Source organism: Sulfitobacter sp. G5_S2_6_S6, assembly GCF_054968505.1.
This window is the reverse complement of sequence record NZ_JBQKUI010000001.1, coordinates 671,521-725,816: the sequence shown is the minus strand read 5'-3', so window position 1 is coordinate 725,816 and position 54,296 is coordinate 671,521. Positions and strand designations below refer to the sequence as shown.

General features: G+C 57.5%; 63 protein-coding genes and 1 tRNA gene. 43 read left to right on the top strand and 21 right to left on the bottom strand.

What is annotated here, in order from left to right; all coding sequences use genetic code 11:
* Positions 1-107: 107 nt before the first annotated feature.
* Positions 108-488: an ArsR/SmtB family transcription factor gene (locus ACTRWK_RS03605; protein ID WP_074637233.1), complete on the bottom strand. Its 381-nt coding sequence runs from the start codon at positions 486-488 to the stop codon at positions 108-110.
* Positions 489-739: 251 nt separating this feature from the next.
* Between ACTRWK_RS03605 and ACTRWK_RS03600 the strand changes: the two genes are divergently transcribed.
* From ACTRWK_RS03600 to ACTRWK_RS03580, 5 genes are all read left to right on the top strand, one after another.
* Positions 740-1,069, top strand: a complete 330-nt coding sequence (locus ACTRWK_RS03600) for an AtpZ/AtpI family protein (RefSeq protein WP_005849975.1) — start codon at positions 740-742, stop codon at positions 1,067-1,069.
* 1 nt (position 1,070) lies between these two features.
* Positions 1,071-1,829, top strand: coding sequence for a F0F1 ATP synthase subunit A (locus ACTRWK_RS03595; protein ID WP_237277710.1), 759 nt, complete (start codon positions 1,071-1,073; stop codon positions 1,827-1,829).
* A gap of 61 nt (positions 1,830-1,890) precedes the next feature.
* A complete protein-coding gene (locus ACTRWK_RS03590; RefSeq protein ID WP_005849971.1) occupies positions 1,891-2,127 on the top strand; it encodes a F0F1 ATP synthase subunit C in 237 nt (78 codons plus the stop codon).
* Positions 2,128-2,213: 86 nt separating this feature from the next.
* Complete coding sequence (locus tag ACTRWK_RS03585; RefSeq protein ID WP_009825352.1) at positions 2,214-2,765, top strand: F0F1 ATP synthase subunit B'; 552 nt, start codon at positions 2,214-2,216, stop codon at positions 2,763-2,765.
* 3 nt (positions 2,766-2,768) lie between these two features.
* The gene (locus tag ACTRWK_RS03580; protein WP_037941252.1) at positions 2,769-3,329 is read left to right on the top strand and encodes a F0F1 ATP synthase subunit B; all 561 of its coding nucleotides are present in this window, start codon (positions 2,769-2,771) and stop codon (positions 3,327-3,329) included.
* Positions 3,330-3,387: 58 nt separating this feature from the next.
* Here ACTRWK_RS03580 and ACTRWK_RS03575 read toward each other — a convergent pair whose 3' ends face one another.
* Positions 3,388-4,155 carry an FCD domain-containing protein gene (locus ACTRWK_RS03575; RefSeq protein WP_009825350.1) on the bottom strand — a complete coding sequence of 256 codons (768 nt, stop codon included), beginning with the start codon at positions 4,153-4,155 and terminating at the stop codon, positions 3,388-3,390.
* Between the two features lie 125 nt (positions 4,156-4,280).
* Here ACTRWK_RS03575 and ACTRWK_RS03570 point away from each other — a divergent pair, with 125 nt between their 5' ends.
* Positions 4,281-4,589 (top strand): hypothetical protein, encoded by a 309-nt coding sequence (locus ACTRWK_RS03570; RefSeq protein ID WP_462843791.1) that lies wholly within the window; start codon positions 4,281-4,283, stop codon positions 4,587-4,589.
* 173 nt (positions 4,590-4,762) lie between these two features.
* Positions 4,763-8,218, top strand: a complete 3,456-nt coding sequence (smc, locus tag ACTRWK_RS03565; protein WP_289081637.1) for a chromosome segregation protein SMC — start codon at positions 4,763-4,765, stop codon at positions 8,216-8,218.
* An 11-nt stretch (positions 8,219-8,229) separates the two neighbouring features.
* On the opposite strand, the gene ACTRWK_RS03560 is transcribed toward smc, so the two are convergent.
* The gene (locus ACTRWK_RS03560) at positions 8,230-9,204 is read right to left on the bottom strand and encodes a glutathione S-transferase family protein (protein ID WP_289081638.1); all 975 of its coding nucleotides are present in this window, start codon (positions 9,202-9,204) and stop codon (positions 8,230-8,232) included.
* Positions 9,205-9,378: 174 nt separating this feature from the next.
* Between ACTRWK_RS03560 and ACTRWK_RS03555 the strand changes: the two genes are divergently transcribed.
* Positions 9,379-9,738 carry a hypothetical protein gene (locus tag ACTRWK_RS03555; protein WP_289081639.1) on the top strand — a complete coding sequence of 120 codons (360 nt, stop codon included), beginning with the start codon at positions 9,379-9,381 and terminating at the stop codon, positions 9,736-9,738.
* A gap of 2 nt (positions 9,739-9,740) precedes the next feature.
* On the opposite strand, the gene ACTRWK_RS03550 is transcribed toward ACTRWK_RS03555, so the two are convergent.
* On the bottom strand, positions 9,741-10,910 hold the full coding sequence (locus ACTRWK_RS03550; protein ID WP_289081640.1) for a MalY/PatB family protein: 1,170 nt from the start codon (positions 10,908-10,910) through the stop codon (positions 9,741-9,743).
* A gap of 99 nt (positions 10,911-11,009) precedes the next feature.
* Between ACTRWK_RS03550 and def (ACTRWK_RS03545) the strand changes: the two genes are divergently transcribed.
* From def (ACTRWK_RS03545) to ACTRWK_RS03525, 5 genes are read left to right on the top strand one after another with little or no spacing between them, the layout of a single operon-like run.
* Positions 11,010-11,528: a peptide deformylase gene (gene def, locus ACTRWK_RS03545; RefSeq protein ID WP_037941269.1), complete on the top strand. Its 519-nt coding sequence runs from the start codon at positions 11,010-11,012 to the stop codon at positions 11,526-11,528.
* Entirely contained in the window at positions 11,525-11,992 is a 468-nt protein-coding gene (gene def, locus ACTRWK_RS03540; protein WP_289081641.1) for a peptide deformylase, read from the top strand. The genes def (ACTRWK_RS03545) and def (ACTRWK_RS03540) overlap by 4 nt, the downstream gene beginning before the upstream one ends.
* The gene (gene def / locus ACTRWK_RS03535; protein ID WP_037941272.1) at positions 11,989-12,486 is read left to right on the top strand and encodes a peptide deformylase; all 498 of its coding nucleotides are present in this window, start codon (positions 11,989-11,991) and stop codon (positions 12,484-12,486) included. The genes def (ACTRWK_RS03540) and def (ACTRWK_RS03535) overlap by 4 nt, the downstream gene beginning before the upstream one ends.
* A 30-nt stretch (positions 12,487-12,516) precedes the next feature.
* Positions 12,517-13,431 carry a methionyl-tRNA formyltransferase gene (fmt, locus tag ACTRWK_RS03530; RefSeq protein WP_180828124.1) on the top strand — a complete coding sequence of 305 codons (915 nt, stop codon included), beginning with the start codon at positions 12,517-12,519 and terminating at the stop codon, positions 13,429-13,431.
* Between the two features lie 3 nt (positions 13,432-13,434).
* Positions 13,435-13,674 carry a hypothetical protein gene (locus ACTRWK_RS03525; protein WP_005849950.1) on the top strand — a complete coding sequence of 80 codons (240 nt, stop codon included), beginning with the start codon at positions 13,435-13,437 and terminating at the stop codon, positions 13,672-13,674.
* 2 nt (positions 13,675-13,676) lie between these two features.
* Here the strand turns inward: ACTRWK_RS03525 and ACTRWK_RS03520 are convergent, their stop codons facing one another.
* The 5 genes from ACTRWK_RS03520 to ACTRWK_RS03500 form a co-directional block, all read right to left on the bottom strand.
* Positions 13,677-14,300 (bottom strand): trimeric intracellular cation channel family protein, encoded by a 624-nt coding sequence (locus ACTRWK_RS03520; protein ID WP_009825341.1) that lies wholly within the window; start codon positions 14,298-14,300, stop codon positions 13,677-13,679.
* The gene (gene rnhA / locus ACTRWK_RS03515) at positions 14,297-14,752 is read right to left on the bottom strand and encodes a ribonuclease HI (RefSeq protein ID WP_005849948.1); all 456 of its coding nucleotides are present in this window, start codon (positions 14,750-14,752) and stop codon (positions 14,297-14,299) included. Before rnhA ends, ACTRWK_RS03520 begins: the two co-directional genes overlap by 4 nt.
* A 69-nt stretch (positions 14,753-14,821) precedes the next feature.
* Positions 14,822-15,274, bottom strand: a complete 453-nt coding sequence (locus ACTRWK_RS03510; RefSeq protein WP_037941280.1) for a DUF3429 domain-containing protein — start codon at positions 15,272-15,274, stop codon at positions 14,822-14,824.
* Positions 15,271-16,221: a 4-hydroxy-3-methylbut-2-enyl diphosphate reductase gene (ispH, locus tag ACTRWK_RS03505; RefSeq protein ID WP_064215903.1), complete on the bottom strand. Its 951-nt coding sequence runs from the start codon at positions 16,219-16,221 to the stop codon at positions 15,271-15,273. Before ispH ends, ACTRWK_RS03510 begins: the two co-directional genes overlap by 4 nt.
* Positions 16,222-16,365: 144 nt before the next feature.
* Entirely contained in the window at positions 16,366-16,911 is a 546-nt protein-coding gene (locus ACTRWK_RS03500) for a LabA-like NYN domain-containing protein (protein ID WP_005849944.1), read from the bottom strand.
* Positions 16,912-17,039: 128 nt separating this feature from the next.
* Here ACTRWK_RS03500 and folK point away from each other — a divergent pair, with 128 nt between their 5' ends.
* The 11 genes from folK (at position 17,040) to recO (ending at position 25,799) form a co-directional block, all read left to right on the top strand.
* The gene (gene folK, locus ACTRWK_RS03495; protein WP_353935658.1) at positions 17,040-17,642 is read left to right on the top strand and encodes a 2-amino-4-hydroxy-6-hydroxymethyldihydropteridine diphosphokinase; all 603 of its coding nucleotides are present in this window, start codon (positions 17,040-17,042) and stop codon (positions 17,640-17,642) included.
* Between the two features lie 70 nt (positions 17,643-17,712).
* On the top strand, positions 17,713-18,066 hold the full coding sequence (rpoZ, locus tag ACTRWK_RS03490) for a DNA-directed RNA polymerase subunit omega (protein WP_005849941.1): 354 nt from the start codon (positions 17,713-17,715) through the stop codon (positions 18,064-18,066).
* A 36-nt stretch (positions 18,067-18,102) separates the two neighbouring features.
* The gene (locus ACTRWK_RS03485) at positions 18,103-20,253 is read left to right on the top strand and encodes a RelA/SpoT family protein (RefSeq protein WP_009825337.1); all 2,151 of its coding nucleotides are present in this window, start codon (positions 18,103-18,105) and stop codon (positions 20,251-20,253) included.
* Between the two features lie 34 nt (positions 20,254-20,287).
* Positions 20,288-20,983 carry a DUF2062 domain-containing protein gene (locus tag ACTRWK_RS03480; RefSeq protein ID WP_005849937.1) on the top strand — a complete coding sequence of 232 codons (696 nt, stop codon included), beginning with the start codon at positions 20,288-20,290 and terminating at the stop codon, positions 20,981-20,983.
* A complete protein-coding gene (locus ACTRWK_RS03475; RefSeq protein WP_009825335.1) occupies positions 20,967-21,719 on the top strand; it encodes a pyridoxine 5'-phosphate synthase in 753 nt (250 codons plus the stop codon). Before ACTRWK_RS03480 ends, ACTRWK_RS03475 begins: the two co-directional genes overlap by 17 nt.
* Before the next feature lie 9 nt (positions 21,720-21,728).
* Positions 21,729-22,142 carry a holo-ACP synthase gene (acpS, locus tag ACTRWK_RS03470; RefSeq protein ID WP_005849935.1) on the top strand — a complete coding sequence of 138 codons (414 nt, stop codon included), beginning with the start codon at positions 21,729-21,731 and terminating at the stop codon, positions 22,140-22,142.
* 105 nt (positions 22,143-22,247) lie between these two features.
* Positions 22,248-23,084 (top strand): signal peptidase I, encoded by an 837-nt coding sequence (gene lepB / locus ACTRWK_RS03465; RefSeq protein WP_005849934.1) that lies wholly within the window; start codon positions 22,248-22,250, stop codon positions 23,082-23,084.
* On the top strand, positions 23,081-23,767 hold the full coding sequence (gene rnc, locus ACTRWK_RS03460; protein ID WP_005849933.1) for a ribonuclease III: 687 nt from the start codon (positions 23,081-23,083) through the stop codon (positions 23,765-23,767). The genes lepB and rnc overlap by 4 nt, the downstream gene beginning before the upstream one ends.
* Positions 23,764-24,672, top strand: coding sequence for a GTPase Era (era, locus tag ACTRWK_RS03455; protein ID WP_037966775.1), 909 nt, complete (start codon positions 23,764-23,766; stop codon positions 24,670-24,672). The genes rnc and era overlap by 4 nt, the downstream gene beginning before the upstream one ends.
* A gap of 60 nt (positions 24,673-24,732) precedes the next feature.
* Entirely contained in the window at positions 24,733-25,062 is a 330-nt protein-coding gene (locus ACTRWK_RS03450) for a DUF1491 family protein (RefSeq protein ID WP_184581438.1), read from the top strand.
* Positions 25,062-25,799, top strand: coding sequence for a DNA repair protein RecO (gene recO, locus ACTRWK_RS03445; RefSeq protein WP_462843790.1), 738 nt, complete (start codon positions 25,062-25,064; stop codon positions 25,797-25,799). Before ACTRWK_RS03450 ends, recO begins: the two co-directional genes overlap by 1 nt.
* Here recO and ACTRWK_RS03440 read toward each other — a convergent pair.
* On the bottom strand, positions 25,771-26,166 hold the full coding sequence (locus ACTRWK_RS03440; protein WP_037941294.1) for an META domain-containing protein: 396 nt from the start codon (positions 26,164-26,166) through the stop codon (positions 25,771-25,773). The two genes, recO and ACTRWK_RS03440, sit on opposite strands and share 29 nt — an antisense overlap.
* A gap of 50 nt (positions 26,167-26,216) precedes the next feature.
* Positions 26,217-27,902: an acyl-CoA dehydrogenase family protein gene (locus tag ACTRWK_RS03435; protein ID WP_037941297.1), complete on the bottom strand. Its 1,686-nt coding sequence runs from the start codon at positions 27,900-27,902 to the stop codon at positions 26,217-26,219.
* A gap of 146 nt (positions 27,903-28,048) precedes the next feature.
* On the opposite strand from ACTRWK_RS03435, the gene ACTRWK_RS03430 reads away from it, so the two are divergent.
* Positions 28,049-28,816, top strand: coding sequence for a sulfite exporter TauE/SafE family protein (locus ACTRWK_RS03430; protein ID WP_037941329.1), 768 nt, complete (start codon positions 28,049-28,051; stop codon positions 28,814-28,816).
* Positions 28,817-28,819: 3 nt separating this feature from the next.
* Here ACTRWK_RS03430 and ACTRWK_RS03425 read toward each other — a convergent pair whose 3' ends face one another.
* On the bottom strand, positions 28,820-29,179 hold the full coding sequence (locus ACTRWK_RS03425; protein ID WP_005849925.1) for a helix-turn-helix domain-containing protein: 360 nt from the start codon (positions 29,177-29,179) through the stop codon (positions 28,820-28,822).
* Between the two features lie 220 nt (positions 29,180-29,399).
* Here ACTRWK_RS03425 and ACTRWK_RS03420 point away from each other — a divergent pair, with 220 nt between their 5' ends.
* Together ACTRWK_RS03420 and ACTRWK_RS03415 are read left to right on the top strand one after the other, a co-directional pair.
* Positions 29,400-30,230 (top strand): helix-turn-helix domain-containing protein, encoded by an 831-nt coding sequence (locus tag ACTRWK_RS03420; protein ID WP_009825327.1) that lies wholly within the window; start codon positions 29,400-29,402, stop codon positions 30,228-30,230.
* Positions 30,231-30,308: 78 nt separating this feature from the next.
* On the top strand, positions 30,309-31,025 hold the full coding sequence (locus ACTRWK_RS03415) for a hypothetical protein (protein ID WP_037941300.1): 717 nt from the start codon (positions 30,309-30,311) through the stop codon (positions 31,023-31,025).
* A 47-nt stretch (positions 31,026-31,072) separates the two neighbouring features.
* On the opposite strand, the gene ACTRWK_RS03410 is transcribed toward ACTRWK_RS03415, so the two are convergent.
* Positions 31,073-32,671: a phosphoenolpyruvate carboxykinase gene (locus tag ACTRWK_RS03410; protein ID WP_005849919.1), complete on the bottom strand. Its 1,599-nt coding sequence runs from the start codon at positions 32,669-32,671 to the stop codon at positions 31,073-31,075.
* Positions 32,672-33,035: 364 nt separating this feature from the next.
* Between ACTRWK_RS03410 and ACTRWK_RS03405 the strand changes: the two genes are divergently transcribed.
* From ACTRWK_RS03405 to ACTRWK_RS03375, 7 genes are read left to right on the top strand one after another with little or no spacing between them, the layout of a single operon-like run.
* The gene (locus ACTRWK_RS03405; RefSeq protein ID WP_005849917.1) at positions 33,036-33,737 is read left to right on the top strand and encodes a response regulator transcription factor; all 702 of its coding nucleotides are present in this window, start codon (positions 33,036-33,038) and stop codon (positions 33,735-33,737) included.
* Positions 33,738-33,778: 41 nt separating this feature from the next.
* Positions 33,779-35,458 carry a sensor histidine kinase gene (locus ACTRWK_RS03400; RefSeq protein WP_235602485.1) on the top strand — a complete coding sequence of 560 codons (1,680 nt, stop codon included), beginning with the start codon at positions 33,779-33,781 and terminating at the stop codon, positions 35,456-35,458.
* Positions 35,459-35,465: 7 nt separating this feature from the next.
* The gene (locus ACTRWK_RS03395) at positions 35,466-35,894 is read left to right on the top strand and encodes an HPr kinase/phosphorylase (protein ID WP_064215913.1); all 429 of its coding nucleotides are present in this window, start codon (positions 35,466-35,468) and stop codon (positions 35,892-35,894) included.
* Positions 35,887-36,780, top strand: a complete 894-nt coding sequence (rapZ, locus tag ACTRWK_RS03390) for an RNase adapter RapZ (RefSeq protein WP_037941304.1) — start codon at positions 35,887-35,889, stop codon at positions 36,778-36,780. The genes ACTRWK_RS03395 and rapZ overlap by 8 nt, the downstream gene beginning before the upstream one ends.
* The gene (locus ACTRWK_RS03385; protein ID WP_005849910.1) at positions 36,777-37,169 is read left to right on the top strand and encodes a PTS sugar transporter subunit IIA; all 393 of its coding nucleotides are present in this window, start codon (positions 36,777-36,779) and stop codon (positions 37,167-37,169) included. Before rapZ ends, ACTRWK_RS03385 begins: the two co-directional genes overlap by 4 nt.
* Before the next feature lie 15 nt (positions 37,170-37,184).
* On the top strand, positions 37,185-37,454 hold the full coding sequence (locus ACTRWK_RS03380) for an HPr family phosphocarrier protein (RefSeq protein WP_005849908.1): 270 nt from the start codon (positions 37,185-37,187) through the stop codon (positions 37,452-37,454).
* Positions 37,455-37,509: 55 nt separating this feature from the next.
* Positions 37,510-38,400, top strand: coding sequence for a lysophospholipid acyltransferase family protein (locus ACTRWK_RS03375; protein WP_005849907.1), 891 nt, complete (start codon positions 37,510-37,512; stop codon positions 38,398-38,400).
* A gap of 66 nt (positions 38,401-38,466) precedes the next feature.
* On the opposite strand, the gene ACTRWK_RS03370 is transcribed toward ACTRWK_RS03375, so the two are convergent.
* Positions 38,467-39,342 carry a 3-hydroxybutyryl-CoA dehydrogenase gene (locus ACTRWK_RS03370; protein WP_005849905.1) on the bottom strand — a complete coding sequence of 292 codons (876 nt, stop codon included), beginning with the start codon at positions 39,340-39,342 and terminating at the stop codon, positions 38,467-38,469.
* A 158-nt stretch (positions 39,343-39,500) separates the two neighbouring features.
* Here ACTRWK_RS03370 and ACTRWK_RS03365 point away from each other — a divergent pair, with 158 nt between their 5' ends.
* Positions 39,501-40,325 carry a DUF6473 family protein gene (locus ACTRWK_RS03365; RefSeq protein WP_037941307.1) on the top strand — a complete coding sequence of 275 codons (825 nt, stop codon included), beginning with the start codon at positions 39,501-39,503 and terminating at the stop codon, positions 40,323-40,325.
* 50 nt (positions 40,326-40,375) lie between these two features.
* On the opposite strand, the gene ACTRWK_RS03360 is transcribed toward ACTRWK_RS03365, so the two are convergent.
* The 6 genes from ACTRWK_RS03360 to ACTRWK_RS03335 form a co-directional block, all read right to left on the bottom strand.
* Complete coding sequence (locus ACTRWK_RS03360; RefSeq protein WP_005849902.1) at positions 40,376-41,302, bottom strand: electron transfer flavoprotein subunit alpha/FixB family protein; 927 nt, start codon at positions 41,300-41,302, stop codon at positions 40,376-40,378.
* Positions 41,302-42,060 carry an electron transfer flavoprotein subunit beta/FixA family protein gene (locus ACTRWK_RS03355; RefSeq protein ID WP_005849900.1) on the bottom strand — a complete coding sequence of 253 codons (759 nt, stop codon included), beginning with the start codon at positions 42,058-42,060 and terminating at the stop codon, positions 41,302-41,304. Before ACTRWK_RS03355 ends, ACTRWK_RS03360 begins: the two co-directional genes overlap by 1 nt.
* A gap of 146 nt (positions 42,061-42,206) precedes the next feature.
* On the bottom strand, positions 42,207-42,779 hold the full coding sequence (locus tag ACTRWK_RS03350) for a cob(I)yrinic acid a,c-diamide adenosyltransferase (protein ID WP_037941311.1): 573 nt from the start codon (positions 42,777-42,779) through the stop codon (positions 42,207-42,209).
* Positions 42,779-42,985, bottom strand: a complete 207-nt coding sequence (locus tag ACTRWK_RS03345; RefSeq protein WP_005849896.1) for a twin transmembrane helix small protein — start codon at positions 42,983-42,985, stop codon at positions 42,779-42,781. Before ACTRWK_RS03345 ends, ACTRWK_RS03350 begins: the two co-directional genes overlap by 1 nt.
* Positions 42,986-43,043: 58 nt before the next feature.
* Positions 43,044-43,871, bottom strand: coding sequence for an SDR family oxidoreductase (locus ACTRWK_RS03340; protein ID WP_289081644.1), 828 nt, complete (start codon positions 43,869-43,871; stop codon positions 43,044-43,046).
* Positions 43,872-43,901: 30 nt separating this feature from the next.
* Positions 43,902-44,555: an SH3 domain-containing protein gene (locus tag ACTRWK_RS03335; protein ID WP_289081645.1), complete on the bottom strand. Its 654-nt coding sequence runs from the start codon at positions 44,553-44,555 to the stop codon at positions 43,902-43,904.
* A 201-nt stretch (positions 44,556-44,756) separates the two neighbouring features.
* Between ACTRWK_RS03335 and ACTRWK_RS03330 the strand changes: the two genes are divergently transcribed.
* From ACTRWK_RS03330 to ACTRWK_RS03320, 3 genes are read left to right on the top strand one after another with little or no spacing between them, the layout of a single operon-like run.
* On the top strand, positions 44,757-47,084 hold the full coding sequence (locus tag ACTRWK_RS03330) for a DNA topoisomerase IV subunit A (RefSeq protein WP_037941334.1): 2,328 nt from the start codon (positions 44,757-44,759) through the stop codon (positions 47,082-47,084).
* A gap of 56 nt (positions 47,085-47,140) precedes the next feature.
* Positions 47,141-48,400 carry a DUF898 family protein gene (locus ACTRWK_RS03325; RefSeq protein WP_037941336.1) on the top strand — a complete coding sequence of 420 codons (1,260 nt, stop codon included), beginning with the start codon at positions 47,141-47,143 and terminating at the stop codon, positions 48,398-48,400.
* Positions 48,397-49,491, top strand: coding sequence for a M48 family metallopeptidase (locus ACTRWK_RS03320; protein ID WP_037941319.1), 1,095 nt, complete (start codon positions 48,397-48,399; stop codon positions 49,489-49,491). The genes ACTRWK_RS03325 and ACTRWK_RS03320 overlap by 4 nt, the downstream gene beginning before the upstream one ends.
* Here ACTRWK_RS03320 and ACTRWK_RS03315 read toward each other — a convergent pair.
* On the bottom strand, positions 49,488-50,837 hold the full coding sequence (locus ACTRWK_RS03315) for a cytochrome P450 (RefSeq protein ID WP_037941321.1): 1,350 nt from the start codon (positions 50,835-50,837) through the stop codon (positions 49,488-49,490). The two genes, ACTRWK_RS03320 and ACTRWK_RS03315, sit on opposite strands and share 4 nt — an antisense overlap.
* A gap of 127 nt (positions 50,838-50,964) precedes the next feature.
* Between ACTRWK_RS03315 and ACTRWK_RS03310 the strand changes: the two genes are divergently transcribed.
* The 5 genes from ACTRWK_RS03310 to nusG all read left to right on the top strand — a co-directional run bounded on the left by ACTRWK_RS03310 (position 50,965) and on the right by nusG (position 54,176).
* Positions 50,965-51,564 carry a hypothetical protein gene (locus ACTRWK_RS03310; protein WP_289081646.1) on the top strand — a complete coding sequence of 200 codons (600 nt, stop codon included), beginning with the start codon at positions 50,965-50,967 and terminating at the stop codon, positions 51,562-51,564.
* Positions 51,565-51,696: 132 nt separating this feature from the next.
* Entirely contained in the window at positions 51,697-52,872 is a 1,176-nt protein-coding gene (gene tuf, locus ACTRWK_RS03305) for an elongation factor Tu (protein ID WP_005849852.1), read from the top strand.
* Between the two features lie 161 nt (positions 52,873-53,033).
* Positions 53,034-53,109 (top strand) — tRNA-Trp (locus ACTRWK_RS03300).
* Between the two features lie 130 nt (positions 53,110-53,239).
* Positions 53,240-53,437 carry a preprotein translocase subunit SecE gene (gene secE, locus ACTRWK_RS03295; protein ID WP_005849880.1) on the top strand — a complete coding sequence of 66 codons (198 nt, stop codon included), beginning with the start codon at positions 53,240-53,242 and terminating at the stop codon, positions 53,435-53,437.
* A gap of 205 nt (positions 53,438-53,642) precedes the next feature.
* Complete coding sequence (gene nusG, locus ACTRWK_RS03290) at positions 53,643-54,176, top strand: transcription termination/antitermination protein NusG (protein WP_005849878.1); 534 nt, start codon at positions 53,643-53,645, stop codon at positions 54,174-54,176.
* Positions 54,177-54,296 lie beyond the last annotated feature (120 nt).

Genomic DNA, 54,296 nt, shown 5'->3' with positions numbered 1-54,296 from the left:
TGATTGTTGTTGTTCTGGCGATCCTGCGCTTTGCGTTCGGCGTCATTTAATAACATCAAGTTTGGCCCTTCTGTGTAAAACCTCGTCGCAGGAGGGCCAATATTTATCTACTCTTCCAACGTCCCCGGATCATTCTGCGCCGCATCCCCTGACGTTTCGCGTATTTCGGCGGCCAGAAACCTTTCAAAATCATCAAGATTGATCGGGTCATATTGACCGAAGCCCTGCATCCACACGGACGGGGCCTTTAGGGCTGCCGGCTCGAGCTTGCACCATTTGAGCCGCCCGCGCTTTTCCTGCACGATCAGACCTGCACGTTCCAGCACCGACAGATGTTTCGATATCGCAGCGAGCGAAATACCGAAGGGGTCGGCAACGTCTGTGACGGCCATATCATCCTCAAGAAGCATCGCCAGAATGGCGCGCCGCGTCGGATCGGCGAGCGCGGCAAAAATCGCGTCGAGCTGTGTGGCGGGCGGTTGGGGCACGGCTGTCTGGATGTCCTTGATGCGCGGGTAGGGGCGGTTCTTATGAGGTAGCGGAAACCACGCTTAACCAAAAGGTTGAATATGATTGCCGCGCGAATTTGCAAGGGGTGCGGGGAGTTTGCACCTGAATATGAACTGCGGCTCAGCGTAAAATCTTTTGATTACAGTCCCTTGGGTGGTCGGCGAACAGAGTTGACTCTGAAGCGGTGTGAAAGTAGCTACTGCGCAACACATCCAAGAGGGATTTTGGCGTGACCGATCCGGACCAACAGCAGCGGCTAAAGCAGCTTGAGGCAAAGATCGAAGCAGCCAAACGGGCGCAGGCTCCAAAACCCCGGGCGGATGAACATTATTCCCAGGCATCGCTGGCCTGGCGGATGGTGATCGAACTTTGCGCCGGTCTGGGGATCGGTTTTGGCATCGGATACTCGTTGGATTGGTTCTTAGGAACGCTCCCGATTTTCATGGTGCTGTTTGTAATGCTGGGCCTTGCGGCAGGGGTGAAGACGATGCTCCGCTCCGCGCAGGAAATCCAGGAAAAGAAGATGGCCGATGTGGCCGATGAAGAAAAAGGGCCCTGACATGGCGGCAGAAGCACACGGCGAAGAAACAGGCGGTTTGGCTTTTCACCCGATGGATCAGTTCATCGTCAAGCCATTCTTTGGCGACGGCGCTGTATCCTGGTACACAATCACCAACGCAACAGTCTGGATGGCCGTTGCCGTTCTGGCGATCTTTGCGCTGCTGGTTCTGGGCACCTCGAAACGGTCGGTTATCCCGTCGCGCATGCAGTCGGTCGCTGAACTGGCCTATGGCTTCATCTACAAGATGGTCGAGGATATCTGCGGTAAAGAAGGGGTGAAATACTTCCCCTACATTATGACCCTGTTCATGTTTATCGTCTTCTCGAACTTCCTGGGCCTGCTGCCGATGGCGTTTACCCCGACATCGCATATTTCGGTCACCGCCGTGATGGCCTTTGCCGTGTTCTTCGGTGTGACCATTCTGGGTTTCGTCAAGAACGGCGCATCGTTCCTGAGCCTGTTCTGGGTCAGCAGCGCACCCCTGGCACTGCGTCCGGTTCTGGCCCTGATCGAGCTGATCTCGTACTTTGTACGTCCGGTCAGCCACTCTATCCGTCTTGCGGGTAACATGATGGCGGGTCACGCCGTGATCAAGGTTTTCGCGGGCTTCGCGGCACTTGCGGCCATCGCCCCCTTCTCGGTTCTTGCGATCACGGCGATGTATGGTCTCGAGGTGTTGGTTTCCTTCATCCAGGCATATGTTTTCGCGATCCTCACATGCGTTTATCTGAAAGACGCATTGCACCCGCACCACTAACACCAAGGCGGGATATTCCCGCCTGACCAATCACCAAAATTCCATTGTAAGGAGAAATGACATGGAAGGCGAACTCGCACAAATGGGCCAATTCATTGGCGCAGGTCTGACAGCATTCGGCATGGGTGGCGCAGCCATCGGTGTGGGCAACGTTGCAGGCAACTACCTGGCTGGCGCACTGCGCAACCCATCTGCTGCTGCTGGTCAAACAGCAACTCTGTTCATCGGCATCGCCTTTGCAGAAGCCCTGGGGATCTTCTCGTTCCTCGTCGCTCTGCTGCTGATGTTCGCTGTCTAAGCTTAAGACACCTACGTCCTTACGCTTCGGGCAGTGCGCTATGGCGCGCTGCCCGAAAGACTTCCACGCTTTGACAGGAGCCCGCTATGGCGACGGAACCGATTATTACGGAAATCGCTGGCACATGCGTCAACGAATTTGGCAGCGCCATTGGTATGCCACAGCTTTGCATTGATTGGTTCGGCAACCAGATTTTCTGGCTTATCGTCGCTCTGGTCGCAATTTACTTTATTCTGTCGCGCGTTGCCCTGCCACGCATCGGCGCTGTTCTGGCGGAGCGCCAGGGCACCATCACCAATGACATCGCCGCCGCCGAAGACCTGAAGGTCAAAGCGACGGAGGCAGAGGCCGCTTACGACAAAGCCTTGATCGACGCCCGTGCAGAAGCACAGCAGATCATCGCCGCCGCGAAAGCCGATATTCAGGCCGATCTGGACAAAGCGATTGCCAAGGCAGACGCCGAGATCGCCGCCAAATCCGCCGAGTCCGAAAAAGCGATCAGCGAAATCCGCGCCTCCGCGATGGAGAACGTTGAAGCTGTCGCCAAAGACACCGCCGAGGCAATCGTCGCCGCCGTCGGTGGCTCTGCTGACGCGAAAACAATTTCCGCGGCCGTCGATGCCCGGATGAAAGGATAAGCCATGCGTTTGACCTTCTCAGCCCTCATCGCCGGTCTGGTCGCCTCCCCTGCTTTTGCAGCTGGTGACGTGTTCTTTTCGCTGCGCAATACGGACTTTATCGTCCTGCTGGCTTTCCTGCTTTTCGTCGGTGTTTTGATCTATTTCAAAGTGCCAAAGATGATGGGCAGCATGCTCGACAGCCGCGCCGAAGGCATCAAGTCCGAACTGGACGAAGCCCGTGCGCTGCGTGAAGAAGCGCAGACGCTTCTTGCCAGCTACGAACGCAAGCAGCAGGAAGTGAAAGAGCAAGCGGACCGTATCGTGACATCGGCCAAGGCCGAAGCGAACGAAGCCGCGGATCAGGCACGTGCCGACCTGGAGAAGTCCATCGCGCGCCGTATGGCCGCCGCCGAAGAGCAGATCGACTCCGCTCAGGCTGCTGCCGTTAAAGAGGTCCGCGATCAAGCTGTCGTTGTGGCCATTGCCGCTGCCAAGGATGTCATCGCCAAGAAGATGACAGCCGCGGAAGGCAATGCATTGATCGACAGTGCAATTGCAGAAGTCGACACAAAGCTTCACTAAGTTTTAACGAACTGACTTTAAAAGGCCTCGGTATTGACCGGGGCCTTTTTACGTGGGGCTAGGTGTTTGTCTCGTGTTGAAGACGTTGTCGCGCGACATCTTCATTACGCTCGGCTTTTTGATGATCGCGCAGGGCGTTCTCGACATAGGTCAGATGCGCCTCAACTGCGGCTTGTGCTGCGGCGGGATCACGTGCCTGTAATGCGTCGTTGATGGCGCGGTGTTGATCCAGCAGGGCGGTGCGCGTTGTGCGCTGTTTGAACATGACTTCGCGATTGTAGAATACGCCGCCACGCAGCAGATCATACATCGACCGCATCATATGCAGCATGACGACGTTATGGCTCGCCTCTGTGATCGCCATATGAAACTGCGCGTCCAGTTGCGCTTCGTCATCTGCGTTACGCTTCTGGTGCGCCGCTTCCATCTTGTCGAAAACTGCCTGAATGACCCCAAGGTCGGTGTCAGAACCAAGCCGCGCGGCCCGTTCGGCTGCCAGCCCTTCCATGTCGCGGCGGAACGAAAGATAGTCGAACACGGCTTCGTCGTGACGTGCAAAAAGCTCTGTCAGGGCAGGGGAGAACGCGCTGCCGAGCACATCGGCGACATAGACCCCCGCGCCGGGCTTTGCGGTCAGCAATCCGCTGGCCTGAAGCTGGGCAATAGCATCCCGAAGCGAGGGGCGCGAAACGGCCAGACGCTCTGCCAGCTCCCGCTCTGCGGGTAGCCGTTCGCCGGGCCGCAGAATGCCACGCAGGATTAACTGTTCTACCTGCCTAACGACAGCGGCTGACAGTTTTTCGGAGGCAATAGGCTGAAAGGGCATCGGCGTTTCCTTGGATTGGTCAAATTATATGACCGGAGGGGCGGGGCGGCAACGCGATTGTTTTCTGCACAATGTTGGTCCGCATTAACACTTGCTTAGGGTGCCGCGCGTTAGATGGGCTCATGATGAGAGATACGCGATTCCTTACCGTCTTGCTGTGCGCCTTGGTGATGGTGTTTGTCACGGGCTGCAACATGCCGAGCGCGCATTTCAGTGGCCTGCCTGCCACTGCCATAACGGTGGACGGTTCTGACTTTGACGTGCGCATTAACGGCAATCAGGCGGAAGCGATACGCACCAATATGGAATACGCCCCCCGCTTCGGCCCAATCCGCGACCGTGCGGCGCGGGCGATGGCGCAGGTCAGCGGGTGCGAGGTCACGCATGTCGCGGGGGATCAAGCGCTTGCCGTCGGAAAGCTGGACTGCGGATGAGGGGTAGAACCGTCAAACAACCATAGCGAAAGGGAGACGCGATAACAGACATAGAATAACAATATCTTGTGGATAAGGCGGCTACTTCCCGCTCTACCTAGCGGGGTCGCGTTGACTCTAAACCCGATGATCCGCAATTCTGGCTATCCATAAGAATCAGGCGGGCACGAACATTGCGGTTTTCCAAACTCAGGCTGACAGGCTTTAAAAGCTTTGTAGACCCCACTGATCTGATCATCTCGGATGGTCTAACCGGCGTTGTTGGCCCGAATGGTTGCGGCAAGTCCAACCTGCTTGAAGCGCTCCGTTGGGTGATGGGCGAAAACCGTCCGACCGCTATGCGCGGTGGCGGTATGGAAGATGTGATTTTCGCGGGCGCGTCCTCTCGTCCGGCCAAGAACTTCGCCGAAGTTGCGTTGCATATCGACAACTCCGAACGTCTCGCGCCGGCTGGGTTTAACGACGGTGATAGCATCGAAATCATCCGGCGGATCACCCGTGATGTCGGTAGCGCCTATAAAGCGGCTGGAAAGGATGTGCGCGCGCGCGATGTGCAAATGCTGTTTGCCGACGCATCAACGGGAGCCCATTCGCCAGCATTGGTACGCCAAGGCCAGATTTCGGAACTGATCAACGCCAAACCGAAGAACCGGCGCCGTATCCTTGAAGAAGCCGCGGGTATTTCAGGGCTTTATGCCCGCCGTCACGAAGCTGAACTGAAGCTGAATGGTACCGAAGCCAACCTTGCGCGCGTTGACGATGTGGTTGAACAGCTTGCCAGTCAGCTTTCGCAATTGGCGCGCCAGGCCCGTCAGGCTGCGCGTTATCGCGATATCGGGGATGCCCTGCGCCGGACCGAAGGGGTGCTGCTGTATCGGCGCTGGCGCGTGGCCGAGGATACTCGTCAAACGACGGCCGAAGCGCTGCGCAGCCAGATGGCCACCGCCGCCGAGGCGGAAAAAGCCGTACGTCAGGCCACTGTGGCACGGCAAAAAGCCGAAGAGGCTTTGCCGCCGCTGCGTGAGGAAGAAGCGATCGCGGCCGCTATCGTGCAGCGGCTTGGTGTACAGCGCGATACCTTGAGCGATCAGGAAAACCGCGCCCGGGCCGCGATTGACGCCTTGACCAAACGCATCGCGCAGTTGACCCGTGATCTGGACCGCGAAGGTGAGTTAAACCGCGACGCCAAAGAAACGATCACGCGGTTGGAGCGGGAAGAACGTGACCTATCGGATGCGGGCGAGGGGCATGAAGCTGCGATCGCGGAGGCGGCAGAGCGCGCGAAAGAAGCCGCCGGCGTGCTAGAGAAACAGGAAGCGGATCTGTCAAAGCTGACCGAGGATGTCGCCCGTTTGGTCGCGCGTCACAGCTCTGCCGAACGCTTGCTGAACGATCACCGCAAAACGCTTCAACGATCGGAAGCGGAAGCGGATAAAGCGCGTGCCGCCGTCGCGCAGAGTGCCGCCGCACTCGAGAAAGCAAACGCCGATTTCAGTGCCGCCCAAGCTGCAGAGACACAGGCGCATGCGGCCTCTGTCGCTGCCGAGGAAGCCTTGCAAAAGGCGGAGGACGACCGCGCTGCCACCCAAAGTCGCGAAGCAGATGCCCGTGCCGAACGGTCAGAGGCCGAGGGCGAGCTGAACGCCATTCGCGCCGAAGCTGGCGCGCTGGCGAAGCTGGTAGAGCGTGACACCGCCGAGGGTGGTCAAATTCTGGACCGCCTGCAGGTCGAGCACGGGTTTGAAAAAGCGCTTGGTGCTGCCCTGGCTGATGATCTGCGCGCCCCGGATGTCGATGCCGACGGGCCCTCGGGGTGGGCATATTTACCTGCCTATTCAACGGTCCAGCCTCTACCCGAGGGGATCACCCCGCTGACGGCGCATGTCTCGGTGCCTGACGTTCTGAATCGCCGGATGAGCCAGATTGGTCTGGTCGACGCGGACGACGGCACGCGGCTTCAACCGCTGCTGCTGCCGGGCCAGCGTCTCGTCTCGCCAGAGGGCGATTTGTGGCGGTGGGATGGTTTCCGGGCGTGGGCGGAGGATGCGCCCTCGGCCGCCGCGCTTCGTTTGCAACAAATTAACCGTTTAGAGGTACTCAAGCAGGGGTTAGAGCAAACGAATCAACGGGCAGAGGCTGCGCGTGATGCACATGAAACATTGCAAAAGCTTCTGCTTGCTCAGGCAGAGGCAGACAAAAATGCGCGGGCGCTGCGGCGCGATGCAGACCGTGCTGTTGCGGATGCAGGACGGGCCCTAAGCCGGGCTGAGGCGGATCGGAACCTGGCGGAGAGCCGGTTGGACAGTTTGGGATTGGCCGTCGCCCGCCACGAGGAAGAGGCGATCGAGGGTCGACGTTTGGTGACGGAGGCAGAGAATGCGCTTGCCGCGCTTGACGACGTATCAAGTGCCCGCGCCGATGTGGAGATGTTGCGACAGACCGTTGAAGGCGCGCGCATTGCGATGATGACGAGGCGTTCTGCGCTGGACGAACTGCGTCGCGAGGGCACCGCACGCGAGAGACGTGCCCAGGATGTCGCCAAGGAGTTGGGCGGCTGGCGGAACCGCTTGGACACGGCGGGTAAACGCAGCGCCGAGCTTCTTGAGCGTAAAGAAGCGTCCGAAAGAGAGTTGACCGAAGCGAGCTCTGCCCCCGGGGAAATCGCGGCGAAACGTGAAGAGTTGACAGGCGCAATTTCTGCGGCAGAGACCCGCAAGCAGACGGCCAGCGCAGAGTTGTCTACCGGGGAAGCTGATTTGCGCGAAACGACATTGGCTGAGCGTGACGCAGAGCGCTTGGCGTCGGAGGCGCGCGAGGCGCGGGCGCGGGCAGAGGCGCGCGCAGATGCGGCGAAGGAAACGGTAACCCTTGCCGCAGAGCGCATTGATGAAGAACGTGACACGACCCCCGAAGCGCTGGCAGAAACACTTGAGATCAATGCAGATGAGATGTCAGATGTCGAGGTTCTTGAAAACCAGCTGAGCCGTTTGAAGGGACAGCGCGAAGCCTTGGGTGCTGTGAACTTGCGTGCCGAGGAAGACGCGAAAGAGGTTCAGGCGGAACACGACACTTTGGTTGGCGAAAAGGCGGATTTGACCGAGGCGATCCGGACATTGCGCAGCGGTATCGCGAGCCTGAACAAAGAAGGCCGTGAACGCTTGCTGACCGCATTCGAAGAGGTGAACAGCAATTTCTCTATGCTGTTTAAACATCTTTTTAACGGTGGTGAGGCCAACCTTGTGATGGTGGAATCGGACGATCCTCTGGAGGCGGGGTTGGAGATTATGTGCCAGCCGCCGGGCAAAAAGCTTAGCACGCTTAGCCTATTGTCGGGGGGCGAACAGACCTTGACCGCGATGGCGCTGATTTTTGCAGTGTTCCTTGCGAACCCTGCGCCAATTTGTGTGTTGGACGAGGTTGACGCGCCTTTGGATGATGCGAATGTGACGCGCTTTTGTGACCTGTTGGACGAGATGTGCCGACAGACTGACACGCGCTTTTTGATCATCACGCACCATGCAGTCACAATGGCGCGAATGGATCGGCTGTTCGGCGTCACCATGGCGGAACAGGGCGTCAGCCAGCTGGTCTCTGTCGATTTGAAGAAGGCAGAAACGCTGGTGGCCTAACGCCCGTGTCCCTAATCGCGCCCATGTGGGGCGGTGAAATCGACCGTCGGGTTAATCGGGATGATCTGATGCGGGTTCACCGTGGTCTGACTGAAATGGTAGTGCCGAACAATGTGATCAAAATGCACGGTCTCGGCGATATCAGGGTGTTGATAAAGTTGCCGGGTATAGGCCCAAAGGTTCGGGTAATCGATAAGGCGCTTATGGTTGCACTTGAAATGGGTGTGATACACGAGGTCAAAGCGCGCGAGGGTCGTGAACAGCCGCCAGTCGGCCTCGGTCAACTTGTCGCCCGCGAGAAAACGGTTGTTTTCGAGGATGCTCTCGAGCCACGCCAGACTGTCAAAAAGCGGATGGACCGCGTCGTCATAGGCATCTTGAGACGTCGCGAACCCGGCCTTGTAGACACCATTGTTAACGGTCTCGTAAACGCGTTCGTTGATGTCGGCGATTTGTTCGCGCAGGTCAGTCGGCCAATAATCATCAGTATTGCCGGTGATTTCATTAAACGCACTGTTGAACATGCGAATGATCTCGGCCGATTCGTTCGATACGATCGTGTTTTGCGCCTTGTCCCAAAGCACAGGCACCGTGACGCGGCCAGTGAAATTTGGATCGGCTTTGATATAAATGTCACGCAAAAAGTCACTGCCAAAGAGGGTGTCTCCGGTCGCGCCTTCGAAATCTGTTGCGAAAGTCCAGCCGTCTTCCATCATGTCGGGGTGTACGACCGACACGCTGATATGGTCGGTAAGATCTTTCAGCGCGCGGAAAATCAGTGCGCGATGTGCCCAAGGGCAGGCATAGCTGACGTAGAGGTGATACCGCCCTGATTGAGCTTGAAAGCCTGATTTTCCTGACGGGCCCGCGCTGCCGTCCGCTGTGACCCAGTTGCGAAATTCGGAGGTGGAGCGTTCAAACTTACCTCCGGTAGACTCCGTATCGTACCATTTATCGCGCCATTCTCCGTCGACCAGCAGTCCCATACACCACTCCTTTACTTGTTTGTGTTCAAGGTAAGTTCAGACGGGCGAAAGGCCATAGCACGCGACGCACAGTGGGGCTGCGTTGATGCACGTCGAATAAATTCTTGGGGCGCACTTGATTTTGAATCCCAGCACGTCACGCTTCATGTTGGAAGCCTTTGGAGGGAGGAAGCTGTGGAAGCCATATTGCCGAAAGACATTCAGGCCGGGCTGGATGCCGCACGGGTGGATAGCCTGCGAAAATCGTCGCGTTTGCGGGTACACGCGGACGGGGTGGAACACAAGGTCCTGCGTTATTGGGACACTGGCTTCTCGCTTGATGCGCAGACGGCACCGCAGTTGCGCGGTCGGGTCGATTTATTCGATGGCGCGGCGCATCTGTTTCAATGTTTGATCGTCGCGGTAGAGCAAGAAGGCGGTGAAATGCTGTTTGATTTCAAGCGTGCAACCCGTGTCGCGAAATCTGCGGCGCTGGATTTCGAACGGGCTGCAGATGCGCCGGCGGGTTTGATCACCGTCGACGCACAGCATTGATTTTATTGCAGGTCTTTGAACGCCTCGCGCAGACGGTTGCAGGCTTCTTCTACCCGGGCGCGCGGGGTGGCAATGTTGAACCGCAGGAAGCTTTCCCCGCCCTTGCCAAAAGTTGGCCCGTGGTTTGCAGCAATCCCAGCGGAGTTTTCGACCCGTTGGGTGAACTCTGATCTGTCCATTCCGGTTCCGCTGAAATCGACCCAAGCAAGGTAGGTTGATTGAAGCGACATGGATTGCAGCCCGGGAATGTCCTTTATCGCAGCGTCAAAGATCTGCCGGTTGCCGTCCAGATAGCTGACCAGATCATCAACCCATGCGGCCCCTTCCGGCGAATAGGCTGCGGTCGCCATAAACAGACCGAAGGAGTTTGGCGAAAGCCCCATCGCTGCAATGCGTGCCGCAAAAGTTTCGCGGAGCTTCGGATCGGGGATGATCACGTTGCCGGAGTGGGAACCGGCAATGTTAAAGGTTTTGGTCGTTGCGGTCATCATGACCAAGCGATCAGCCACGCCATCGATCAGGGCCATTGGGATATGCGTATGACCAGGCATCACCAGATCATGGTGAATCTCGTCCGAGACGAGGACAAGGTCATGGCGTTTGGCAAAGGCTGCGACCTGCTCCAACTCTGACCTCGACCAAACACGCCCGCCCGGGTTATGGGGGGAACAGAACACCAGCATCGTCTCGTTGCCAGTCATTTGCGCATCATAGGCATCGAAATCGAGCGTATACTGGCCGTCTTCTATCGCCATTTCGCATTCGACCACTTGCCGCCCTGCGGCGGAGATCACACGCGCAAAGGCGTGGTAAACCGGTGTGAACAGGACAACTCCGTCCCCGGGCTTGGTGAAAGCGTCTACGCACATCGCGGTTCCGTTAACTAGGCCGTGCGTGGTGAAAATCCACTCGGGCGCGACTTTCCAGCCGTGTCGATGCTCCATCCACCATTGGATGGCACCCAGATATTTGCTGTCATCGCCGAAGTAGCCATAGACGCCATGGTCCAACATATCTTGCAGCGCGGTTTGAACCACCTGAGGCGGGCGGAAATCCATATCCGCAACCCACATGGCAATGCCCGTATCCGCGGGGACGCCGTAGATCGGCTCCATCTTGTCCCATTTCGCGCAATGGGTGCCACGCCGGTCGATGATTTCGTCAAAGCTCATGGGGTTCTCCTGTCAGATTTGGCCGACACGCTAAACCTAATCGACCAGACCGCAAGCCCCGAGGTTGCAGCGGCGCAGGTGTTGGCCTAAATCAACCAAATGATACGCAATATTTTACTACACCCTGACCCGCGGCTGAAAAAGCCATGCGCCCCCGTGACCGATATGACGGACGAGTTGCGCAGCTTGGCTGATGATATGCTCGCCACGATGTATGACGCACCGGGGATCGGTCTTGCGGCCCCCCAGATCGGGGTGATGAACCGCTTGATCGTCATGGATTGCGTAAAGGAAGAGGGGGAGACGCCGCGACCGCTGGTGATGTTCAACCCCGAAATCATCGCCGCCTCGGACGCGCTGAACACCTATGAAGAAGGGTGTTTGTCGATCCCCGAGCAGTTTGCCGATGTGACGCGCCCCGCAGATGTGGACGTGCGCTGGATCGATATCGACGGGAACGAGCAGACCGAGACCTTTACCAAACTATGGGCGACCTGCGTGCAGCACGAGATCGACCATCTGGATGGCAAGCTTTTTATCGATTATCTGAAACCGATGAAACGGCAGATGATCACGCGCAAAATGACCAAGCTGAAACGCGAGCTGGCGCGCGGATGAGCGTGTTGGACATCGTGACCTGGCCTGACGCGCGGCTGACAGCTGTGTGCGCGCCTGTCGCCACACGCACGCCCGAGATCGACCGGCTGATCGATGACATGTTCGACACGATGTATGCCGCGCCCGGTCGCGGGTTGGCGGCCCCGCAGGTTGGCCGGACCGAGCGTATTTTCGTTTTCGATGCGGGCTGGAAGGAAGGCACCCCGACGCCTGTCGCCTGTATCAATCCGCAGATTGTCAGCCTGTCTGACGCCCGCGCGATTGGCGAAGAGGGATGTTTGTCGATCCCCGGCGTGCCGATGGATATTGCCCGCGCGACAGAGGTTACGTTGCGGTGGACGGATGCTGATGGCACCCACGAACGAAAGTTTACCGGCGCAGAGGCCGTGATCGTGCAGCATGAATATGACCACCTTGATGGCATCGTCATTTACGACCGTGTCGCGCAGGAGCAAAGCCAATGACCGTTCGTCGCATTCTTCCGTGGCCGCACGCTTGTTTGCGGACACCCGCCGCCCAAGTGGCAGAAATCAATGATGAAATTCGTGCGCTCTGGGACGACATGATCGACACGATGGACGCGATGCCGGGGGTCGGGCTGGCCGCACCGCAGATCGGGGTGTCGCTGCAGGTCGCCGTTGTCGATGCCTCGCAAGCGCGGGATAAACGGATCCGTTTGGCAAATCCTGTCGTCATCGACGCGTCGGCGATCATGAATGAATACGAAGAGGCGAGCCCGAATTTGCCCGGAATATCGGCCAAGATCCGGCGTCCACGTGGTGTGAAAGTGCAGTATCTTGACGAGCAGGGCGCGACAGTGACGCGCGATTTCGTCGGGTTGGAGGCGACCAGCGTGCAGCATCAGATCGACCATCTTGCCGGAAAAATGTTTGTCGACAATCTGAGTAAAACGCGTCGTGATATGCTGCTGCGCAAGGCGCGCAAGTACAAGGGCTGACTGCCTCTACGGTTTGAAGGGAAGTGTTCGATGCGTGTTATCTTTATGGGAACACCTGATTTTTCAGTGCCAGTGTTGGATGCGTTGGTCTTGGCCGGCCACGAAATCGCCGCCGTCTATTGCCAGCCGCCGCGCCCTGCAGGGCGAGGCAAAAAGGACCGCCCCAGCCCGGTTCAGCAACGGGCAGAGGCTTTGGGGTTGCTGGTACGTCACCCCGTTTCGTTGAAAACCGCCGAAGCGCAGGCGGAGTTTGCAGCGCTCGGCGCGGATGTGGCTGTTGTAGTGGCCTATGGTCTGATTTTGCCCCAAGCCGTACTGGATGCGCCGAAATCCGGGTGTCTGAATATCCACGCGAGTTTGTTGCCCCGATGGCGGGGTGCCGCGCCGATCCATCGGGCGATCATGGCGGGCGACGTTGAAACGGGCGTGTGTATCATGCAGATGGAGGCGGGGCTGGACACGGGGCCCGTACTGTTGCGCGCCGCGACGCCGATCCGCACCACCGAGACGACGATCGAACTGCATGACCGACTAAGCGCCATGGGCGCCGACTTGATCGTGGAAGCACTTCGGCAACTGCCTGACTTGCAACCGGAACCGCAGCCCGAAGAGGGCGTGACCTATGCCAGTAAAATTGACAAGGCCGAGGCGCGCATCGATTGGTCGCGCCCCGCAACAGAGGTGGACCGGCAAATCAGGGGGCTGTCGCCGTTTCCTGGTGCATGGTTCGATCTGGACGGCACGCGGGTGAAGGTGCTGGCATCGAAGCTTGCCGAGGGCGAGGGTGCAGCGGGCGAGGTTCTGGATGACACTCTGCGCGTCGGTTGCGGGAAGGGTGCGGTTCAGCTGATCCGCTTGCAACGTGCGGGGAAAGCGGCGCAAGATGCGCAGACATTCCAGCGTGGTGCGCAGATCGCTGCGGGCACAGTTCTAAGCAAAGGGTAAATCATGCTTCCGACGCTTATTGGCACGGTTGTGATCGCGGGGCTTGTCGGCTTTTTCGCCGAAAAGTCAGGCTTTACCCGCAACGGCTATCTTGCCTCGATCATCATCTGCGTGGGCGGCGCTTTTCTGTTTTATTTTGTGCGGTTGATGTTCGGCTTCGGGTTTAATTCGGCCGGCATGAACGCCATCGCGTCCTCTATCGGGGCGCTGATCATCGTGCCGTTTCACTGGCGTAGAAAGTAACGTTACACCCGCGGCGGGCGGCTTTTGTACACGGGCAGGTGCCACCCGAAATACAGCGATCCGGCACGCAAAATCCACGTCATACAGGCACCGGCAAACAGCGCCAGCGCATCATCGCCCAGAATGCTACGGATGATGACAGCGGTTGCAGCACCGGCGAAAGCGGCGGTCACATAAAGTTCACCCTGTTGCAGAACAAGCGGGACTTCCCCCACGACAACATCGCGCATCAACCCGCCCATGCAGCCGGTGATCATCCCCATCAGCACCACGACCACAGCGGATTGATCAAGCGAGATCGCCACACCCGTACCCGCAGCAACCGCCACGGCGAGCGCCACGGAATCGAGCCATAGCAGCGCGCGATAGCGGCTTTCGAGAAGATGTGCGGTAAAGAAAACCACCATTGCGGCAGTGACGCCCACGGCGAGATGGGTAGGGTTCGCAATCCAGAAAATCGGGTTTCGATCCAGCAACAGGTCGCGCAGTGTGCCGCCGCCCAAGGCCGTGAGGCAGGCGATAAAGGCGAAGCCTACAAGGTCAAGCTGAGCGCGGCTGGCGACCAGCGCCCCCGTAATCGCAAAGACCAGAACGGAGGCATATTCCAGCAGGGTGATCAGGCTCATTTGGTTTTGAACGGGGCCATGCCCGCCCGCGCCAATTCATCGGCGCGCTCGTTCTCGGGATGGCCAGCGTGGCCTTTGACCCATTCCCAGGTGACCTGATGCCGCGCATTTGCCGCATCCAGCCGCTGCCAAAGCTCCGCGTTTTTGACGGGCTTTTTAGCGGCATTCTTCCAGCCGTTTTTCTTCCAGCCGTAGATCCAGCCGGTGATGCCATTTTTGACATAGTTACTGTCGGTGACGATCGTGATCTCGGTCGGGCGGGCCAGCGCTTCGAGCGCGCTGATGGCGGCCATCAGCTCCATCCGGTTGTTGGTGGTGGCGGGTTCGCCGCCTTTCAACTCGCGCTCCTTAACGATCTTGTCGCCATCCATCGCCCGCATCAGGGCACCCCAGCCACCGGGGCCGGGATTGCCGGAGCAGGCACCATCAGTATATGCAATCAGCTTGGTCATGGGGCTGCCTTATCCAGTCTGGCGTGGGGGCGTCCAGCCTAATCTACGCCCCGCCCGCAAGTTTCGCTGCTACAGAAAGACGCCCACAGCCAGACACGCCAGCACGACGGCGGTCAGAAGCGTGCGCAGCTTTAGCCACCAGCGCGGCGCAAGACGCCAGTGCCAGAAGGCGGCATCAAGGACCAGTAGACCCGCAAAACCGAACATCAGGTTCAGCCCCGCACCCACGGGGCCGCCGCTGGTCATGAAGAACGCCCAAAGCGCCGGGATCACGGCGAGGATATAGCCGGCCGTCGCCTTCGCCCCGCTGGTCTTGGTTGCGAATCCCCATAGCACGCCGGACATGAAGGAAAGAATAACCGTGCCGTAGAACAGTTGGATATATGGCCCGACAAAACGGCCGCCGAACGTCGCCGCGCCCCAGTTCGCCAAGGGATCAACCAGCCCGGTCAAGGCCCCCCAGACAAAGGGAGTAAGCCCGGCAAGGCCAAGCCAAAGCGGCGCGCGGGGGATGCCGGTCATGCGGGTACCCGCAGCACACGGGGGACTTTGAATTCCACATTCTCTACCGCGGTTTCCACCATTTCGGTGGTCACATCATATCGGTCTTTGAACGCGTCAATGACCTCGTTGATAAGCTGTTCGGGGGCCGAGGCACCGGCGGTGATCCCGATGCTTTTGATCCCCTCGAGGCTGCGCCAGTCGATGTCCGTCGCGCGCTGCACCAGTTGGGCGTAATCGCAGCCCGCACGCGATCCGACCTCGACCAGACGGCGAGAGTTCGATGAGTTTGGCGCGCCCACCACGAGCATCGCATCGCATTTCGGCGCCATTGCCTTCACCGCTTCTTGCCGGTTGGTCGTGGCGTAGCAGATGTCTTCCTTGTGCGGCCCGATGATCTGCGGGAAGCGTTTGTTCAGGGCGGCGACAATCTCGGCTGTGTCATCGACGCTTAACGTTGTCTGGGTGACATAGGCCAGCTTGCTCGGGTCGCGCACCTCGACGGTTTCGACATCGGCGGGCGTTTCAACCAGCAAAACCTCGCCGGGGGGGAGCTGCCCCATGGTGCCAATGGTTTCGGGGTGGCCCGCGTGGCCGATCATGATCATCTGCAGCCCCGCGTCGGCGTGGCGTTGCGCCTCGATATGCACCTTGGAGACAAGCGGGCAGGTCGCGTCGACATAGACCATATTGCGTGCCTCGGCCTTGGCGGGAACGGCTTTCGGTACGCCGTGCGCCGAGAAAATTACGGGCCGGTCATCGGGGCATTCCGACAGTTCCTCGACAAAGATCGCCCCCCGTTCGCGCAGCCCGTCGACGACGAATTTATTGTGCACGATCTCGTGGCGCACATAAACTGGTGCGCCCCATTTCTCGATGGCCATTTCGACGATCTTGATCGCACGGTCGACGCCCGCACAGAACCCGCGTGGCGCGGCAAGATACAGGGTCAAAGGCGGTTTGGTCATCACACTCTCCTTGGGCATGGGCCATAGGTAAGGGTTGCGCGGCGCATCGTCCAGACCAGCGGCGGCACAGTCTAATGCTTCAAATGCGCGCGCACGTATTGCGGGGGCATGAGGGATGCGGAGATTTAGGCGCGCCGTCGCGGGTTATTCGTCAGATGTTTCACGTGGAGGCCGGCCAATAACGTCGCGCAGGTCTTCGAGTTCGATAAAGTTGTCCACTTGGCGGCGCAACTCGTCCGAGATCATGGGCGGTTGGCTGCGGATCGTGCTGACAACAGAGACGCGCACGCCCTGGCGTTGAAGGCTTTCGACCAACGGGCGGAAATCGCCGTCACCGGAGAAGATCACGATGTGGTCAAGATGTGGCGCAAGCTCCATCGCGTCGACCGCAAGCTCGATATCCATGTTCCCCTTGACCTTCCGGCGGCCCATGCTGTCGGTGTATTCCTTGGCCGGTTTGGTCACCATGGAGAAGCCGTTATAGTTCAGCCAGTCGACCAGCGGGCGTATGGGGGAGTATTCGTCATTTTCCAGCAAAGCGGTATAGTAAAAGGCACGCAGCAGTTTGCCGCGGCGCATGAACTCCTGCCGCAGTAGCTTGTAATCAATGTCAAAACCCAGGTTCTTGGCTGCTGCGTAAAGGTTGGAGCCGTCGATGAATAAAGCGAGCCGTTCGTCCTTGTAGAACATGAAGTGCCTTCCTAATACACGTCGTTCGGAAATTTGCGTCGTGTAGAGCCGCTATAAAACGAAATGTTTCAAATTTAGTTTCCGACTATGAATACAATACTAACTAAGGTTTTTTCGAGAGGCAGCAAGTGAAGACATTGGCCATCCCTGACCCCAAGGGGGGTGAAATCGGCAAGTGCGCGCTGATCGCCCTCGGGAGCAATCAATCATCAGTTGCGGGAGGGCCGGCGGAAACTCTGCGGCGGGCCCTTGATATTATGGTCGGTATGGGCGCGCGGGTTGCCGCTCTTAGCCCGTTTTACTCAACCTATGCGTTTCCTGCGGGGTCAGGCCCGAATTTCGTAAATACAACCGCTAGTATAAGGGTAGAAGGGGAGCCGGATCAAGTTTTAGCTATTCTTCATGCCGTCGAAGCAGAGCTTGGGCGCGAGCGGCAAAGCCGTTGGGCCCCTCGGACGGTCGATCTGGATCTCATCGCGATGGGGGATGTGGTGTTGCCGGATGTACAGACCCAGACCGATTGGCGGGAGATTCCGCTTGAACAGCAGATGGTCAATGCGCCTGACCAGCTGATCCTGCCGCACCCGCGGCTTCAGGATCGTGCCTTTGTTTTGGTGCCGCTGGCGGACATCGCGCCGGACTGGCGTCATCCCCTGATCGGCAAAACCGTTCGCGAGATGTTGAATGACCTGCCAGAGGCAGATAAAAAGGGGGTATGGCCGCTGGAATAGGCCCTTGTAAATTCCGCCGATGGCTTCTAAATAGTCGGCTTCTTGCAGCATTCATGATTGGAGCATCCCCATGGCCCGCGTCACTGTCGAAGATTGTGTAGATAAAGTGCCAAACCGGTTCGAGCTTGTCATGCTTGCCGCGCATCGTGCGCGTGAAATTGCGGCTGGTTCTACGGTTACTGTTGATCGCGATAACGACAAAAACCCTGTCGTGTCCCTGCGCGAGATTGCGGATGAAACCCAATCGGCCGACGAGCTGCGCGAGCGTCTGATCGAAAGCAACCAGAATCAGATCGAGGTTGATGAACCCGAAGAGGACGCAATGGCGCTTCTTATGGGGGCTGAGCAAGATAAGCCCGAAGAGGACAGCATGTCCGAAGAAATGCTGCTGCGGCAGTTGATGGCGGCACAAGGGCAGGGCTAAGGCCCGCGCCCTTCGGGGCTTATAGGCAGGACAGGTATGAATACCGCCGACATTACGGCTGACGACCTTATCGCGCTTGTGCGCGCCTATAACCCTAAGACGAACGAAAATCAGATCAGGCTGGCCTATGAGTATGGCCAGCAGATGCACGAGGGCCAGTTCCGCCATTCCGGAGAGCCCTATTTCACGCATCCGGTCTCTGTCGCGGCCATTTTGACCGAACAGCAGCTGGATGACGCGACCATCATCACCGCATTGCTGCACGACACGATCGAGGACACGAAAGCGTCCTATAGCAGCGTCGATGAAAAGTTCGGACATGATGTCGCTGAACTGGTCGATGGCGTGACCAAGCTGACCAACCTGCAACTGAATTCCAACGAGACAAAACAGGCCGAGAACTTTCGCAAGCTGTTCATGGCAATGTCGAAAGATCTGCGGGTTATTTTGGTTAAGTTGGCGGATCGGCTGCATAATATGCGCACGATCAAGTCGATGCGCCCTGACAAGCAGATCCAGAAAGCACGTGAAACGATGGATATCTATGCGCCTCTTGCGGGGCGTATGGGCATGCAATGGATGCGCGAAGAGCTCGAGGATCTGGCCTTTCGCGTGCTCAACCCCGAAGGGCGACAGTCGATCATCCGGCGCTTTATCACCCTTCAGCGCGAAACGGGCGATGTCATCCAACGAATCACCGGCGACATGCGGCACGAGCTTGAGAAAGCCGGGATCGAGGCCGAGGTCTTTGGGCGGGCGAAAAAACCGTATTCGATCTGGCGCAAGATGCAGGAAAAGCAGCAATCCTTTTCCCGTTTATCGGATATTTACGGTTTCCGCGTTATCACCACCTCGGAGGATGAATGTTATCGCGCACTTGGCACCATCCATCGGCGCTGGCGGGCCGTGCCGGGCCGGTTCAAGGATTATATCAGTCAGCCCAAGACGAACGGTTACCGGTCGATCCATACCACCGTCTCTGGCCGTGACGGCAAACGGGTCGAGGTGCAGATCAGAACGCGGCAAATGCATGATGTCGCTGAATCCGGTGTGGCGGCGCATTGGTCCTATCGTGACGGTGTGCGGTCGCGGAACCCCTTTGCTGTTGATCCGGTCAAATGGGTCGCGCAACTGACAGAGCAGCTCGATTCAGAGGAGGATCACGAAGATTTCCTCGAGGCGGTCAAGCTTGAGATGTACGCCGATCAGGTGTTCTGCTTTACCCCCAAGGGCGAGGTGGTCAAGCTGCCGCGTGGGGCGACGCCGATTGATTTCGCCTATGCGATCCACACGCGAATCGGGTCTGCCTGCGTGGGTGCCAAGATCGACGGGATGCGCGTGCCTTTGTGGACGCGGGTGAAAAACGGCCAGTCGATCGAGATTATTACCGCCCAAGGTCAGACACCGCAGGCGACATGGCTGGATATCGCAACGACGGGCAAGGCCAAGACGGCGATCCGTCGGTCGCTGCGTGAACTGGATCGCGCGCGCTTTGTCAGCCTTGGACGCGAACTTGCCCGCTCTGCCTTCGAGCAGATGAATAAATCGGCGACGGAGAAAGTGCTGCGCACCGCGGCGCGCAACCTGCGCCTTTCCAGCGCGGAGGAGCTTTTGGCGCAGCTTGGCTCTGCCGAACTGACGGGCCAAGAGGTGGTGCAGGCCGTCTATCCCAACCTGCGCCCCAAACCCGGGGAACATGTCGACCGCAAGCGCGCGGTGGTGGGGCTGGAAGCGGGGCAATCCTTTGACCGGTCGCCTTGTTGTCAGGCGCTGCCGGGGGAACGCATTGTCGGCATCACCTTCCGCGGGCAGGGCGTCAAAATCCACACCATCGATTGCGAGCGTCTGTCGCATTACGAGGACCAGCCCGAACGCTGGCTGGACCTGCGTTGGCACGACGGGCCACATCCCGCGATCTATGGGGCGACACTGGATCTGACCATCGGCAATGGGGCGGGCGTGCTGGGGCGGATTTGTACGCTGATTGGCCAATCCTCCGCCAATATCGCGGATCTGGAATTTTTGGACCGCAAGCCTGACTTTTATCGGTTGTTGATCTACGTAGAACTGCGAGACATTGCGCATCTACATTCTTTGATCCCGATGTTGGAGGCCGAGAGCGAGGTCGCCGAGATCAGCCGATACCGGAACCCCGACTTGTTCAAGGCAGGTACCAAAGACGCATGATCCGCCCGGACTGCACTGACCCAAGGACGAACTGTTGATTTTCAAACGCCGCGACCCAAAGCCGACAGTGCGCGCGATGGCTGAATTCATGTGGCCTCGGGGTGGTTGGACGCGGGCGTTTCACTATGTCAAACACCGGATGCGCCGCTTGCCCGACACGCCCGAACGCATTGCGCGTGGCATCTGGGCCGGTGTTTTTACCACGTTTACGCCCTTCTACGGCATGCATTTTATCGTGGCGGCGCTGGTATCGCGTGTCATGCGGGGCAATCTGCTGGCCGCATTGATGGGGACGTTTTTTGGCAACCCGCTGACCTATGTCCCGATCGGGTTGTCATCGCTGTCCATGGGGCATTGGATTCTCGGTTCCCACATGCGGACGGGGGAGCATCGGTCCTTCGGGGGCAAGTTCTTTGACGCCGGTCACGACTTGTTGGCCAACTTTGTGGCGATCTTTACCAGCCGCGACATGGATTGGTCAGGGCTTGAGGTCTTCTGGCATCAGGTGTTCTATCCGTATCTGATCGGGGGCATCGTGCCCGGCATGATCTGCGCCACGATCGCCTATTATCTGGCCGTGCCCTTGCTGCGGGCCTATCAAAAGCGGCGCAAGGGCGCGATCAAGGCCAAGTTCGATTTGTTGAAAAAGAAAGCCTCGGCCAAGGCCGAGGCGAAACGCAAGGCAGAGCAGGCGGCTCTGGAGGGGAAAGACCATGGCGGCACAAGGTAAGCTTCGGCTTGGCGTAAATATTGACCACGTGGCGACTGTGCGGAATGCGCGCGGCGGTGCCTATCCGGACCCGCTGCGCGCAGCCCGCGCCGCGCAAGAGGCCGGCGCTGATGGCATCACCGCGCACCTGCGTGAGGATCGACGCCACATCACAGATGCGGATATCGAAGGACTGCAAGAGGTGTTGAACGTGCCGCTCAACTTCGAGATGGCCGCCACGGAAGAGATGCAGGCCATCGCCCTGCGCCACAAACCCCATGCCGTCTGCATCGTGCCGGAAAAGCGCGAAGAGCGGACAACCGAAGGCGGGCTTGAAGTCGCACGGGAGGAAAACCGGCTGGCGCATTTCATTGCTCCTCTGCGCGAAGCGGGCAGCCGCGTCAGCATCTTCATCGCCGCCGATCAGCGCCAGATTGAGGCGGCGAACCGCATCGGGGCAGAGGTGATCGAACTGCACACCGGTGCCTATTGCGACGCCTATGCCGAAGGACATTGGGAGGAAGCGCAAAAGGAGCTGCAAAAGCTCGAAGAGATGTCAAAATTCGCCCATGATCTGGGGCTTGAGGTGCACGCGGGCCACGGTCTCACCTATGATACCGTCAGCCCCGTCGCAGCTTTCCCCGAGGTGCAAGAGCTGAACATCGGGCATTTTCTGATTGGCGAGGCGATCTTTTTGGGCCTCGGCCCCGCCATCGCCGAGATGCGCCGCCTGATGGATGACGCCCGCAAGGGCTGAGGGCGCGGCATGATTTTGGGCATCGGCACCGACCTCGCGAATATCGAACGGATTCAAGGCACGCTGGACCGCTTTGGCGACCGTTTCCGCAATCGCGTGTTCACCGAGGTCGAACAGCTAAAGGCCGAACGTCGCCGTGATGTCGCGGGCACCTACGCCAAACGCTGGGCCGCGAAAGAGGCATGTTCAAAGGCGCTTGGCACCGGTCTGCGCATGGGGATCGCTTGGCGCGATATGGCGGTGAGCAACCTGCGCACCGGCCAGCCCGTGATGGAGGTCACCGGCTGGGCGGCGGAGCGTTTGGCCAAGATGACACCCGACGGCCACGAGGCGATCATTCACGTCACGCTGACAGATGATCACCCTTGGGCACAGGCCTTTGTCGTCATCGAAGCCCGCCCCAAGGCAGGTATTCAGACCTAACGGCAGATCATAGCCCATTCGGTCGATGGATCGGGGGCAGGGTTGCTTGACTTGCGTCAATGGCACCCGCATGTAACGCTCGAACGCATGAACAGGAGCGCCAAAATGGCCGCCAAAGAGAAAACCGGCAACGCCTTTGTCGAAACCATCAAAACAATCGTCTATGCGCTGTTGATCGCAGGGGTCTTTCGGACCCTGTTTTTCCAGCCTTTCTGGATCCCTTCGGGGTCGATGAAAGAGACGTTGTTGATCGGGGATTTCCTGTTCGTAAACAAAATGGCCTATGGCTATTCCTACGCCTCCTGTCCCAGCGTGATGATGCCGCGGTTCGGCATTGAGGTCGACGCGAAAGACGTCTGCGGTGTGTTTGACGGCGACAACACGCGTTTGTTCGGATCAGAGCCCGAGCGGGGCGATGTGGTGGTTTTCCGTCATCCCGTGTCTGGTCGCGATTACATCAAGCGTCTGATCGGCTTGCCGGGGGACAAGGTTCAGATCACCGACGGTGTGGTCAGCATCAATGGCACGGCGGTTGAACTGCGTGACGATGGTGTCTTCGAAGAGGTGATGGACCGTCAGGGCCCGCAGGGTATGCGTCCGCGTTGCGAGAACGGTGCCGTCGGTGCCGGTGGTGTATGTGAAAAATCCCGCCAGATCGAAGTGCTCCCTAACGGGGTCGAACATGCGATCCTGAACATTGGCAATCAGGCGTCGGACAATACCGGTGTCTACACGGTGCCAGAAGGGCATTACTTTTTCATGGGTGACAACCGCGACAACTCTGCCGATAGCCGTCTGGCACAGCAGGCCGGTGGCGTCGGTTTCGTGCCGTACGAAAACCTGATCGGCCGCGCGGACCGGATCATGTTCAGCTCGGCCGGTCGGTCGATGTTGTTCTTCTGGACATGGCGCAGCGATCGTTTCTTTAAGGCGATCAAGTGAAGTTAAATGCTGATCTCCGGGCCTTTGAAGGCCGCATCGGGTACCACTTTGCCAAGCCGGAGCTGTTGAACCGCGCGGTGACCCATGCCTCTATGTCGTCGGCCAATCGTGACGACAACCAGCGGCTTGAGTTTCTGGGGGATCGTGTTCTGGGGCTGGTGATGGCCGAAGCGCTGCTGAAACTTGATCCGGCGGCAACCGAAGGGCAGCTGGCCCCGCGGTTCAACGCATTGGTGCGCAAGGAAGCCTGCGCCGAGGTCGCGCGCGAGATCGACATGGGCGCTGTGCTCAAGCTTGGCCGGTCAGAGATGTTGTCTGGCGGCCGCCGCAAGCAGGCGTTGTTGGGGGACGCGATCGAGGCTATCATCGCGGCTGTCTATCTGGATGGCGGATTTGACGAGGCCAAAGCGTTGATCCTGCGATTGTGGGGTGACCGTGTGATGCAGGTCAAGCAAGACGCCCGCGACGCCAAGACCGCGCTGCAAGAATGGGCGCAAGCGCGCGGCTTGCCGCCCCCCGCCTATGTTCAGACTGACCGGCAGGGGCCAGACCACGCCCCGGTGTTTACCATCACCGCCCGGATTGAAAACGGGGCCAGCGCCGTTGCGTCCGCCCCATCGAAACGTCAGGCCGAACAGGCCGCTGCCAAGACGCTCTTGGCCCAATTGGAGAGACCCTCATGACCACGCGCGCCGGATTTATCGCCCTGATCGGCGAGCCCAACGCGGGCAAATCGACGTTGCTGAACCGCATGGTCGGCGCGAAAGTGTCGATCGTGACCCATAAGGTGCAGACCACACGCGCCCGTATTCGTGGGGTCGCGATGGAAGGGGAAAGCCAGCTTGTGTTCGTGGACACGCCCGGTCTGTTCCAGCCCCGTCGCCGTTTGGACCGCGCCATGGTGGCCGCGGCTTGGGGGGGCGCTGCCGATGCGGATGTTGTCATTCTGCTGATCGAGGCCAACCGCGGGATCACCGAAGGGGTCGAACGTATCCTGGAAGGCCTCGCTGACATTGGTCAGGGGCGCAAGGTCGCGCTTGCGATCAACAAGATCGACCGTGTCGAAGCTCCGGTCCTGTTGGGGCTGAGCAAAGAGATGAACGACCGCTATGATTTTGCCGAAACATTCATGATCTCGGCCGAGCGGGGGCATGGTGTGGATACGTTGCGCCAATGGCTGGCGGGCGAATTGCCCGAGGGGCCTTGGCTCTATCCCGAAGATCAGATTGCCGATCTGCCTATGCGCATGATCGCCGCCGAAATGACCCGTGAGAAACTGACCCTGCGTCTGCATCAGGAGCTGCCCTATCAGCTGACGGTCGAGACGGAGAACTGGGAAGAGCGTAAAGACGGCTCTGCCCGGGTGGATCAGTTGATCTATGTGGTGCGCGACGGTCACAAGGGGATCGTGCTTGGCAGCAAGGGCGAGACGATCAAGGCGGTCAGCAAAGCCTCTCGCGAGGAGCTTGAAGAGTTTCTGGGGCGGAAAGTGCATCTGTTTTTGCAGGTCAAAGTGCGCCCGAACTGGCTGGACGAGGCGGAGCGCTACTCCGAGATGGGGCTGGAGTTCAAAGACGGCAATGTCTAGATCTGGTGCGGCCCGACCCTTCGGGGAGGATTTTACACCATTTGGAACGACGGGGCTGTCATGGCCCGGCTGACCGCGCGGTTCTGGGTCGATGCCTATCTGGCGCGGCTGCGGGTCTATGATATTCCTGCCTTCGTGGTCGCGCATGGGGATGACACCGGCGGCGCTGTTCTGGTGAAGCTCGCAACGCTCGATGGAAATGCACAGCTTTTTCAGAAAAGTTTCGATTTGATCAGTGGTGAGCGGACCTGGGTCGAAATGACAAGTGGACAGGAGCCGGAGGTTGATGCGTCGATCAGCCGACAGCGCGGCTTTGATCCGGACCTATGGGTGATCGAGGTAGAAGACAGGCAGGGTCGGCATCTGCTGCATGAGGACGGGCTGAGCTGATGGAATGGCGCGATCAAGGCATTTTGCTCAGCGCGCGCCGCCATGGTGAGACATCGGCCATCATCGAGGTGTTCACCCCCGAGCGCGGCCGCCACGCCGGGATCGTGCGTGGGGGTACCAGTCGCAAGATTGCCCCAATTCTCCAACCGGGTGCGCAGTTAGACATCGCATGGCGCGCGCGGCTTGAGGATCATATCGGCGCGTTTATTGTAGAGCCCGTACGCAGCCGCGCCGCATTGGCAATGCATGATCGGCTGAGCCTTGCGGGGTTGAATGCGGTGACGGGGCTGCTTGCCTTTGCATTGCCCGAACGCGAAGCGCATCCGCCATTATATCGTCGAACTGAAGCGCTTCTGGATCTATTGGGGCAGGGGGACCTGTGGCCATTGGCCTATCTTCAATGGGAAATCAGCCTGTTAGACGAGCTTGGCTATGGGCTTGATCTGAGCGCCTGTGCGGTGACCGGACGGACCAGCGGGCTGGTCTTTGTATCTCCGAAAACGGGGCGTGCCGTGACCCGAGAAGGGGCGGGGGAGTGGGTTGATAAAATGCTGCCATTGTCGCCCGTTTTACGTGGGGAAGGGGATGCGAGCGATGCGGATATTGCGCTGGCGTTCAAAACCACGGGATATTTCCTAGAGCGGCATCTGGCGCGCGATCTAGGGGACAAGCCCCTACCCGAGGCGCGCGCGCGCTACGTCGAGGCATTTAGTCAACGGCGCGAAACACCATATTAAGGTTCTCGGTGTTAGACAGAATCATGACGTCATTCAGAATCTCGACGAGGGTGGCGTTGTTGAGCGCGTCGATAACAATGTTTTCTTGGCTGAGATCAGGACATGCCTTTTTGGTGGAGGATATGAGCGTGAAAGAAAACCAGGGGTAGGGCAGCTTGTTCGTGCCGGACATCCGATTGCAGGGGCCTTGAACGGTAACCTGTTCTTTTTCTGGAAAGGACATCTGTGTGTTTGCTGAGAACATGACCCCGTTTAGTTCTTGCAAGCGCCATAGGCGATCGGCGGCCCCATACGCCCGCAGAGTTTCGTCCTGACTGCACTGGGTTGTCAGGGCTATGGCCAGAAAGAGTGAGGTCAGCTTGATCATGGGGTCCGGATAGGCAGCCCGACGATTTCACGCGTCAGGCTGCCCGAACTTCATCCGAGCAAACGGCGCGAGATGACCTGCGCCTGAATCTCTGCCGCGCCTTCGAAAATGTTGAGGATACGTGCGTCACATAGGACACGGCTGATTTTGTATTCGAGTGCAAAACCGTTGCCGCCATGGATCTGCAAGCCATTGTCAGCCGCCGCCCAAGCGACCCGTGCGCCGAGCAGTTTGGCCATGCCCGCTTCGACATCACAGCGCCGGCCTTCGTCTTTTTCAAACGCCGAGAAATAGGTGAGCTGGCGGGCGATCATGATTTCGACCGCCATCATCGCCAGTTTGGACGACACGCGAGGGAAGTTGATGAGAGACTTGCCGAACTGCTTGCGATCAATTGCGTATTGCATCGAAATGTCGAGCGCGGATTGCGCGACCCCGATGGCACGCGCGGCTGTCTGGATGCGCGCGCTTTCAAAGGTTTCCATCAACTGTTTGAACCCTTTGCCCTCTTCGCCGCCCAACAGGTTTTCACCTTTGACGTGGAAGCCGTCGAAACCGAGCTCGTATTCCTTCATGCCGCGATAGCCGAGCACTTCGATCTCGCCGCCGGTCATGCCTTCGGAAGGGAAAGGGTTCGCGTCGTCGCCCGGCGTTTTCTCGGCCAAGAACATCGACAGGCCCTTGTAGTTCGACGTCTGCGGATCCGTGCGCGCCAGCAGCGTCATCACATGGGTCCGGGCCGCGTGCGTGATCCAGGTTTTATTGCCAGTTATCTTATAATCGTCGCCATCTTTCACCGCGCGCGTGCGCAAAGAACCAAGGTCAGAGCCGGTGTTCGGTTCCGTGAAGACGGCTGTGGGCAAGGTCTCGGCGCTGGCGATCCGCGGGAGCCACTTTTCTTTTTGGGCGTCCGTCCCGCCTGCGATGATCAGTTCGGCCGCGATTTCAGACCGCGTGCCGAGCGAGCCCACGCCGATATAGCCGCGCGACAGCTCTTCCGAGACGACGCACATAGAGGCTTTGGACAGCCCAAAGCCACCGAATTCTTCTGGGATCGTCAGGCCGAAAACGCCCATTTCTGCCAATTCATTGATGACTTCAATCGGGATCAGCTCGTCCTTCAGGTGCCATTCGTGGGCAAATGGTTCAACTTTTTCAACAGCGTAACGACGGAACTGTTCGCGGATCATCTCCAGCTCTTCGTCAAGGCCGGACCGCCCGACGGTGATGTTGGCGCTTTGCTCTTGCATGAGTTCGACAAGGCGCGTGCGTGCAGCCTGCGAATTGCCTCGTTGCTGCAGTGTCGTGATGCCAGCATTGGAAAACGCGTTTTGATCTGTGGTAGAGACGCCAAGATCGTGCAAGCGCAGAATTTCCCCTTGGTTCATCTGAATGCCGCCGGAAATCTGGCACAGGTATTCGCCGAATGCAATTTGATGGATCAGCTGTTCTGTTTCTGAAAACTTGCCATCTGCGTCGAGCTTCTCTGCCCATAGCTGCATCTGGTGAAGCGATTGGGCGTAGGTTGCAAGCCACGCAAGACCATGTGCGGCGGTTTGGTTTTCTTCGACCAGTGCATTCGACACTTTCCCGTCTTGAGAAACGGTCGCACGAACCGCGGATTTAGCGGCTTCTAAAAGGCGGTCTACCGGGGCCAGCGTTGATCTGGTGGTTGCGAGCAGGTCATCGATCACGATGTCCGCGCCAGAAATCACGTCTTGTCCATCATGTGCCATCTGTAAGCTCCCTTGTTTGGTTAAGCACGGCATAACCTTTTCGCAGGTGCAGCACAATAAAGATACGTTTTGCTGCGTCAATTTGGTTTAAAATTACGCTAAGGATTTCGCGTGCGCTCCGCTGCAATCTTGGTATGACGTGCGATATGGACATGTTTTTCAGTTTATTGACGCCGTCAGAATGGGCGTTCGCCTTTGGAATTGGCCTTGTGGCGGGATTCATTAAAGGCGTCGTGGGGTTCGCGATGCCGCTGGTGCTAATCTCAGGGCTAACGATGTTCTTGTCGCCTGAGCTTGCCCTTGCCGGGCTGATCTTCCCGACTGTAATTACCAATATGTTTCAGGCACTAAGGCAGGGGGTGGCCGCGGCTTGGGACTCCATCAAAATGTTTAAGGTTTTCCTGATTGCGGGCGGCATAGCGCTTAGCTTGTCAGCGCAGACCGTGCGTTTTCTCGCCGCCGATACGATGCTGCTGGTGATTGGTGTTCCGATCACATTGTTCGCGCTGTGGCAGGTCACGGGGCGTAGCTTCACCCTGTCGCACCGATCTACAAAACTAGAAGCATTTATAGGTGCCTTCGCCGGGGCGGTCGGTGGCGTATCGGCCGTTTGGGGGCCGCCTACCGTCGCCTACCTGACCGCATTGGGCACGCCCAAGCACGACCAAATGCGGGTTCAGGGTGTCATCTACGGACTCGGCGCGGTGCTATTGTTGTTTTCACACTTCGGATCTGGCGTGCTTCGCGCTGAAACCGTGCCCTTTTCCGCCGTCATGATCTTGCCGTCGCTCACCGGTATGTGGCTTGGCAGCAAAGTCATGGATAAGATTGACCAAGCGTCCTTTAAGAAAGCGACGCTGGTCATCCTATTGATTGCAGGCGCAAACTTGGTGCGCCGAGGGGTGTTTGGTTAAGGCTTAGCCCTGACGCGCGACCGTCAGCCCAGACACATCTTCGATAAACGTCACAATACGTGTTTTGAGCGCGTCATCGTTTATTGCGGCCAAGGCGCTGACAATCTCGATGCTCGGGTCGGCTTTGGGCGCATCATTCGTGTTGTCATGCAGACCTTCAAAGAAATATGCGGGCGTTACGTCTAAAATCTGGGACAGTTCAAACAGGCGGCTTGCCGCGACCCGGTTTGACCCGATTTCGTATTTCTGGATTTGCTGGAACGACAGGTTTAACCGCTTGGCCACATCAGTTTGGGAAAGCCGACGCAGCGTACGGATCTGTTTAAGTTTTTTGCCGACGTGGATGTCCACTGGATGCGACATATTAATTACCTCCGGTTGTTGTTGAACTAGTCATCCCCAAATCACTCTTTCCGTTCAATTGGATAGATTTATTCAATTTGTGGTTACAAAGTGGCCAAGGGTGTATTATGAATAATGCCTTAATGTATGATTAATTTACCATTGGTGACGAATGAACACTGTCGACAGCCCAAAGCCAGTTGATTTTGACGCGGACCGAATTCCGCCGTTACTATATGAAATGGTTAGATCTTTTACCGTCCTCGCGGATACGTTGAACCTCAGTCAAGCTGTGCGCTTGTTGGGAAGTACGCGGCAGACAGTTCGGCGCCATATCGCCCAAATTGAGGAGTTCTTGGGGGCTCCGATGTTTGAGGTTGATGAGCGCCGGTACAAATTAACACAGCGTGGTGAAGAAGCTTTGCCAGAAGCGCGTGAGTTTCTCGCGCGGGGCAAGGTCTGGATCAAGGGCAACACGCGGAGCACGGGTGGGCTTTTACGGCTGTCCCACGAAACACCCAACGGATGGAATTTTTATCAGCAGCAACGGCCACTTACCCAGATTTGGGACGGTGAATCTGAAATGATCAAGGAGGCATTCTCGGCCTGGGTGCAGAGCGAGGGCCGGTTGGAACATGAGAATTTTCAACAAATTCGCCCATATGTCCTAGTGTATCGCGACTCACCCAGTGGTTGGATCTGTATCGAAGTCGGACAAGAATCATTTTACACAAGTTGGTGGGGTTGGGAGAATGCGCGCAGCAGTATTGGCCGCCCTCTCGGCAATTTTCCGGGCGGTCCCGAGTTTGAGGCGATGCTGGATTTCCCCTTTCGTGAGGTTCAGGCGAATGGCGGGGTCCGCCTTGACGAGGTTGTGACGCAAATGCCGAGGAACACGGCAGGCGGCGAGCTTATCCCATTGGCCTATAAACGACTTTTGATGGCGAGCCGCTTCCCTGACGGAAGCTTTGCTTTGATATCCGCGGTAGATAGATCACGTCACGTCACCATCTCTGGGTTGGATCAAGACGCGATGGTTGGCATGCCGGAGGATGCAATCGTCGGCTTCTAGCCGGTTACCTAAAAATCGAAGAAAATTCCCGATAAATAAGCTACCCTTTGATCAGCTTGCATCAAAGGAGAGTTCAGTATGACGTTGTTGAGTTTTCAAGACGGCGAACGGTTTATCGCCAGCAGTTCCGCACTTTTGCATGAGGCCGGGATCACATTAACGGTCGGTTATGATTTTGCTGAGTATAAGACGATATTGCAGGACGCGCGTCCGGATCACTTGCTAGGGCTGCCGTTCGACCCTGAAACGCACGACCTGAACGAAACCAATGCCTTTTGGATTGTCGGCCGAAATGCCAAAGGCGATGTTATGCATACGCAGGCAATGCGTATGCTGGATTTGAAAGGAGCCAAGCTAGCCGAATATCTTCGTCGTTCATTTATCGAGTTTCCGCCGCCCGGCGTTGACATCGATTTTCTCCGATCACGGTATCGCGCGGGGCCGGGTGCGCAGCGCATCGCTGGCGACGTGTGCTATCATGGGGAGTTCTGGGTGGGCGCAACGCCGCGAGAGTTCAGAAACGCAGGTCTATCTTCTGTGCTGGGGCGCTATGCATTCTGGCAGGCGATGCAGCATTGGGATCCTGACCATGTCATCGCGTTTATGACCAACTCGGTCGTGTATAAGGGCTTTCCAGCGCGGCACGGCTATATGCATACGGAGCCAGGCACGTTGCGGTGGTTCATCAACGGAATGGATGCGCCGGTCGAGGGGTTCATGGCCTATATGGGGCGCGATGATTTGCGCTTTATTCTGGATATGCCGCTCTCGGGCCGAGCTTCGAAAGCGGCATAGTCTGCGCATGGAAAAAGAGCCGCGCATTGGCGCGGCTCTGGTAAGCTTTAGCCGATGGCGGCGGCTTTCACGTCGTCATCAATGTAAGGGAGGTATTGTTCGAAGTTTTCTGCAAACATCTTTACCAGCTTGTCAGCCTGACGATCGTAGGATTCAGGGTTGTCCCATGTCCGGCGTGGATCCAGCAGGATGTCAGCAACACCCGTAACCGCCACAGGAACGTCAAAGCCAAAGTTTGGATCTTTGCGGTACTCTACCCCGGCGAGCGACCCTTCCAGGGCCGCGGTCAGCAACGCGCGCGTTGCTTTGATCGGCATGCGGCTGCCTGTGCCATAAGCGCCTCCAGTCCAGCCAGTGTTTACCAACCAGCAGGTTGCGCCATGCGCCGCGATCTTCTCGCGGAGAAGGTTCCCGTAAACCTCGGGGCGACGCGGCATGAAGGGCGCACCAAAGCAGGTCGAGAATGTAGGCTCGGGTTCAGTCACGCCACGTTCGGTACCGGCAACCTTGGAGGTGAAGCCAGACAGGAAGTGGTACATGGCCTGAGCCGGGGTCAAGCGCGCGATAGGGGGAAGAACGCCGAACGCATCACAGGTTAGCATGATGATATTCTTGGGGTGCCCACCCGTCGCTTTTGCCGAGGCGTTAGAAATGTAGTGAAGCGGGTAAGCGCAACGCATGTTGGCGGTGAGGCTGTCATCGTCGAAATCAAGCTCTTTGGTGTCTTCATCAAAGATCATGTTCTCGATCACGGTGCCGAATTTTTCGGTAGTCGCGTAAATCTCGGGCTCTGCCTCGCGGCTGAGGTTGATCGTCTTGGCGTAGCAGCCACCTTCGAAATTAAAGGTCCCGTTATCCGACCAGCCGTGTTCATCGTCACCAATCAATGTGCGGCCCGGATCGGCGGATAGCGTGGTCTTTCCTGTGCCTGACAGACCGAAGAATACAGCGGTATCAACGGGATTGCCGGTAGCATGGTTGGCCGAGCAGTGCATCGGCATGATCCCTTTTTCCGGCAACAGGTAGTTCAACAGCGTAAATACAGATTTCTTGTTCTCACCTGCGTATTCTGTGCCGCCGATCAAGATCATCTTTTTGTCGAAGTTCATCGCAATGACGGTTTCCGAGCGGCAATCGTGTTTGGCTGGATCAGCCGAAAAGCTCGGGCAGTTGATCACGGTGAAGTCTGCGATGAAATCATCCAGCGCGTCGCGCTCGGGGCGGCGCAGCATGTGGCGAATGAACAGACCGTGCCAAGCCAACTCGGTCACCATACGCACGTTGATCGCGTGTTTCGGATCGGCCCCACCGACCAGATCCTGGACGAAGTAATCACGCCCCTGCATGTGCGCCAACATGTCCTTGTGAAGCGCATCAAAGCCTTCAGGCGACATCTCGGCGTTGTTTTCCCACCAGATTTTATCGGCAACGCTGTCGGTTTTTACGACATGTTTATCCTTGGGGGAGCGTCCGGTGAATTTGCCCGTCGTCACAAGAAACGCGCCGCCCTTGCCTAACGTGCCCTCTTCCCGTTTCAGCGCGGCTTCGACCAACGCGGGTTCGATCATGTTGTAATAGACATCACCAAGCCCGCTTATGCCTTGGTCTTCGAGGCGGAATTGCGGATTTACGCGGCCTAACGTCATGTGATGTCTCCTGTAGCTGCACCGAGAAAAGGTGCCAATTCTTGCACAAATGGCTCGACCCAAGGGGTCGTGTCCGCCTCTTAGCACGTTGATTTACAGTATGAACAGGTAGGTTAGTCGCAGTTAGCGCCACCATGTAACTGTTTGCGGAAACTGTCGTTAATTGAACGTAAAGTGCTATGGGGTAACGTGGCGTCTGCACCCTGTATGTGCGGCAATTTAGCCATTCATTAGCAAATTGTGGCGTGATTATGGCCAAGATGAGGAGCGATTCGCAGTTTCCGATTGATTCGGCCGCGTAAATTGATGATCAATGAAAGAAAAAATATTATGGCAGTTGAGCAGCATATAAAAGGAACAGGCAATGTCTAAAATTGCATTGGTGGATGACGACAGGAATATCCTGACGTCGGTTTCAATGACGTTGGAAGCCGAAGGTTTCGAAGTCGAGACATATAATGACGGGCAAGCCGCGTTGGATGCGTTCAATAAAAAGCTGCCCGACATGGCGGTGTTGGACATCAAGATGCCTCGCATGGACGGCATGGATTTGCTGCAAAGGCTTCGCCAGAAAACCGCGATGCCCGTGATCTTTCTGACATCCAAAGATGACGAGATTGACGAGGTGCTCGGCCTGCGGATGGGGGCTGATGACTACGTGAAAAAACCCTTTAGTCAGCGGCTTTTGGTTGAACGTATCCGTGCGCTGTTGCGCCGTCAGGATGCGGTGGAAACCAATGAGGTCGGCGACACCGAAGAAACCAAAGTGATCGAACGTGGTGATTTGCGCATGGATCCGTTGCGCCATGCAGTCAGCTGGAAGGGTAAGGACGTATCCCTGACGGTGACAGAATTCCTGTTGCTGCAAGCGCTTGCACAGCGCCCCGGCTTTGTGAAGTCACGTGACCAGTTGATGGACGTGGCATATGATGATCAAGTTTACGTCGACGACCGTACAATCGATAGTCATATCAAACGGTTGCGCAAAAAAATGCGGACTGCGGATGACGAGTTTTCCGCGATCGAAACACTCTATGGCATCGGCTACAGATACAACGAAGAGTGACCTGAGCCATGGCCATTGTCGAAAGGAATTTTGTGCGAGACATGACCACACCTTATCGGGACGGTGATGTTGTATTGGGCGACGATTGGGTCGCTCCGGACAAAACCGCGACAGATGAACTGCGCAGCAAACGCGCGCGGCGGGGGCTGTTCTCTCTGCGTGCGTCGCCGCTGACGCGCAAGATCATCACATTTAACTTGATTGCGTTGAATGTTTTGGCCGCCGGTATTCTTTATCTTAACTCTTCTCGCGATAGCCTGGCCGTGCAGCGTGGTGCGTCACTGGTTTCGGAAGCTGAACTGATCGCTGACGTTTTTGAGGCGCAGTTGGCAACGGCGGGTACGCCTGACAGCCTGAGCGACGCGATAGATGTGGATGCAAGCCTTGGCCGGCTTGATTTGCGCAGCGGGATCGAGGTGTTTGTATTCGATTCTGCCGAAAGCCTTGTTGCGCAGAACGCGGGTGCTGCCGCGCGCAATAACGTCGGTGCCGAAGATGACACGGCGCTGATTTCCGATGGGTTGAGCTGGCTTTGGGGGCTGCTCTCCCGACCGTTCGAAAGCGCCGCCACGGCAGATCCTGCTCCGTTGGCGGAACAGTTGCAGCCGTTGGTCTCGGGCGCATTGGTAGGCGAGACCAAGGTGCGGAACGATCTTGTCGGCACTGGTGGCACGCTTTTCTCCGTTGCTACGCCGATCGTACAGAACGGATTGCCAGTCGGCGTTGTCGCCGTCACCTCGGCTGCGGGTGAAATTGACAAACTGGTTCGCGGCGAACGGGAGAGGGTGCTCCAGATGTTCGTGATCGCGACGCTGGTTTCGATCGGGTTGAGCCTCGTGCTGGCCTCGACCATCGCAAATCCGTTGTCCGATCTTGCTGCCGCGGCAGAGCTTGGGCGTGACAAAGATGCGCGGAAGATGAACCCGGGCCGCATTCGGATCCCTGATTTGACGGCGCGTCCTGATGAAATAGGGCGCTTGTCGGGCGCACTGCGCGGGATGGTTTCCGCATTGTACAACCGCATCGACGGAAACGAACAGTTTGCCGCCGATGTCGCGCATGAGATCAAGAACCCGCTTGCGTCACTCCGTTCTGCGGTAGGCACGCTGCGCCTGATCAAGCGTGAGGACCAGCGCGAAAAACTGCTGGATGTCATCGACCATGACGTTCGCCGGTTGGATCGTCTGGTTAGTGATATTTCGAATGCGTCCCGTCTGGACAGCGAATTGGTCAAGGAAGAGGAAGAGCCGTTTGATCTGCTGATGATGATCAGCAATCTGGGTCAGTATCTTGGCGAAGATGCGCGCAAACGTGGCATCGATTTTATCACCGATCTGCCCGAACAGCCGATCATCGTGCACGGGTTGGAAGCACGCCTGGCACAGGTTTTTGTGAATCTGATCAGCAATGCCGTCTCGTTCTGCGAAGACGGCGATGCCATTCGGGTCTGGGCACGTAAACGTGAAAATCGCGTTCTTGTGGTCGTCGAAGACACGGGGCCCGGCATTCCAGAGCAAGCTCTGTCGAAGATCTTTAAGCGTTTTTATTCGCAGCGCCCGGAAGAGCATTTTGGCAATAACTCCGGCCTCGGGCTTGCGATCTCGAAGCAGATTGTCGAAGCGCATGGCGGCGTGATCTGGGCAGAAAATATCCGGCCCACGGATGCCGATATCTCCTCTGATCCCCTTGGCGCGCGCTTTGTGGTCGGCCTGCCCACCTGAACCGGCCATGACCAAAAGCACGATCCACGCCACCACCGTCGCGATTGATGGGCGTGGCGTGATGATCAGGGGAGGCTCGGGTAAAGGCAAGTCCGCGCTGGCGCTGCAGATGATTGCGATGGGGGCCGAGCTGGTTGCCGATGACCGCACGGATTTGATCGTTCAGGATGCCCAGGTTATCGCGCACCCACCCGCCGCGATCAAAGGGTTGATCGAGGCGCGAGGCGTCGGCTTGCTGACCTTGAAACATCGCAGTGCGATACCGATCTTTCTTATCGTAGACCTTGACCAAGATGAGCCTGACCGCCTACCCGAAATCACATACCAGAACGTGATGGGCATCCAAATCCGATGCCTGAAACGATGCGACGGGCCTCATTTTGCTGCCTCTGTTTACTTGATGGCAAAGATGATGAAATACACAGCAGATGACTGATGATGTAACACCCAACCGGCGTATGGTGCTGGTGACCGGCCCCGCGGGGGCAGGGCGATCTTCGACGCTCAATGTGTTGGAGGACGCAGGCTTTGAAGCGATCGACAATATTCCCATGCGGATGCTGCGCGCTTTGCTCGAAGCGCCGGGCCAACTGCGTCCGATGGCTCTTGGTGTCGATTTGCGGAACCGCGATTTTTCGACCGATCGCGTGATCGAACTGATGTTGGACATGCGGTCTCGTCCCGATGTAGATATTGAATTGCTATATTTGGATTGTGCGACCAACGTCCTGCTTCGTCGCTTCTCCGAAACACGCCGGCGTCACCCCATGGCGGCCACCGCTACACCTGTCGAGGGGATCGTGCGCGAGAAAGAGCTGCTTGAACCGGTGCTGGCGCTGGCGGATGTCCTGATCGACACGTCCGAGCTGAATGTGCACCAGTTGCGTGCGGAAGTGGAGCGCTGGTTCGCGCTTGATGGGGAGCATCACCTCAGCGTATCCGTACAGTCTTTCTCGTATAAGCGCGGTTTACCCCGCAGTGCGGATATGGTGTTTGACTGCCGGTTTTTGCGCAATCCCTATTGGGAACCCTCGCTGCGTGGTATGAACGGCACACAAAAAGAGGTCGCCGATTACGTGCATGCCGACCCGCTGTTCGAAAGCTTTGCCGCACAGGTAAACTCTCTGTGTCAATTGATCCTGCCAGCCTGCAAGACTGAAGGTAAATCGCATATCTCTCTTGCGTTTGGCTGCACAGGGGGGCAACACCGTTCCGTAACTTTGGCCGAACATCTGGCGTTCAAACTTTCGAACGACGGCTGGCAGGTGTCCATCAGACACCGCGAACTGGATCGTAGTAAACGGGAAGAGACATCGCGTTGATTGGTATTGTGATTGTTGCACACGGCGGATTGGCCAAAGAATATTTGGCTGCGATCGAACATGTTGTTGGGTCGCAAAACGGCGTGCGCGCTATTGCGATCCATGCAGACCATGATCGTACCGAAAAGCAGCGGGAAATCTGCGAGGCAGCCGATGCCGTGGATACGGGCAATGGTGTTGTCGTCGTAACGGACCTTTTCGGTGGGTCCCCGTCGAACCTCAGTTTGCTTGCATGCCGTCCTGAAAACCGTCGGATCCTTTACGGCGCAAACCTTCCCATGTTGATCAAGCTGGCAAAGTCACGTGATCTTGAAGTGCCCGAGGCGGTGCGCGCGGCCCTGGCGGCCGGCAGAAAATATATTGATAGCCAGAATGTTAGTGCGGAATAGCAAGGCCCCTATTGTATGACCCAAGTCTCATTGAAAATCGTAAACGAAAAAGGCCTGCACGCCCGCGCCTCCGCCAAGCTGGTTGAGGTTGTCGAGGCTTTTGATGCGCGCGCCGAAGTCAGCAAGGACGGGATGTCCGCCTCTGGTGATAGCATTATGGGGCTGCTGATGCTCGCGGCGTCCAAAGGGTGTACGATTGATGTACAGACCTCCGGCCCGGATCAGGACGCATTGGCCGATGCGTTGACAGCCTTGGTGGCTGACAAGTTCGGCGAAGGCCAGTAACGGCGGTGTTTGCAATGCGGCCGGTGGTCACTGTGATGCGTAAAGGGTTAACCACATGACGGAGAATGCGCCAACCGGCCCTGCGCCCCTGCTGAACGATGGCAGCGGCGAACCGGTGACCTTCACGAAGTATGACCGCCGAAGCCTGTCCTATGCATCCACGTTTGATCATCCTGTCAAATCGGGGATCATCAGCGCTATCGAACTTTTCACCGGCAAGCTCAAGGTTCTGCGCCTGATACGACAGTTCGAGAAACAGGGCGCGCCCACAGGGCAGGGGTTCTGGCGTGCGGCACTCGATACCATGGGGATCGACCTGACGACCCCGCAGGAACAGCTGGATCGCATTCCGAAAACGGGTCCAGTGGTCGTTGTTGCAAACCACCCGCACGGGATGGTCGATGGCATGATTTTCGCCGATCTGATCGGACGGGTACGCCCTGATTATCGGATCCTGACGCGCTCTTTGTTGACCTCTATCGATGAGGTCGCGGGCAGTTATATGATCCCCGTTCCGTTTCCCCACGACCCTGATGCGCAGCGCAAAGGTGTCGAAATGCGCGCCAAAGCGATGGCGCATCTGAAGGATGGCGGTGTTGTCGCGCTGTTTCCGTCTGGGGTCGTAGCGGCTTCGGATACCATGTTCGGCCCTGCCATAGAGGCGGAATGGAATGTTTTCACCGCGAAAATGATCCGGCGCTCGGGCGCGCAAGTGGTGCCAATGCGCTTTCCAGGGCAAAATAGCAGAGCCTATCAAATTGCGAATAAAATCTCGCCCATCTTGCGGCAGGGGCTTCTGCTCCACGAGATTGTGCACGCATGCGACAAGCCGCAGGGCCCGATCGTAGGCGCGCCGCTTTCGCCAGAGCAGATGGCCGCTCATGCGGACGACCCGCGCGGTTTCATGGCGTGGCTACGGGCGCATACACTTGCGCTTAAAGACTAACGCTATCTTCCAAATGGGATAAATCCCCGGGGGCGCGGGGGCTGGCCCCCGCTGCTCGCCGCAGTTTTATCGCGTGGGCACAGGCACATCGCCGCGATAGTCATAGAAACCCCGCTGAGATTTACGCCCCAGCCAGCCCGCTTCGACGTATTTTGTCAGAAGCGGGCAGGGACGATATTTCGTATCGGCCAGCCCGTCATGCAACACGTTCATAATCGCCAGGCAGGTGTCTAGACCGATGAAATCTGCAAGCTCCAGCGGCCCCATCGGGTGGTTGGCCCCCAGTTTAAGCGAACTATCGATAGATTCGACAGAGCCCACACCTTCATAGAGTGTATAGACAGCCTCATTGATCATCGGCATCAAGATACGATTTACGATAAATGCCGGGAAGTCTTCGGCAGAAGCCGCAGTTTTGCCCAGTTTATCAACGACGCCGCGGCAGGCCTCAAAAGTTTCCTTATCCGTCGCAATCCCGCGGATCAGCTCCACCAGCTGCATCACGGGCACCGGGTTCATGAAGTGGAATCCCATAAACTTTTCAGGGCGATCGGTTCGGCTGGCGAGCCGTGTAATCGAAATCGACGACGTGTTCGACGTCAGGATCGTGGTCGGTTTGAGGTGGGGGATCAGATCTTCAAAAATCGCTTGCTTGACGGTCTCGCGTTCGGTTGCTGCCTCGATCACCAGATCGCTTTGGCCCAATTCTGCAAGTGTTTGGGTTGTCACGATTCTTTTGAGCGTCGCGTCACGGTCTGCTTCGGTTACCTTACCGCGGCCAACCTGACGGTCGAGGTTGCCAGTAATGGTATCAACCGCCTTTTGCAGTGCTTCAGCGCTTACATCGTTCAACAGCACGTCGTAGCCCGCCAAGGCCATAACATGGGCGATGCCGTTGCCCATTTGGCCTGCGCCAACGATGCCGATTGTCTGGATATCCATGCGCTGTCCCCTTTTGTTTCGCCGCAGCATAAAGCGGGCGGGGTAGCAGCCGCAAGGGTCGGAATTCACGACAGCTTTTCTCAAATCCGAACATTAAGGAAATCGAAAATACTTATGGCGATTCTGCGTCCGTAAAGCGGTGGAACAGGGTGAACGGTATGGGCGCTACGGATGATGGCAGGCGGCGGTTGGACTACGCGTTGTGCCGCTATGGCACGTCGAAACTACTGTTTCGCGGACCTCTTCGGGGAACTTCCTCGCCCTATGTGGTTTTTGTTGGCGGCACCCAGACGTTTGGCCGCTACGTCGAAACTCCGTTCCCCGCGTTGGTAGAACTGTCTAGCGGGGTCCCTTGCATCAATTTCGGGTTACAAAATGCGGGTCTGGATGTGTTTCTACATGATGCCGACGTCATGAAAATTGCCGCCGGGGCGCATGTGACCGTGGTGCAAGTGTTGGGCGCACACAACATGTCGAATCGCTACTATTCAGTACACCCGCGTCGAAACGACAGATTTATCGCTCCGTCGAAACTGCTTTGCTCTATCTACCCCGAGGTTGATTTTGCGGAGTTTCATTTCACACGCCACCTATTGGAAGCGCTCAAGCAAGTCTCGCCCACTCGGTTCGCGATGGTGGTGCGTGAGCTTCAGCAGGCCTGGATCGCACGAATGACCCTGCTGCTTGGCCGGATGACGGGACCATGCGTGCTGCTTCACCTTGGTCCCGAAAAGCCCACGCGGGACATGGGGGCGCAGGCTCGTGCGGGGCCTCTGTTAGTGACCAAAGCTATGGTTTCTCAGGTGAGTCGGCTGGCGGCCGGAGTGGTATATGTGACACCGTCACACGCGGCCATGTCCGAGGGGACGGCGGGGATGGTGTTCCCTGCGATAGAGAAGGAGCGGGCGCTACAGCTCTCCGGCGTTCGGGCACATCAAGAGATTGCGAAGGCGGTCGCGCAGGCGATTGAACACCTGAAATAGAAAAAGGCCCGCAGGTGATTGCGGGCCTTATCCGTGAAAACCTTAAAGGCTTACAGTTTCTCGATCAGCTCGGGAACGGCTTCGAACAGATCTGCCACCAGACCATAGTCGGCGACCTGGAAGATCGGCGCTTCTTCGTCTTTGTTGATGGCGACGATGATTTTGCTGTCTTTCATGCCGGCCAAGTGCTGGATCGCACCGGAGATACCAACCGCCACATAAAGCTCGGGCGCGACAACCTTACCGGTCTGGCCAACTTGCCAGTCGTTCGGAGCATAGCCCGAATCAACGGCAGCGCGCGAAGCGCCAACAGCGGCACCCAGCTTGTCAGCCAGCTTTTCGATCAAGGCGAAGTCTTCTTCGGAGCCAACGCCACGGCCGCCGGAAACAACCACGCCAGCCGATGTCAGCTCGGGGCGATCGCTTTCTGCAACGTGGTCTTCAACCCAGGAAGACAGGCCGGGATCGGCCGCAGCGGATACCGTCTCTACAGAGGCGGAGCCACCGTCGCCAGCGGCGTCAAACGTCGTGGTGCGGAAGGTGATAACCTTTTTCGCATCCGAGGATTTGACCGTCTGGATCGCGTTGCCCGCATAGATGGGACGTTCGAACGTGTCGGCATCGACAACACCGGACACATCGGACAGCAACATGACGTCAAGCAACGCTGCAACACGTGGCATCACGTTTTTAGCGTCTGTGGTCGCTGGCGCGGTGATGTGGTCGTAATCACCGGCGAGCGATACGATCAACGCCGCCGTGGATTCCGCGAGGCGGTGGCCAAGGGTCTCATCCTCGGCGACCAGAACTTTGGAAACACCGTTGATTTTCGCCGCCGCTTCGCCCGCCGCAGCGGCGGAACCACCAGCGCAGAGAACAGTAACATCGCCGAGCATCTTGGCCGCAGCAACGGCTTTGGATGTCGCGTCAAGCGCCAGTTCGCCATCAGTTACTTCTGCAAGGAGTAGAACAGCCATTACACAGCCCCCGCTTCTTTAAGTTTCGCAACCAGTTCATCGACCGACTCGACCTTGATGCCCGCAGCACGTTCTGCTGGCTCAGCCGTCTTGATGATTTCCAAACGGTTGGAAACCTCGACGCCATAATCGGCAGGTGTCTTCTCATCCAAAGGCTTTTTCTTTGCCTTCATGATGTTGGGTAGCGACGCATAGCGTGGTTCGTTCAGGCGAAGATCCACAGTCACGACTGTAGGCATGGAAACCTTAATAGTCTGCAAACCACCGTCGACTTCACGTGTAACAACAGCGCTGTCGCCATCGATGTCGACTTTGGAGGCGAAGGTCGCTTGCGACCACCCCAGCAGAGCGGACAGCATCTGGCCAGTGGCGTTCATATCGTTGTCGATCGCTTGCTTACCGCAAAGAACAAGGTCGGGCTTCTCTTCTTCGACGACGCCTTTCAGAATTTTGGCAACGGTCAAAGGCTCGATATCGTTGTGCACATCGTCGGCCGCCACGATCAGAATCGCGCGGTCCGCGCCCATTGCCAGCGCTGTGCGCAGTGTTTCCTGCGCCTGTTTTACGCCGATAGAGACGACCACAACTTCTTCGACCTGGCCGGCCTCTTTCATGCGGATCGCTTGTTCGACGGAAATCTCGTCAAACGGGTTCATCGACATCTTTACGTTGGCAAGATCAACACCCGTGCCGTCCGCTTTGACGCGTACTTTCACGTTGTAGTCGATCACGCGCTTTACAGGTACCAGTACCTTCATGAGCGTTCTCTCTCCTCAGTTGACGATCCGGGCCGGTTCGGCCCCGATCATGTGAACTCTTCGTCGGTGTAACGAAGCAATCGAATGCAAAACAGTCAAAAATAGTAATTTATTGTCTTTCGACGCGGCGTTTCTGACTGACGGCCTTAGCGATTTGCCCCGGGCACCCATAATACATCGTCCTTACCGCCGTTATTTGAAGCCCTCGCCGCGACGAAAAACCAATCGCTTAGCCGGTTCAGATATTTGACGGCGGCCGGATTAATAGAATCTCTGTCAGCCAAGTGCACCGCAAGCCGTTCGGCGCGGCGAGCAACTGTCCGGCACACGTGCAAATGCGCGGCAAGTGCGGTGCCGCCGGGTAGAATAAAGCTTCTCAGCGGGGACAGATCAGCGTTCATCACGTCGATCTCACGTTCAAGCCTGTCGACCTGCGCCGCCGCGAGGCGCAGAGGCGGGTATTCGGCGTCTGCATCCGCTTCCATATCGGGGCGGCACAGGTCAGCGCCCAGGTCGAACAGGTCGTTCTGGATACGCGACAGCGCGGCGTCGGTTTCGCCTTTCGCCTCAAGCCGCGCGACACCAACAAAACAGTTCAATTCGTCGGATGTGCCATATGCCTCGACCCGCAGGTCGTGTTTGGCCACACGGTCCCCGTTTCCCAACGCGGTTTCGCCTTTGTCGCCGGTGCGGGTGTAGATTTTATTAAGAACAACCATCAGCCAGCGTCCTTTCGCAGGTACACATATATGACGATGAGAACGACAGCGATGAACTGTGCGATGATGCGCATGCGCATAAGTTTATTTGAATTGCGCTTATTGAATTCTCCGCCACCAGCGAAGCCCCCAAGCCCAAAAATCAATACGACAACCACCGCAATCACGGCAACGACGGTCAGGATATATAACGGATCAGCGAACATAAGCATCCTTTGTGTTGCTGAAAGATGTAGCGGGGTCATGCAGTAGCGCAACCCGAATTTATCGAGAGAGCACCCAGTCTAGGGCACGTGTTGGTAAAATACGCTTTAAAATGCCCGAGATACGCGTCGGCGTCGTGACATAATACCGCGGCCGTGGGCGGTCGGCCTCCAGCGCATGGATAAGCCTGTCAACGACTGCTTGTGGCGGAAGCTCGAACCTGTCGGGCCCTCTCGCAGTGTATAGCCTGTCTAACAACGCGCTTTCGTATTGCACCTTTCGGGCAGAGCTTTTCCAATCGATCCAGCGCTCGAAGTGCGGGATAGAGTTCGCGCGGATGTTGGATGTAATGGGCCCGGGCTCGATCAGGGTCACGTGGATGGGGGTGTCGCGCAGCTCAATACGAAGCGTGTCTGTTAAGCCTTCCAGCGCGAATTTTGTAGAATTGTAAGCGCCACGCCACGGCATTGTGACAAATCCCAAGACGGACGAGCATTGGATAATGCGTCCGTGACCCTGTGCCCGCATCACAGGGATGATCTTGCGCGTAAGCTCGTGCCAGCCGAAGAAGTTGCTTTCGAATATCGCGCGCAGCGCGTCTGTGGGGAGATCTTCGACGGCACCGGGTGTCGCATGGGCACCGTTGTTATAAAGGGCATCGAGCGTGCCACCGGTTTGCTCTAGTACATGATCCAGCGCAGCGGCGATGCTGCTGGCATCCGTATAGTCGAGCTGGGGCGCATCAAATCCTTCGGCGGCTAGCCTCTCGCAATCGCGTGATTGGCGGCATGAGGCGAAAACCCTCCAGCCGCGTTCGCGCAAGGCATGCGCAGCCGCGTAGCCGATCCCGGAGGAGCAGCCGGTAATTAAAATTGTACGTTGTTGCATGAACAGTTGTCTCGGGAGTTGTTGAGTAGTTTACCCGTTCGACAACAGGAAATCGGCCATCCAGCCCTCTGGCCCGCCGTCTACGGGACGCATCTTTACCCATCCATCGCCGTTATCCTGAATGATCTCGACCGAATCGCCGCGACCTAGCTTGCTCACGACCTGAAACTCGGTGCCCGGGCCACCACGGACATTCACACGGTTGCCGGATACAGAACGAATATTCGCTTCGCTGCTCAGGTTCGTTTCAGCACGGGCTTCTACGATCGCGGCACCGCTGTCGTTCGGAACGATCAGGCTGGGAATAATTGCTGGCGTGTCCGCCCCGTTCGCCGCGATATTCTGGGCGACAGGCACATACGATACGTCAGTCGCAGCACCGGTGTCCGCGGTATTCAATGCGGTGGTGAGGGTGACAGAAACGCGTTCGGCATCATCAGCTTGCGCGGTGCTTTCAAAACCCGGCGGGGTCGTATCAACCGGAGCCGTCGCGACCGCCGGGATGACCTTTGCCGTCTCGACTGGTTCGTTTGAGGTTTCAGCGGTGATTTCGTTCTCCTGTGCTGGCATTTGGTCTGCATTCGCAGCCATCTGAGCGCTCGCGGGTTGAAAATCGGCCCCGCCGCTCATCTCGTAGAATGCCCAACCAAGAAACCCGAAGGTTAACAAAATAAACCGCTTCATCACACATTCCTCGAAATAGCAGACAGCCTAGACCCGCAGCAGGTCTCCCCAAGGCTGTAATATCAAGTATAACATAAAATGCTGCCTAATCGTTCCAATATGTTTGCAAAGTTGCATGACAGAGACACCGCATGCCGTGCTGGGGCGCTGCGCCCCAAACAGTCGCTTGCCGCGTCTCGCGGCCTTGGCTAAACAATGAAGATGTCAGATGTAACCACCCCCGCCGATCCAGATTCTCGCAATTCGTCAGAGCCTTTGCGCCGTGCATTGGGCGACCGGTATCTGACCTATGCGCTGTCTACTATTATGCACCGCGCGCTGCCCGATGCGCGCGACGGGTTAAAGCCCGTTCACCGTCGGATTCTATTCGCGATGCGTGAACTGAGGCTTAACAGCACCGGGGGATTCCGGAAGTCGGCGAAAATTTCCGGCGACGTGATGGGGAACTATCACCCGCACGGCGACGCTGCGATTTACGATGCGATGGCGCGTCTCGCGCAAGATTTTAACGTGCGTTATCCGTTGGTTGACGGGCAGGGGAACTTTGGCAACATCGACGGGGATAACCCCGCTGCGAGCCGATATACCGAAGCGCGCATGACCGCCGTGGCCGAGGCCATGCTGGAAGGTCTGAATGAAAATGCTGTCGATTTTAGAGAGAATTACGACGGCACACTGACCGAGCCTGCCGTTCTGCCCGCGCAGTTCCCGAACCTTCTGGCAAACGGGTCGTCGGGTATTGCTGTCGGTATGGCCACCAACATCCCGCCGCATAATATCTCGGAACTGGTGGACGCCTGTATCCACCTGATCAAAACGCCCGATGCCCGCGATGATACTTTGCTTAAATACGTTCCCGGTCCCGATTTTCCGACCGGCGGTATTATCGTTGAACCCCCTGAAAACATTGCGAATGCCTATCGTACGGGTAAGGGCGGTTTCCGTCTGCGCTGTCGGTGGGAAACAGAGGATCTGGGGCGCGGTGCTTGGCAAATTGTCATCACTGAAATTCCCTATCAGGTGCAGAAATCCAAGCTGATCGAAAAGATCGCAGAGCTTATTCAGACCAAGAAGATTCCGATTCTGGGCGATGTGCGCGACGAATCGGCCGACGATATTCGCCTGATCATAGAGCCGCGTTCCAAGAACGTTGATCCCGAGGTCCTGATGGGGATGCTGTATCGCAGCTCTGATCTTGAGGTGCGATTCTCGTTGAACATGAACGTCTTGATCGACGGGGTGACGCCTAAAGTATGTTCGATGAAGGAAGTGCTGCGCGCATTTCTTGATCACCGGCGCGAGGTGCTTCAGCGGCGCTCGACCCACCGGATGGAGAAGATCGACCACCGCCTAGAGGTCTTGGAAGGTTTTATCGTCGCGTTTCTTAACCTTGATCGCGTGATTGATATCATTCGCTATGATGAGGACCCGAAATCGGCGTTGATGGCCGAGGATTGGGGTAAGGATCACGTGCGCGCGATGGACGAGGCAAGCTATGTACCGCCAGCGCCCTCCACAGAAAACGCGCTATCCGAAGTTCAAGCGGACGCGATTTTGAACATGCGCCTGCGGTCGTTGCGCCGGTTGGAAGAAATCGAATTGCTGCGCGAGCAAGCCGCCTTGATGGAGGAGCGCTCGGGCCTCGAAGATCTGCTGGAAAATGAAGGTACCCAATGGGATACGATCATCGACCAGCTGCGCGAGACGAAAAAGCAGTTCGGCAAGGACTGGTCGCTGGACGGTAAGAATATCGGTCGTCGTAGAACGAGCTTCTCCGAAGCCGGCGTGATCGAGGAAGTCCCGCTGGAGGCGATGATCGACCGCGAACCGATTACAGTTGTCTGTTCGCAGATGGGCTGGATCCGTGCGATGACGGGACATATCGATCTGAACCGCGAGTTGAAGTTCAAGGATGGCGACGGCCCCCGCTTTATTTTCCATGCAGAGACAACAGACAGGCTGCTGGTTTTCGGGTCGAACGGGCGCTTTTACACGGTGTCTGCATCGACCTTGCCTGGCGGGCGCGGCATGGGGGAGCCATTGCGATTGATGGTGGATCTGCCCAACGAAGTTCAAATTGTCGATATTTTGATCCACAAGGCGGGGCGCAAGCTCTTGGTGGCTTCCTCGGCCGGGGATGGATTTATCGTGCCGGAGGATGATGTTCTGGCGCAGACACGCAGCGGTAAACAGGTGCTGAACGTGCGCGGCGACGCGAAAGCAATGATTTGCGCGCCGGTGACCGGCGATGCGGATGCCGTTGCCGTTGTGGGTGAGAATCGCAAAGTCTTGGTGTTCGGCTTGGACGAGCTTCCCGAAATGGGACGCGGCAAAGGTGTGCGGCTGCAAAAGTACAAAGACGGGGGCATGTCTGATGCGATCACGTTTAGCCGCGAGAACGGGCTAAGCTGGCTGGATCCCGCGGGACGGACACGTACCGAAGCTGACCTGACCGAATGGACTGGCAAGCGCGCGACAGCGGGGCGCATGGCACCGCGTGGGTTCCCGCGTGATAACCGCTTCGGTTGATCGCAAACGACGTGAATGACGCCGAGCTGTCATACCCCAGTGGTTCGGCACCCGCGATGTCGGTTCAATTCGTCGGGGGGCGCGGCGCGCTCTTTTGGTTGGCGTTCAAAACTGGTTTTCTCACGATTATGACGCTTGGGTTCTACCGGTTCTGGATGAAGACCCGTTTGCGGCGATGGTATTGGTCCGCAATCCGGCCGTGCGGGCATCCGATGGAATACGTCGGCGATCCGATTGAAAAGCTATTGGGCTTCTTCATCGCCGTTGTGATCCTCACCTTCTACATCGGAATCATTAATCTGATTCTGATGTTCGTCAGCTTCTCGGTGTTTTCGAGCGCGACCTTAGGGTACTTCGCAGCGGGATTCGGGGTTGTTCCTTTGTGGTTCTATGCCCGATATCGTGCGCGACGGTACGTCTTGGGACGGACGCGATGGCGCGGGGTGCGGTTTGGCCTTGATAAAGGTGCATGGGGGTATGTCTGGCGCGCTATGCTGCATTGGCTGGTCACCATTTTCTCGCTAGGGCTGCTTTGGCCACGTATGACCTTCTACCTTGAGAAATACACGACCGACCGCACCTTTTTCGGATCGGCACAGCTGCATCAAGGGGGGCGTTGGGGCATGCTCTATCGTGCCGCGATTCCGTTTGCTTTATTCACCTTGCTGCTTCTTGGTAGCGTGGCCCACGCGTACATATCTGCCGCGTCCCAGACTTTCGACACATCTGGCTTTGCCTCGAAGATGCTCGAAACGCTGGCTGACGGGCAAGGCGCACCATTTTCTATGCAAGGCGCTTGGTGGTTGCTCCTTTTCCCCGTGAGCCTGTTAGGCATGGTCTACGGTGCAGTGCACTATCGCTTTGTTTCGAAAAGGCTAATGGCAAACCACAAGTCAACGAATGGTATCGCCATAACGTCGAGGCTAAGCGCACCGCGTATCGCGTTCATCTACGTCTTCGGCAGCTTTATCGCATATTCGGTCCTCGTTCTGGGGGTGATTTTGCTAGTGTTAGGGGCATTTGTCGTGATTGGACCAAGCGCCTTTATGGGGTTTGATTTGGGGATCGACATTGAAACGCTTCCGATCCCTCGGGCTTTGGCGATCGTGGTGTTGGCGGGTTTTTACCTCTCGGTCTTTTTGATGTGGAACGTTTGCTACAACACATTCGTCACCTTTCCGTTAATGCGTCACATGGCCATAACCTGTGCGCTTCCGCGGTATGACGGTTTGCAAAGCATCAGCCAGTCAGGGCGGGATGACTTCGCCGAAGCCGAAGGGTTTGCAGAGGCGTTGGACCTGGGAGCCGCGATATGAGCGTCGGATTTGACGGCATGGGGGCGGCATATTTTGACGGTGATCGTCCGGTCGCCGAAGATGTCAGCCTGCATATTGCGAACGATAATCTGCAGATTGGACTGGATAGCGAAGATATTATCTTCTGGCGGCTTGGCGATATTCGGTTGGTGCCCGATCAGTCGCGTGGGAAAGACTATACCCTGCGCTCGGTTACCGATCCGCTGGCGCGGCTTATCGTTGCGGATAAGACGCTGCTACGACATCTTCCTGCCGCTCGCCGCCCTGCGCCGGCCCGAGGGCGACGCAGGTTGTTCGCTTGGGCGATGGCAGCTGTCGCGGCTGTTGCGCTTCAGATTACAGTGCTGGTGCCATTTTTGGCGGACCGCTTGGCGAATTTCATCCCACCAGCAGGAGAGGCCGCCTTGGGTGAGGCGACATTGGGCCAAATTCGCAGGGCCTTGGACGAAACCGGCATGCAGCCCCTCGCCATTTGCGACGCCTCGGCGGGCGAAGCGGCGCTCACCAGCATGATCACCGCGCTTAACGCGGGCGAGGGGGCGGTGCAGGATTTGAATGTCCTGGTGCTGGACCACCCGATGGTTAACGCTTTTGCGCTGCCCGGCGGGATTGTCGTGCTGTTCGACGGACTGATCCAACAAGCCCAGTCCCCGGATGAGGTCGCCGCTGTGTTGGCGCATGAAATTGGTCACGTTGTCAGTCGTGACCCGACACGCCACGCGTTGCGGTCCGCCGGATCGATTGGCGTGTTGGGGCTTTTGTTCGGTGACTTCGCAGGCGGTGCCGTGGTGTTGTTTCTGGCAGAGCGTTTGATCAGCGCGACCTATACCCAGCAGGCCGAAACAGAGGCAGACGCGTTCGGGCATAAACTTCTGGCGACTGCGGGCGTGTCTCCGAAAGCGATGGGGGCCATGTTCGAGCGCATGCGCCAGACCCAAGGCGAAGCGAACCCGTTGATGGCCCATTTCCTGAGCCATCCATCATTCGATGACCGCATCACTGCCGCGCAAGATGCGGCGCGCGCGCAGTCTGAATACTCAACTATTGTCGACGCGGACGCCTGGGGCGACTTGCGGCGGATTTGCGACTAGGCAGGCGTTGCGGTTAACCATACTCCGCCTTCGGGGCGTAGGGTCAGGATCATAACCGGTTCAGGGCTTTTCCCGGCGACAGGTGTGAAACGAAACCGCGAAAGCAAGGTCGCAAGGATGATCACCGCCTCTTGCTGCGCAAAGGACGCTCCGATGCAGATACGCGGGCCATCGCCAAAGGGCAGGTAGGCGTATCGGTCGATCGCTTTGCGATCTTTGAAACGGTCGGGATCGAAAACGTCGGGCTGATCCCAAAGCTGCTGATGGCGGCCAAGCGCATAAATCGGCACCATGACAGTATCGCCGGGCCGAACTTCCCTGCCGCATAAGGTGTCGTTTCTCTGCGCGGTGCGTGAAATCACCCCCGCCGGCGGGTACAGGCGCAGGGTTTCGTCGATAATTTGGCGGATGTATGGTAGGTTTTCGACGTCTGCACCCGTCGCCGCGCGGCCCTGCAACACGGTTTGCGCCTCGGCGCGGGCCTTTTGCTGCACGGCCTGATCAAAGCCCATCAGATAGAGCGCCCAAGACAGGGTAAGGGCCGTCGTCTCATGCCCTGCGACGATGAAGGTTAACAGATTGTCCCGTAGCTCGGCCGTATTCATCTGACGTTTGGTCTTGGGGTCGGTGCCGTCAAGGAGAAGATCCAGCAGGTCCGGCGTATCGCTGGGCCCCCGTTCGGCCCGCGCATCTATCGCGCCGTCGGCAATGCGTTTCATGTCTTTCAGGGCACGGCCCGACATCGCCCGTCCTGGGCGCGGAAGCCAGTCTGGCAAGCCAAGAATATCGAAAAGGCTCAGTTTCCCGGCCTCTGCGATATAGTCGTCAATGGCGCGGTGCACGGCGTCGCGGTCAAATCCATCGCCGCCCGAGAATGTGACATCCGAGATGACGTCGAATGTCGACGTGACCATCTCGTCCAGCATATTGATGGCCCGCGGGCCAGCGGCGGCGATCCGGTCGGCCGACCTTTGCGCTGCTGCGGTCATGATGGGCGACAGGTTCAGCATATTGCGGTGCGAAAAGGCCGGTGCCACCGCGCGGCGTTGCCAGCGCCAATGCGCACCCTCCGCAATGAAAAGGGAGTCTCCGATCGCGGGGCGCAAAAGGTTTTTTGTCACCAAGGATTTAGGGTAGTCGTCAACCCGATCCAACAGCATCTCGCGGATGGCAGTCGGGTCCATAACCATGTGCCAACGCTTGCCCATTTTGCCAGAGACCATCGGCTGTTTGACAGCTATTTCAGGAATAATGCTAAGCACATTTCGTCGCGCCATAGCGAGGCTGCGAAACAGGCCTAGGGGTTGGTTAACCAAGGCCACGCGGGCGGGCAGGGGGCGATCCATGGCAATTATCCTAATTCAGACGGACATAAGGTAGCACGCCTCCCAGTGCGTGCCACTTTAGCAAACGTTGCACCCTATTCAGCCTTAGGGTATCGCAAAGGGCATAAATGCGCCGAGGAGGCATGAAATGGTTCGAATTTTATCAGCTTTGATCAGTATCGTGGTCCTTTCTGCGTGTAACGGGGCATCCGACCTCGACAAGCCGGCGGTGCCTTTGGGTGACTTTAATCTATACCACAACATCGTTGTCGCGCCGAAGGTACAGAAACTGCCGATCAGTCGCGAAGTCAGTGAAGAGGTGCTGACCACGGCCGTCAAAGACGCCATCGCCGAACGCTTTGACCGCTATGAAGGCACGCGCAATTACCACTTTGGCGTCAGTGTCGAAGGCTATGTTCTTGCGCCTCCTGGTATTCCGCTTGTGCTTGCGCCCAAGTCGATCATGATCCTGAACCTTACCGTTTGGGACGACGCCGCGGGTAAGAAGCTTACGGTCGAACCGCACCAGATCACCGTGTTCGAATCCCTTGATCAGGGGCCTATCGTCGGGTCTGGCTACACCAAGACTGCTGAAGAACAGCTTAAGAACCTCAGCCAGAATGCGGCAAAGTCGATCGAGACCTATTTGGTCAAGCAAAATAAGGCCGAAGGCTGGTTCGAACGCCCGGCGGACGCGGTCATCGAGCGCGCTGAAATCCCCTCTGCACCGGCGGTAACAGCGAACTAGTGCGCATTTACATGAATTCTGCGGCGGTGTGAGGCGAACAGGTGCTTGATTTTATGCGCCAGACCCAATACATCGCCCGCCAGATAGGTTTGGGTCTGGGTTCAGGCCCTCATTAATATAAAGGGCTGCTCCATGGCTAAGGCAAAGTTTGAACGTAATAAACCACACGTTAACATCGGTACCATTGGTCACGTTGACCACGGCAAAACCACGTTGACCGCGGCGATCACCAAGTACTTCGGCGACTTCCGCGCCTATGACCAGATTGACGGCGCGCCCGAAGAAAAAGCACGCGGCATCACCATCTCGACAGCACACGTTGAGTATGAGACCGAAGGCCGTCACTACGCCCACGTCGACTGCCCAGGCCACGCTGACTATGTGAAAAACATGATCACCGGTGCGGCGCAGATGGACGGCGCGATCCTGGTTGTGAACGCTGCTGATGGCCCCATGCCACAGACCCGCGAGCACATCCTGCTGGGCCGTCAGGTCGGCATCCCCGCCATGGTTGTCTATATGAACAAAGTAGACCAGGTGGACGATGAAGAGCTGCTGGAACTGGTTGAAATGGAAATCCGCGAACTGCTGTCTTCCTACGACTACCCAGGCGACGACATCCCTGTGATCCCAGGTTCCGCTCTGGCGGCGATGGAAGGCCGTGACGAGAACATCGGCGAGAACTCCATCCGCAAGCTGATGGAAGAAGTCGACAACTACATCCCGACACCAGAGCGCGCTGTTGACCAGCCGTTCCTGATGCCTGTGGAAGACGTCTTCTCGATCTCCGGTCGTGGTACAGTTGTGACCGGCCGTGTTGAGCGTGGCGTGATCAACGTTGGCGACGAAATCGAAATCGTTGGCATCCGCGACACCAAGAAAACCACATGTACCGGCGTTGAAATGTTCCGCAAACTGCTGGACCGTGGGGAAGCTGGCGACAACATCGGCGCCCTGCTGCGCGGTATCGACCGTGAAGGCGTTGAGCGTGGTCAGGTTCTGTGTAAGCCAGGTTCGGTCAAGCCGCACACCAAGTTCACAGCCGAAGCCTATATCCTCACCAAGGAAGAGGGTGGCCGTCACACGCCGTTCTTCGCGAACTACCGTCCACAGTTCTACTTCCGGACCACAGACGTCACCGGTACCGTTCAGCTGCCAGAAGGCACTGAAATGGTTATGCCTGGCGACAACCTGCAGTTCGACGTGGAACTGATCGCCCCCATCGCGATGGAAGACGGTCTGCGCTTCGCGATCCGCGAAGGCGGTCGTACCGTTGGCGCGGGCGTGGTTTCCAAAATCACCGAGTAAGCCAACCCGCGGGTCACCCCGCGCACCGGCAACAAGACGAAGGCCGCTCCCAATCGGGGCGGCCTTTTTCGTGGCTTGGGGGTGGGCGACATTATTCCTGCGCAATGCGTCTATCTGCCCTTGATCCCCCAGCGAATATCGACTACCTCACCACTCGGCATAGGGGTTTAGCTCAGTTGGTAGAGCATCGGTCTCCAAAACCGAGGGTCGTGGGTTCGAGTCCCTCAGCCCCTGCCAATCTCAACACATGTGAGAACGCGCACTTTGGTGTACCAGCTTCGCCAGTAGGCGAGCTTGATATGAAGCCTTGAATTCAGCGCTTTTGACAGATACATCCCCACAATCGTTCGTATACAGGAAAACCGACATGGCCACAGTCAACCCGCTTCAGTTCATCCAGCAAGTGCGTTCCGAAGTATCCAAGGTCGTCTGGCCCACCCGTCGCGAGGTCATGCTCACCACGGTTATGGTGTTCATCCTTGCCGCGTTGACAGCGGTGTTCTTTGCGATTGTCGATATCCTCATTCGTGGCGGATTGCAGTACATCCTGGCCGCCTTCGGCTGATCCAGGGGCGCGGCACCTTAAAACGCCGTGGCCCTCTTGAAACATGTGCGATTGCGGGCTATCCCGCAGACCTGATCAAGAGGGGCGTGCGGCGATTCGTGTTGCGCGCCGATTTTTTGTTCACCGCCGGCATGCTGCGACAGGCTGGTTTTTACGAGAATTAGATGTGGCCGTTGCTGCATCACAAGACAGGGACCAAGTTCAGATGGCGAAAAGATGGTATTCGGTCAGTGTTTTGTCGAACTTCGAAAAGAAGATTGCCGAGCAAATCCGCACCACGGTCGCCGAGCAAGAGCTTGAGGACCAGATCGACGAAGTGCTGGTCCCCACCGAAGAGGTGATCGAGGTCCGGCGCGGCAAGAAAGTCACGACAGAGCGTCGCTTTATGCCCGGCTATGTCCTGGTTCATATGGAGATGTCTGATCGCGGGTATCACCTGATCAACTCGATCAACCGCGTCACCGGTTTCCTGGGTCCGCAGGGCCGTCCGATGCCGATGCGTGACGCCGAGGTCACCGCGATCCTGGGCCGCGTCCAAGAGGGCGAAGAAGCACCACGCACGCTGATCCACTTCGAAGTGGGTGAGAAGGTCAAAGTGGCGGACGGCCCGTTCGAAGACTTCGACGGTATGATCGAAGAAGTCGACGACGAGAACCAGCGCCTCAAGGTGTCTGTGTCGATCTTTGGCCGGGAAACACCGGTCGAATTGGAATTCACTCAGGTCAATAAACAGGTCTGAGCGATCGGCGGGGCGACCCGCCATACGGTGGCAACACCGTTCGTTTGTGGGAGGGGATAGCGGCGCGCCGCCCAACCGCACCACGCTAGCAAGCGGCCACATCGCGATGTGGTTGTATAG

Coding starts and splice junctions, on each gene's coding strand:
- ACTRWK_RS03320 (WP_037941319.1), top strand. CDS start 48,397: ATGAGCGTCGGATTTGACGGCATGGGGGCGGCATATTTTGACGGTGAT.
- def (WP_037941269.1), top strand. CDS start 11,010: ATGATACGCAATATTTTACTACACCCTGACCCGCGGCTGAAAAAGCCA.
- ACTRWK_RS03415 (WP_037941300.1), top strand. CDS start 30,309: ATGACGTTGTTGAGTTTTCAAGACGGCGAACGGTTTATCGCCAGCAGT.
- ACTRWK_RS03525 (WP_005849950.1), top strand. CDS start 13,435: ATGCTTCCGACGCTTATTGGCACGGTTGTGATCGCGGGGCTTGTCGGC.
- ACTRWK_RS03590 (WP_005849971.1), top strand. CDS start 1,891: ATGGAAGGCGAACTCGCACAAATGGGCCAATTCATTGGCGCAGGTCTG.
- ACTRWK_RS03585 (WP_009825352.1), top strand. CDS start 2,214: ATGGCGACGGAACCGATTATTACGGAAATCGCTGGCACATGCGTCAAC.
- ACTRWK_RS03520 (WP_009825341.1), bottom strand. CDS start 14,300: ATGAGCCTGATCACCCTGCTGGAATATGCCTCCGTTCTGGTCTTTGCG.
- ACTRWK_RS03410 (WP_005849919.1), bottom strand. CDS start 32,671: ATGACGTTAGGCCGCGTAAATCCGCAATTCCGCCTCGAAGACCAAGGC.
- acpS (WP_005849935.1), top strand. CDS start 21,729: ATGATTTTGGGCATCGGCACCGACCTCGCGAATATCGAACGGATTCAA.
- ACTRWK_RS03570 (WP_462843791.1), top strand. CDS start 4,281: ATGAGAGATACGCGATTCCTTACCGTCTTGCTGTGCGCCTTGGTGATG.
- def (WP_037941272.1), top strand. CDS start 11,989: ATGACCGTTCGTCGCATTCTTCCGTGGCCGCACGCTTGTTTGCGGACA.
- lepB (WP_005849934.1), top strand. CDS start 22,248: ATGGCCGCCAAAGAGAAAACCGGCAACGCCTTTGTCGAAACCATCAAA.
- ACTRWK_RS03580 (WP_037941252.1), top strand. CDS start 2,769: ATGCGTTTGACCTTCTCAGCCCTCATCGCCGGTCTGGTCGCCTCCCCT.
- ACTRWK_RS03475 (WP_009825335.1), top strand. CDS start 20,967: ATGGCGGCACAAGGTAAGCTTCGGCTTGGCGTAAATATTGACCACGTG.
- ACTRWK_RS03370 (WP_005849905.1), bottom strand. CDS start 39,342: ATGGATATCCAGACAATCGGCATCGTTGGCGCAGGCCAAATGGGCAAC.
- ACTRWK_RS03500 (WP_005849944.1), bottom strand. CDS start 16,911: ATGTTCTACAAGGACGAACGGCTCGCTTTATTCATCGACGGCTCCAAC.
- ACTRWK_RS03375 (WP_005849907.1), top strand. CDS start 37,510: ATGACGGAGAATGCGCCAACCGGCCCTGCGCCCCTGCTGAACGATGGC.
- fmt (WP_180828124.1), top strand. CDS start 12,517: ATGCGTGTTATCTTTATGGGAACACCTGATTTTTCAGTGCCAGTGTTG.
- ACTRWK_RS03395 (WP_064215913.1), top strand. CDS start 35,466: ATGACCAAAAGCACGATCCACGCCACCACCGTCGCGATTGATGGGCGT.
- ispH (WP_064215903.1), bottom strand. CDS start 16,221: ATGACCAAACCGCCTTTGACCCTGTATCTTGCCGCGCCACGCGGGTTC.
- ACTRWK_RS03345 (WP_005849896.1), bottom strand. CDS start 42,985: ATGTTCGCTGATCCGTTATATATCCTGACCGTCGTTGCCGTGATTGCG.
- ACTRWK_RS03485 (WP_009825337.1), top strand. CDS start 18,103: ATGAATACCGCCGACATTACGGCTGACGACCTTATCGCGCTTGTGCGC.
- ACTRWK_RS03325 (WP_037941336.1), top strand. CDS start 47,141: ATGTCGGTTCAATTCGTCGGGGGGCGCGGCGCGCTCTTTTGGTTGGCG.
- tuf (WP_005849852.1), top strand. CDS start 51,697: ATGGCTAAGGCAAAGTTTGAACGTAATAAACCACACGTTAACATCGGT.
- ACTRWK_RS03440 (WP_037941294.1), bottom strand. CDS start 26,166: ATGATCAAGCTGACCTCACTCTTTCTGGCCATAGCCCTGACAACCCAG.
- recO (WP_462843790.1), top strand. CDS start 25,062: ATGGAATGGCGCGATCAAGGCATTTTGCTCAGCGCGCGCCGCCATGGT.
- ACTRWK_RS03430 (WP_037941329.1), top strand. CDS start 28,049: ATGGACATGTTTTTCAGTTTATTGACGCCGTCAGAATGGGCGTTCGCC.
- ACTRWK_RS03550 (WP_289081640.1), bottom strand. CDS start 10,910: ATGAGCTTTGACGAAATCATCGACCGGCGTGGCACCCATTGCGCGAAA.
- rnhA (WP_005849948.1), bottom strand. CDS start 14,752: ATGACCAAGCTGATTGCATATACTGATGGTGCCTGCTCCGGCAATCCC.
- ACTRWK_RS03380 (WP_005849908.1), top strand. CDS start 37,185: ATGACCCAAGTCTCATTGAAAATCGTAAACGAAAAAGGCCTGCACGCC.
- ACTRWK_RS03350 (WP_037941311.1), bottom strand. CDS start 42,779: ATGGTTGTTCTTAATAAAATCTACACCCGCACCGGCGACAAAGGCGAA.
- ACTRWK_RS03510 (WP_037941280.1), bottom strand. CDS start 15,274: ATGACCGGCATCCCCCGCGCGCCGCTTTGGCTTGGCCTTGCCGGGCTT.
- era (WP_037966775.1), top strand. CDS start 23,764: ATGACCACGCGCGCCGGATTTATCGCCCTGATCGGCGAGCCCAACGCG.
- ACTRWK_RS03450 (WP_184581438.1), top strand. CDS start 24,733: ATGGCCCGGCTGACCGCGCGGTTCTGGGTCGATGCCTATCTGGCGCGG.
- ACTRWK_RS03365 (WP_037941307.1), top strand. CDS start 39,501: ATGGGCGCTACGGATGATGGCAGGCGGCGGTTGGACTACGCGTTGTGC.
- ACTRWK_RS03435 (WP_037941297.1), bottom strand. CDS start 27,902: ATGGCACATGATGGACAAGACGTGATTTCTGGCGCGGACATCGTGATC.
- ACTRWK_RS03360 (WP_005849902.1), bottom strand. CDS start 41,302: ATGGCTGTTCTACTCCTTGCAGAAGTAACTGATGGCGAACTGGCGCTT.
- ACTRWK_RS03340 (WP_289081644.1), bottom strand. CDS start 43,871: ATGCAACAACGTACAATTTTAATTACCGGCTGCTCCTCCGGGATCGGC.
- ACTRWK_RS03355 (WP_005849900.1), bottom strand. CDS start 42,060: ATGAAGGTACTGGTACCTGTAAAGCGCGTGATCGACTACAACGTGAAA.
- ACTRWK_RS03560 (WP_289081638.1), bottom strand. CDS start 9,204: ATGGGACTGCTGGTCGACGGAGAATGGCGCGATAAATGGTACGATACG.
- ACTRWK_RS03315 (WP_037941321.1), bottom strand. CDS start 50,837: ATGGATCGCCCCCTGCCCGCCCGCGTGGCCTTGGTTAACCAACCCCTA.
- ACTRWK_RS03405 (WP_005849917.1), top strand. CDS start 33,036: ATGTCTAAAATTGCATTGGTGGATGACGACAGGAATATCCTGACGTCG.
- secE (WP_005849880.1), top strand. CDS start 53,240: ATGGCCACAGTCAACCCGCTTCAGTTCATCCAGCAAGTGCGTTCCGAA.
- ACTRWK_RS03575 (WP_009825350.1), bottom strand. CDS start 4,155: ATGCCCTTTCAGCCTATTGCCTCCGAAAAACTGTCAGCCGCTGTCGTT.
- ACTRWK_RS03335 (WP_289081645.1), bottom strand. CDS start 44,555: ATGAAGCGGTTTATTTTGTTAACCTTCGGGTTTCTTGGTTGGGCATTC.
- rapZ (WP_037941304.1), top strand. CDS start 35,887: ATGACTGATGATGTAACACCCAACCGGCGTATGGTGCTGGTGACCGGC.
- rpoZ (WP_005849941.1), top strand. CDS start 17,713: ATGGCCCGCGTCACTGTCGAAGATTGTGTAGATAAAGTGCCAAACCGG.
- ACTRWK_RS03595 (WP_237277710.1), top strand. CDS start 1,071: ATGGCGGCAGAAGCACACGGCGAAGAAACAGGCGGTTTGGCTTTTCAC.
- nusG (WP_005849878.1), top strand. CDS start 53,643: ATGGCGAAAAGATGGTATTCGGTCAGTGTTTTGTCGAACTTCGAAAAG.
- ACTRWK_RS03400 (WP_235602485.1), top strand. CDS start 33,779: ATGACCACACCTTATCGGGACGGTGATGTTGTATTGGGCGACGATTGG.
- ACTRWK_RS03330 (WP_037941334.1), top strand. CDS start 44,757: ATGTCAGATGTAACCACCCCCGCCGATCCAGATTCTCGCAATTCGTCA.
- ACTRWK_RS03310 (WP_289081646.1), top strand. CDS start 50,965: ATGGTTCGAATTTTATCAGCTTTGATCAGTATCGTGGTCCTTTCTGCG.
- ACTRWK_RS03425 (WP_005849925.1), bottom strand. CDS start 29,179: ATGTCGCATCCAGTGGACATCCACGTCGGCAAAAAACTTAAACAGATC.
- ACTRWK_RS03420 (WP_009825327.1), top strand. CDS start 29,400: ATGGTTAGATCTTTTACCGTCCTCGCGGATACGTTGAACCTCAGTCAA.
- def (WP_289081641.1), top strand. CDS start 11,525: ATGAGCGTGTTGGACATCGTGACCTGGCCTGACGCGCGGCTGACAGCT.